General features: G+C 62.9%; 44 protein-coding genes and 1 tRNA gene (1 of these 45 running past the window's edge). 37 read left to right on the top strand and 8 right to left on the bottom strand.

Annotated features, from left to right (window positions below; genetic code table 11):
* Together HMPREF1155_RS04275 and HMPREF1155_RS04270 are read left to right on the top strand one after the other, a co-directional pair.
* On the top strand, nt 1-98 hold the 3' portion of the coding sequence (locus HMPREF1155_RS04275) for a DUF438 domain-containing protein (protein ID WP_009077701.1). Its footprint begins 1,159 nt before the window's first position; only the last 98 of its 1,257 coding nucleotides appear in the window; the start codon falls outside the window, past its left edge; it ends in the stop codon at nt 96-98.
* A 98-nt stretch (nt 99-196) separates the two neighbouring features.
* Nucleotides 197-1,408, top strand: a complete 1,212-nt coding sequence (locus HMPREF1155_RS04270) for an iron-containing alcohol dehydrogenase (RefSeq protein WP_039993359.1) — start codon at nt 197-199, stop codon at nt 1,406-1,408.
* 176 nt (nt 1,409-1,584) lie between these two features.
* Here the strand turns inward: HMPREF1155_RS04270 and HMPREF1155_RS04265 are convergent, their stop codons facing one another.
* Nucleotides 1,585-3,441, bottom strand: coding sequence for an FAD-binding protein (locus HMPREF1155_RS04265; protein WP_009077721.1), 1,857 nt, complete (start codon nt 3,439-3,441; stop codon nt 1,585-1,587).
* Nucleotides 3,442-3,739: 298 nt separating this feature from the next.
* Here HMPREF1155_RS04265 and HMPREF1155_RS04260 point away from each other — a divergent pair, with 298 nt between their 5' ends.
* The 4 genes from HMPREF1155_RS04260 (at nt 3,740) to HMPREF1155_RS04245 (ending at nt 10,072) form a co-directional block, all read left to right on the top strand.
* Nucleotides 3,740-5,305: a helix-turn-helix transcriptional regulator gene (locus HMPREF1155_RS04260; RefSeq protein WP_009077697.1), complete on the top strand. Its 1,566-nt coding sequence runs from the start codon at nt 3,740-3,742 to the stop codon at nt 5,303-5,305.
* A gap of 601 nt (nt 5,306-5,906) precedes the next feature.
* Complete coding sequence (gene arcA, locus HMPREF1155_RS04255) at nt 5,907-7,160, top strand: arginine deiminase (RefSeq protein WP_006361874.1); 1,254 nt, start codon at nt 5,907-5,909, stop codon at nt 7,158-7,160.
* A 168-nt stretch (nt 7,161-7,328) separates the two neighbouring features.
* Nucleotides 7,329-8,810: an amino acid permease gene (locus HMPREF1155_RS04250; protein WP_009077714.1), complete on the top strand. Its 1,482-nt coding sequence runs from the start codon at nt 7,329-7,331 to the stop codon at nt 8,808-8,810.
* 137 nt (nt 8,811-8,947) lie between these two features.
* Entirely contained in the window at nt 8,948-10,072 is a 1,125-nt protein-coding gene (locus HMPREF1155_RS04245) for an aminotransferase (RefSeq protein ID WP_006361871.1), read from the top strand.
* Between the two features lie 3 nt (nt 10,073-10,075).
* On the opposite strand, the gene HMPREF1155_RS04240 is transcribed toward HMPREF1155_RS04245, so the two are convergent.
* Nucleotides 10,076-11,557, bottom strand: a complete 1,482-nt coding sequence (locus tag HMPREF1155_RS04240; RefSeq protein WP_009077643.1) for a LuxR C-terminal-related transcriptional regulator — start codon at nt 11,555-11,557, stop codon at nt 10,076-10,078.
* Between the two features lie 256 nt (nt 11,558-11,813).
* On the opposite strand from HMPREF1155_RS04240, the gene HMPREF1155_RS04235 reads away from it, so the two are divergent.
* The 7 genes from HMPREF1155_RS04235 to HMPREF1155_RS04205 all read left to right on the top strand — a co-directional run bounded on the left by HMPREF1155_RS04235 (nt 11,814) and on the right by HMPREF1155_RS04205 (nt 22,704).
* Entirely contained in the window at nt 11,814-13,739 is a 1,926-nt protein-coding gene (locus tag HMPREF1155_RS04235) for an FAD-binding protein (RefSeq protein WP_009077709.1), read from the top strand.
* 116 nt (nt 13,740-13,855) lie between these two features.
* Nucleotides 13,856-14,995, top strand: a complete 1,140-nt coding sequence (locus HMPREF1155_RS04230) for a hypothetical protein (RefSeq protein WP_009077618.1) — start codon at nt 13,856-13,858, stop codon at nt 14,993-14,995.
* 214 nt (nt 14,996-15,209) lie between these two features.
* Nucleotides 15,210-17,546, top strand: a complete 2,337-nt coding sequence (locus HMPREF1155_RS04225; RefSeq protein WP_009077717.1) for an ABC transporter ATP-binding protein — start codon at nt 15,210-15,212, stop codon at nt 17,544-17,546.
* The gene (locus HMPREF1155_RS04220; protein ID WP_009077690.1) at nt 17,546-19,423 is read left to right on the top strand and encodes an ABC transporter ATP-binding protein; all 1,878 of its coding nucleotides are present in this window, start codon (nt 17,546-17,548) and stop codon (nt 19,421-19,423) included. The genes HMPREF1155_RS04225 and HMPREF1155_RS04220 overlap by 1 nt, the downstream gene beginning before the upstream one ends.
* A gap of 97 nt (nt 19,424-19,520) precedes the next feature.
* Entirely contained in the window at nt 19,521-20,330 is an 810-nt protein-coding gene (locus HMPREF1155_RS04215; RefSeq protein WP_006361864.1) for an AIM24 family protein, read from the top strand.
* A 199-nt stretch (nt 20,331-20,529) separates the two neighbouring features.
* On the top strand, nt 20,530-21,948 hold the full coding sequence (locus HMPREF1155_RS04210; protein ID WP_039993356.1) for a sodium:alanine symporter family protein: 1,419 nt from the start codon (nt 20,530-20,532) through the stop codon (nt 21,946-21,948).
* Nucleotides 21,949-21,951: 3 nt separating this feature from the next.
* Nucleotides 21,952-22,704: an HAD family phosphatase gene (locus HMPREF1155_RS04205; protein ID WP_006361862.1), complete on the top strand. Its 753-nt coding sequence runs from the start codon at nt 21,952-21,954 to the stop codon at nt 22,702-22,704.
* Between the two features lie 19 nt (nt 22,705-22,723).
* Here HMPREF1155_RS04205 and HMPREF1155_RS04200 read toward each other — a convergent pair whose 3' ends face one another.
* A complete protein-coding gene (locus HMPREF1155_RS04200) occupies nt 22,724-23,329 on the bottom strand; it encodes a hypothetical protein (protein ID WP_155999143.1) in 606 nt (201 codons plus the stop codon).
* A 256-nt stretch (nt 23,330-23,585) separates the two neighbouring features.
* Between HMPREF1155_RS04200 and HMPREF1155_RS04195 the strand changes: the two genes are divergently transcribed.
* The 22 genes from HMPREF1155_RS04195 (at nt 23,586) to rplT (ending at nt 46,153) form a co-directional block, all read left to right on the top strand.
* Nucleotides 23,586-25,322, top strand: a complete 1,737-nt coding sequence (locus HMPREF1155_RS04195) for a hypothetical protein (protein ID WP_009077705.1) — start codon at nt 23,586-23,588, stop codon at nt 25,320-25,322.
* Nucleotides 25,323-25,447: 125 nt separating this feature from the next.
* On the top strand, nt 25,448-25,864 hold the full coding sequence (locus HMPREF1155_RS04190) for an Rrf2 family transcriptional regulator (RefSeq protein ID WP_006361859.1): 417 nt from the start codon (nt 25,448-25,450) through the stop codon (nt 25,862-25,864).
* Nucleotides 25,861-26,742: an adenine glycosylase gene (locus HMPREF1155_RS04185; protein ID WP_009077682.1), complete on the top strand. Its 882-nt coding sequence runs from the start codon at nt 25,861-25,863 to the stop codon at nt 26,740-26,742. Before HMPREF1155_RS04190 ends, HMPREF1155_RS04185 begins: the two co-directional genes overlap by 4 nt.
* Before the next feature lie 301 nt (nt 26,743-27,043).
* The gene (locus tag HMPREF1155_RS04180) at nt 27,044-28,273 is read left to right on the top strand and encodes a hydrogenase small subunit (RefSeq protein ID WP_006361857.1); all 1,230 of its coding nucleotides are present in this window, start codon (nt 27,044-27,046) and stop codon (nt 28,271-28,273) included.
* A 3-nt stretch (nt 28,274-28,276) separates the two neighbouring features.
* Nucleotides 28,277-29,950 carry a nickel-dependent hydrogenase large subunit gene (locus HMPREF1155_RS04175; protein ID WP_009077692.1) on the top strand — a complete coding sequence of 558 codons (1,674 nt, stop codon included), beginning with the start codon at nt 28,277-28,279 and terminating at the stop codon, nt 29,948-29,950.
* On the top strand, nt 29,951-30,625 hold the full coding sequence (locus HMPREF1155_RS04170; RefSeq protein WP_009077621.1) for a cytochrome b/b6 domain-containing protein: 675 nt from the start codon (nt 29,951-29,953) through the stop codon (nt 30,623-30,625).
* 182 nt (nt 30,626-30,807) lie between these two features.
* Nucleotides 30,808-31,713, top strand: a complete 906-nt coding sequence (gene era / locus HMPREF1155_RS04165; protein ID WP_039993364.1) for a GTPase Era — start codon at nt 30,808-30,810, stop codon at nt 31,711-31,713.
* 51 nt (nt 31,714-31,764) lie between these two features.
* Nucleotides 31,765-32,685: a zinc ribbon domain-containing protein gene (locus tag HMPREF1155_RS04160; RefSeq protein WP_009077680.1), complete on the top strand. Its 921-nt coding sequence runs from the start codon at nt 31,765-31,767 to the stop codon at nt 32,683-32,685.
* A 144-nt stretch (nt 32,686-32,829) separates the two neighbouring features.
* Entirely contained in the window at nt 32,830-35,547 is a 2,718-nt protein-coding gene (gene polA / locus HMPREF1155_RS04155; RefSeq protein WP_009077651.1) for a DNA polymerase I, read from the top strand.
* Nucleotides 35,548-35,842: 295 nt separating this feature from the next.
* Complete coding sequence (gene rplU, locus HMPREF1155_RS04150) at nt 35,843-36,202, top strand: 50S ribosomal protein L21 (protein WP_009077716.1); 360 nt, start codon at nt 35,843-35,845, stop codon at nt 36,200-36,202.
* Between the two features lie 18 nt (nt 36,203-36,220).
* Nucleotides 36,221-36,505 (top strand): 50S ribosomal protein L27, encoded by a 285-nt coding sequence (rpmA, locus tag HMPREF1155_RS04145; protein ID WP_006361849.1) that lies wholly within the window; start codon nt 36,221-36,223, stop codon nt 36,503-36,505.
* A 108-nt stretch (nt 36,506-36,613) separates the two neighbouring features.
* Entirely contained in the window at nt 36,614-38,008 is a 1,395-nt protein-coding gene (gene obgE, locus HMPREF1155_RS04140; RefSeq protein ID WP_009077626.1) for a GTPase ObgE, read from the top strand.
* Nucleotides 38,008-39,108: a glutamate 5-kinase gene (gene proB / locus HMPREF1155_RS04135; RefSeq protein ID WP_050999266.1), complete on the top strand. Its 1,101-nt coding sequence runs from the start codon at nt 38,008-38,010 to the stop codon at nt 39,106-39,108. Before obgE ends, proB begins: the two co-directional genes overlap by 1 nt.
* The gene (locus tag HMPREF1155_RS04130) at nt 39,105-40,406 is read left to right on the top strand and encodes a glutamate-5-semialdehyde dehydrogenase (protein WP_009077696.1); all 1,302 of its coding nucleotides are present in this window, start codon (nt 39,105-39,107) and stop codon (nt 40,404-40,406) included. Before proB ends, HMPREF1155_RS04130 begins: the two co-directional genes overlap by 4 nt.
* Nucleotides 40,407-40,412: 6 nt before the next feature.
* Nucleotides 40,413-41,126, top strand: a complete 714-nt coding sequence (nadD, locus tag HMPREF1155_RS04125; RefSeq protein ID WP_009077628.1) for a nicotinate-nucleotide adenylyltransferase — start codon at nt 40,413-40,415, stop codon at nt 41,124-41,126.
* 18 nt (nt 41,127-41,144) lie between these two features.
* Nucleotides 41,145-41,741 (top strand): bis(5'-nucleosyl)-tetraphosphatase (symmetrical) YqeK, encoded by a 597-nt coding sequence (gene yqeK / locus HMPREF1155_RS04120; RefSeq protein ID WP_009077623.1) that lies wholly within the window; start codon nt 41,145-41,147, stop codon nt 41,739-41,741.
* 204 nt (nt 41,742-41,945) lie between these two features.
* Complete coding sequence (gene rsfS / locus HMPREF1155_RS04115) at nt 41,946-42,365, top strand: ribosome silencing factor (protein WP_009077675.1); 420 nt, start codon at nt 41,946-41,948, stop codon at nt 42,363-42,365.
* 2 nt (nt 42,366-42,367) lie between these two features.
* Entirely contained in the window at nt 42,368-43,069 is a 702-nt protein-coding gene (gene mtnN / locus HMPREF1155_RS04110) for a 5'-methylthioadenosine/S-adenosylhomocysteine nucleosidase (protein ID WP_009077663.1), read from the top strand.
* Between the two features lie 167 nt (nt 43,070-43,236).
* Nucleotides 43,237-44,607, top strand: coding sequence for a histidinol dehydrogenase (gene hisD, locus HMPREF1155_RS04105; RefSeq protein ID WP_238319102.1), 1,371 nt, complete (start codon nt 43,237-43,239; stop codon nt 44,605-44,607).
* Nucleotides 44,608-44,970: 363 nt separating this feature from the next.
* Complete coding sequence (gene infC, locus HMPREF1155_RS04100) at nt 44,971-45,549, top strand: translation initiation factor IF-3 (protein WP_006361838.1); 579 nt, start codon at nt 44,971-44,973, stop codon at nt 45,547-45,549.
* A gap of 34 nt (nt 45,550-45,583) precedes the next feature.
* Complete coding sequence (gene rpmI / locus HMPREF1155_RS04095) at nt 45,584-45,778, top strand: 50S ribosomal protein L35 (protein WP_009077672.1); 195 nt, start codon at nt 45,584-45,586, stop codon at nt 45,776-45,778.
* 21 nt (nt 45,779-45,799) lie between these two features.
* On the top strand, nt 45,800-46,153 hold the full coding sequence (gene rplT, locus HMPREF1155_RS04090; RefSeq protein ID WP_006361836.1) for a 50S ribosomal protein L20: 354 nt from the start codon (nt 45,800-45,802) through the stop codon (nt 46,151-46,153).
* A gap of 23 nt (nt 46,154-46,176) precedes the next feature.
* On the opposite strand, the gene HMPREF1155_RS04085 is transcribed toward rplT, so the two are convergent.
* The 5 genes from HMPREF1155_RS04085 to HMPREF1155_RS04065 form a co-directional block, all read right to left on the bottom strand.
* On the bottom strand, nt 46,177-46,941 hold the full coding sequence (locus tag HMPREF1155_RS04085; protein ID WP_238319101.1) for a class B sortase: 765 nt from the start codon (nt 46,939-46,941) through the stop codon (nt 46,177-46,179).
* Between the two features lie 166 nt (nt 46,942-47,107).
* Entirely contained in the window at nt 47,108-49,552 is a 2,445-nt protein-coding gene (locus HMPREF1155_RS04080) for a SpaA isopeptide-forming pilin-related protein (protein ID WP_009077667.1), read from the bottom strand.
* Between the two features lie 328 nt (nt 49,553-49,880).
* Nucleotides 49,881-49,956, bottom strand: a tRNA-Ala gene (locus HMPREF1155_RS04075).
* Nucleotides 49,957-50,139: 183 nt separating this feature from the next.
* Complete coding sequence (locus tag HMPREF1155_RS04070) at nt 50,140-50,985, bottom strand: Mrp/NBP35 family ATP-binding protein (protein WP_006361832.1); 846 nt, start codon at nt 50,983-50,985, stop codon at nt 50,140-50,142.
* A 225-nt stretch (nt 50,986-51,210) separates the two neighbouring features.
* The gene (locus HMPREF1155_RS04065; RefSeq protein WP_006361830.1) at nt 51,211-53,409 is read right to left on the bottom strand and encodes a transglycosylase domain-containing protein; all 2,199 of its coding nucleotides are present in this window, start codon (nt 53,407-53,409) and stop codon (nt 51,211-51,213) included.
* Between the two features lie 66 nt (nt 53,410-53,475).
* On the opposite strand from HMPREF1155_RS04065, the gene HMPREF1155_RS04060 reads away from it, so the two are divergent.
* Together HMPREF1155_RS04060 and tyrS are read left to right on the top strand one after the other, a co-directional pair.
* Complete coding sequence (locus HMPREF1155_RS04060; RefSeq protein WP_009077699.1) at nt 53,476-55,941, top strand: U32 family peptidase; 2,466 nt, start codon at nt 53,476-53,478, stop codon at nt 55,939-55,941.
* 75 nt (nt 55,942-56,016) lie between these two features.
* Nucleotides 56,017-57,234 (top strand): tyrosine--tRNA ligase, encoded by a 1,218-nt coding sequence (tyrS, locus tag HMPREF1155_RS04055; protein WP_009077671.1) that lies wholly within the window; start codon nt 56,017-56,019, stop codon nt 57,232-57,234.
* Nucleotides 57,235-57,671: the final 437 nt, after the last annotated feature.

Here is a 57,671-nt window from a genome sequence, read left to right as displayed (position 1 = left end):
GCACCTTCCGCGGCGTTCTCGAAATGATGCAGGACTGCACGCGCATCCGCTCGCTTGAAGATTCACGTACGCTTTTGACCTGGGGAAGCGAAAAGTAACGCAATCCTTTGCCTTATCGAGCGGTCGCAGCGGAACGGAGTATACTGTGCCTTTCGGTCCGATGCGGGCATGGACGCTCGGGGAAAGGGGCATGTCGATGAGAACGGGCAGGCGCATTCGCTGCCGCCTTCAGCAGACGGTCTTTCGCGCGGCCATGCCGCTTCTTCCGTATCGCGAGCCGGAAATCATGCAGACGATGGAAGGCGTCGCCGCCGCATGCGTGAGCGAGCATGTCGCGCGCGTGCTTATCGTGACAGGGCCCCGCATCGCGGCATCGGGCATGCTCGACGATCTGACGCATGCCCTTGAAAAGGCGCACGTTTCGTATCGTGTGTTCGATCGAGTGGTTCCCAACCCGACCGTGGCGAACGTCGAAGACGCGCGCGAGGAATACCTCCATCACGACGCGCATGGCATTATCGCCGTCGGGGGAGGTTCGCCCATGGATTGCGCGAAGGCGACCGCCCGTTTGATCGCCGACCCGGATTCAACCCTGTCAGATGCGCGCGGAATCTCGTTTTCCCGCCGTCCCGTCCCGCTGCTCGTCTGTGTTCCGACCACGGCCGGGTCGGGCAGCGAAACGACCGTCGCCGCCGTCGTGACCGATGAGGCGAAGCGTCTCAAATACGCCATCAACGATTTCAGGCTCATACCGAAGTATGCGGTGCTCGATGCGAGGCTGACGGCTTCCTTGCCGCCGTCCGTCACCGCTCAGACGGGCATGGACGCCCTGACGCATGCGGTCGAGGCGTATATAGGCCGCAGCACCACGCGCCGCACACGTGCGATGTCCAAGAAGGCCGTCTCCCTTATCCACGGCAACCTCCTGCGAGCATACCGCCATGGCGGCGACCTTGAGGCGCGCGATGCCATGCTGAAGGCATCCTACTGCGCCGGCGTCGCGTTCACGCGCTCGTACGTGGGGTACGTGCACGCCATGGCCCATGCGCTCGGCGGGCGCTACGGCATTGCGCACGGGCTTGCGAACGCGATCATCCTTCCGCACATGCTGCGCGCGTACGGCCATGCGATCGATTCCAAGCTCGCTCGTCTCGCCAGGGTTGCGGGAATCGCCTCTCGCGACGTGTCGGCCGCCGACGCCGCCGCGGCGTTCATCGCCTGGATCGACGAGGCCAACGCTTCTATGGGAATGCCCCGGTACGTCGAAGGCGTGCAGGAGATCGACATCCCCCAGATGGCGCTTAATGCCGATGCGGAGGCCAACCCTTTGTACCCGGTGCCCGTGCTCATGGACGAGAAAGAGCTTCGTCGGATGTTCTACGTCATCGCCGGATCGCGGGTCGAGTAGGGCGTATTCCGGATTGAGCAGGGCGCACTCATTCCGATAGCGCAGATGCTCCATGCGAAAACCCCCAAGCCGGAGGGATGGCATGGGGGTTTTCGTCTGCACGCGGCCATCACGTGGGCCCCGTGCGGGAAGGGCTCCATGCGGTTGACCGGCTTGCCGCCGCGTCTCTCGTCGCGTCAGCTTCGGGCGGCGAACTTGCCGGCGACACGTCCGCTCGTCATCGCGTTGCCCATGTTGTTTCCGGCGGAGGGGCAGTTGTACGCGTTGCCGTACCGCTCGCCCATGCAATTTCCGACAGCGAACAATCCGGGGATGACGGCGTTCTTCGACGCGGTGAGCACCTGGTAGTTGCCGTTGACGCACAGCCCGGCAAGGGTGTTGAGGCCCGGGCCGTACAGGTTCTGGGTGCCCTGCGTGGCGATGTAGAAGGGCGCTTCGTCGATGGGAATGAGCAGATCGGCCTTCTTGCCGAAATCGGCATCCACGCCGTCGGCGCACATCTGGTTGTAGCGTTCGACGCTGGCTTTGGCCGCTTCGAGGGCATCGCCCGTGAGGCCGGCGTTGGCCAGAACCTCTTCGACCGTCGAGCCGACGAAGATGTCGTTCATGAAAGGCATCGATCGGTTCGCGATCTCAAGGCCGCGGACCTTGACGGTGCCGGCTGCGGGATCGGCGGATTCCATCTCCTGTTGGAATTCTTCGATGCCTTCGGGGAAGCCCCAGTTCGGAGCTCCATGGTCGAGACCTGCCTTCTGGATGTACTGCATGTACTTCTTATCCATGATGGCGAAGTTACCGACCATGCCTGCGTCCTTGTTAATGGGCTGGCGAAGCGACTGCGCGAGCACGAGGCCTGCGTAGGATTCGTTCATGAATCGCGCGCCGTTGCAATTGAGGAACAGGCAGGGGGTGGAGCCCCAGGGGCCGAATGAGATCGAAGGGGCGTCGCCTGCGACGGGGCGCGGATGGCTTTCGATCGCGCCGCCGGCCCAGCAGCCGAGCTTGTGGCCCGAACCGTCGCAATCCGTCATGCCCTTGAGGGCTTCCCGCGCGATGCCGTGGCGTTCGGCGTTCTCGGCGCACTCGGAGCAGAGCTCCCAGACCATATCGGTGTTGGCTCCGAAGTCGCCGGTCGCGAGGATGACGCCCTTCGCTGCTTCGAACAGGACCTGGTCGCCGTCTGCGTTCTTAGCGATCACGCCGGTCACGGCGCCGGCGTCGTTCTGGGCAAGGACGACGGATTCGTGTCCGCAGAACCAGGTCGCGCCCAGATCCTCGGCGGCGTCTCGGCAGTATGTCTCTATCTCGGTAAGGCGGGAGACGCCCGTCAGCCCCGCCTTGCCTACGGGCTGCTCGTTCATGGTGCCGATGGTCTGCACGGTGGAGGCCCACATCTTGTATCCCTCGACCTCGAGGGGATAGCTCGAACCGTTCGGGGTGTCGTAGGCGATCTGAACGATGCACTGGCCTCCGTCGCGGTCGAATACGGTGGAGGTATCGGGCACGATGGATGCGAGGTTGTCCATCATCTCGCCCGAATTGCAGACGAAGGAGCGGATGACCTCGGTGTTGCATCTGCCGTTCGCGCGGCGGACGTACTCGTTGACGATCTCTTCGAGGTCATAGGGGCCGAATCCCCAGCTTGCGAGCAAGTCTGAATTATACGAGCAGATATCGTCGCCGCGATAGACGATCTCGCCGTCGTTGTGGCGTTCGATGACGGCTACGCTCGCGCCTTCTTGGGCGGCTGCGAGTGCGGCCTGGGTTCCCGCGTGTCCGCCCCCTACGACCACGACGTCGAACGATTTGGTGTCGGCGACGTCGCCGTCGGAGACCGTCGGGGCGGCGCCGAGCCAGTCCTCGTCGCACATATATCCGGCCGGGCGCGTCGCAGAAGATGCGGCGCTGCCGGAGCCGCCCGCGGCGGAGGTGCTTTCTCCGCCCGTCGATGCGCAGCCGACGAGGCCGGCGAACGCGCCGGCGGCTCCTGCGACGGTCGCGCCTTTGAGGAAGTTCCTGCGTGAAAGATCCATGATGTTCCTCCCTGCCGATTGTGCATCGGCTCCGTGCGATGCGATACCGCACCCCTGCATGACTTCGCATGACCCCCTCCGCCCATGATGGGCCTTGCAGAGCGGGACGTACTGACGAGCATAGGGCGAAATGCGGCGCGCGGATAGCATGGCAGGCGTTGATTTATCGTTCATTTCTTCTCGACGTTTTTACGTAGATATAGCGAAATACCAGTTCAAAGAATCGTGTCGACGCCTGAGGCGAACCATGCCGCCTTCGTGGGATACAATAGCCCCCCGATCGAGCGGAAGGGCGAGGATGGAAAACGCTACGGAAGGATCACGACGCGATTCCGCGCTGCGGAGGCTGGTGCTCGTCATCGGGCTCGGCTGCTTCTTTTCCTCGGTGCTCATCTATTCTGCGACCGTGACGCCGTTTCAGTCGTTTCCCGGCGTTTCCTATGTCGTGGGGTACTTCGCGAATGCATCGTTGACCGCATCGTTCTTCCTTGCGCTTGCGTGGTGCGCGGCAAGCGCGTTCGGCGTGAACGTTTCAGGTACGGTGGCGATCGCGGTGGCAGGTCCCTGCAGCATCCTGTCCGGCATGGCGTTCGCATTCGGCTCCCTTGCGGGCGTGCCGGAAGCGTTCGCGGTTCCCTTCGGGGTGGGAACGGGGCTGGCATGCGCCTGCGGCCCCATCGGCCTAGGAGTTCTCTGGGGACGCGAATTGTCCGCGTTCGGACTTCGACCTGCCATGGCCGATATCGCGTTTGCAGCTCTCATATCGCTCGTGATCAGGTTTTCCATGCATACGGCGCCGCCTGCGCTTGCAGCGGTCGTCTTCTGTGCCGCATCCGCCGCCTCGACGGCGCTGCTTCTCGTCGCGCGGCAATGGGAAGGGCGGCCCGCTCAGTTCGCCCTATATGATTCGAAGCCCGATCTTGCGTCATTCGCATCGGTCGCATTCGTGCCGGCGGTCGGGCTTACGCTTTTCGCATTCATGATGGGGGTCATGCGAAACGTGTTCGTCGAGCTGTTCGTGCCCTATCTCGCGGCCGCTTTCGTCGCGTGCATCGTGGCCCTCTTGTGCACGGCCGTTCGATGGAAAGCGTCCCTTGCGCGCGCGGTGTATGGGCGTGCGCTGCTTCTGATCTCGGTCGTTTCCCTCGCATGCACCAACGTTCTTTCGGCAGCGTTCGGGATCGACGGCTTCAACGGCTATTTGACCCTCGTCGTGTTCGCCTTCGCCGCGGTGCTTGCCATCGCGACCATCGCCGCCGTCGCGCATGCGGGGGAATTCCCGTGCGACTTCGTCTTCTCGTTCGTTCTCGCTATGTTTTCCGGGGCCTCCATCGCTGGGCTCATCACGGCGGAGTTCATTCCGAACGAGTATGTGTACGCGGTGTCGATTGCGATCACCGCTGTGTATGCGATAGCGATCGCGCTCGGCCAATACGGAGGAGGATACGAGGCGCACGAGCCTGCGGGAGCGGGCGCGATGGTCGCGCAAGCGCGTGCGGGTTCGGAAGACGATGCGTCTCGCGGGCGGTTGCCGCGTGCTGCTGCGCCCGCTTCAGGAGAGGAGCCGTGCGAAGCGGAAGGGAAGAGGAGAGGCCCGGTCCGCGCGAGCGAAGCCAGCCAGGAAGGGCCGGCGCGGACGTCGCGCGCAGCCGCATGTGCCTATCTCGTCGAACGGTACGGCCTTACGAAGAGGGAGAGCGAGATACTCGCGCTGCTCGCCGACGGGCACGGCGGCGCCTATATATCCGAGGTGCTGTTCATTTCGTCCAATACCGCACGGACCCATATCCATAACATCTATCGCAAGCTCGGCGCAGCGTCGCGCGAAGACGTGCTGCTCGCCGTCAAGCGCGCGATGGGGTGACGGGTCCGGCATCCGTTCCTTCCGCCCGCCCCATCTCCTGCATATGGAGCCGACCAACCGCGGCGGTCGCATCCCGGCGCCGGTGCAACCGCGTCGGCCGCATGCGGAGCCGACGCTCCCGACGCCCTGCGTGCGATCGAGCGCTCCCGCATTCATTCACCGATTGTCTCGACGCGTTCAAATGTGCCGAGCATATGCATGTAAGCCTTCGGAAACTTCTCAGGAATCGGATAAAACAGTCGCGTTATGCACGTTTTTGGAAGATGCTGTACGGATCTCTCTTTGTATGAACTAATCAGCGGATTGAATCAACCCATGTCATTCAATCGAAGGTTCGGATGCTGCCTATGCAGCGGAAGATGAGAGCATAATAAAAAATGCATATTTCATCCGAAATATGCATAAACGACACATTCTTAAGTGTATATGTACTGCTATTTTGACACGTAATCCAATATTTACAATACCTATCAGATGTATTTTTTTCATGATAATATCTTCGCGGCTGCAATGAAAAACGCGGAGCCTCACCGGGTTTTTCTCATGCACGCTACGTATCGGAATGTGCCGCGCAGCGGCACGGAAAGAGTAGGAGGAACCCATGGCTAACGGGCTTTACGTCCATAGCGAAATAGGTCGCCTGAAGAAGGTCTTGCTCCATCGTCCGGGAGAGGAACTGCTGAACCTCACTCCCGATGATCTCGAGCGCCTGCTTTTCGACGATGTACCCTTCCTCGAAGTAGCACAAGCTGAGCATGACCGTTTCGCCGAAATCCTGCGCGAGCAGGGTACCGAGGTTCTCTACCTCGAGAAGCTGACCGCCGAGGCGCTTGATGCCGCGGGGTCGCGTGAGGAATTCACCAACCAATGGCTCGACGAGTCCGGCCTCCATGGCAAGAAGGCTCGCGCCGCCGTCAAGGAGTTCATGGACTCCATCGAAGGCACCCAGGCCTTCGTCGAGAAGTGCATCGCGGGTATCCGCAAGAACGAGCTCGAGCTCCCCGCCGCGACTTCTTCGAACCTTCTTGCCGACCTTGTCGGCTTCGGTCAGGATTCTGCAACCGATCTCCTGATCAACCCCATGCCCAACACCTATTTCACGCGCGATCCCTTCGCGATCGTGGGCAAGGGCGTCACCCTGAACCGCATGTTCTCGGTCACGCGCAATCGCGAGACGATCTTCGGCAAGTATATCTTCCGCGATCATCCCGATTACAACGAAGCCCCTCTGTGGTATCGCCGCAACGCCACGTACCACATCGAGGGCGGCGACGTCCTGAACATCAATGCGCATACGCTTGCCATCGGCATTTCGCAGCGCACGCAGGCAGCCGCCATCGATACCCTTGCTCAGACCCTGTTCTGGGATAAGGAGCTTGAATCTGAAATCGACACGATTTACGCGTTCAACATCCCGGTCTCCCGTGCCTTCATGCATCTGGACACCGTCTTCACGCAGATCGACATTGATAAGTTCACCATCCACCCGGGCATCATGGGCACCCTCCAGGTCTTCAAGATGACCAAGGGCGCCTCCGAGGGCGATGTCAAGATCGAAGAGATGAACGACACCCTCGAGCATGTCCTGGCGAAGGCCATGGGCCTCGACGCCGTCAAGCTCATCCAGTGCGGCGGCGGCGATCCCGTCGCAGCTGCGCGCGAGCAGTGGAACGACGGCTCCAACACCCTGTGCGTCGCGCCTGGCACGATTTGCGTCTATCAGCGCAACTCCGTTACCAACGAGGTCCTCGACAAAGAAGGCCTCAACCTTCTGGTCGTTCCTTCGGCGGAGCTTTCCCGCGGCCGTGGCGGCCCGCGCTGCATGAGCATGCCTTTCGCTCGCGAAGATCTCTAGTCGAACGTCGGCATCGTTTCGGGCTCGCGAGCGCGCATGCGCTCCGGGCCCGGGTTCTCGCGTTCCCCGCGTCCGACTTCCGGGTCGGACGCGGTCCTCGCCGTTCTTCGCGGCTTCAACGTTCATTGTCCGGATGTACCGGACACGATCATCAGAAAGGATTATGCGATGGCTTCTCTTGAAAAGCAGGTCGATAATCCCAAGGGCATCGGCTTCATCGGCCTCGTGGGCTTCGTCGTCTCCTCCTGCATCGGTTCGGGCGTCTTCGCCCTCACCGGGCAGCTCGCAAACGTCGCATCCCCGGGCGCTGCGCTCATTGCATGGGTCGTCTGCGGGCTCGGCTTCTTGTTCCTCGCCCTTTCCCTTGCGAATCTCGGCACGAAGCGCCCTGAGCTCGACGGCGCCGTCGCCTACGCCGAGGCCGGCTTCGGCCCCGTGCACGGCTTCATCTCCGGCTGGGGCTATTGGCTGTCCGCCTGGCTCGGCAACGTCGGCTTCGGCACGATGCTCGCCCAGGTTCTCGGTTCCGACTACTGCCTCGGCGGGTTCATGCCGGGCGTCTTCTCGAGCGTCGAGACCGGCAACCCCACGCTTATCGGCGTGCTCGTCGTCTCCTTCTTCCTGTGGGGCCTGACCTACCTGGTCATCCGCGGCGTCGAAAGCGCTTCGGGCCTCAACGCGTTCGTCATGTTCGTGAAGATCGCTTCCATCCTGATCTTCATCGCGTTCGCCGCGTTCAGCTTCCAGGCCGGCGTCTTCACCGAAGACTTCTGGGGCACCCTGAGCCGTAACGCCACCGTCATGGCGACCACCGGCGTCGATCTCGGCGACGTTCCCACCCAGGTCACGAGCTGCATCCTGATCATGATGTGGGTCTTCATCGGCATCGAGGGCGCGTCGGTCATGTCGCGTCGCGCGAAGGTCAAGTCTGAAATCGGCTCTGCCACCATCGTCGGTCTGCTCGTCCTGCTCGTCCTCTACATCGGCGCTTCCGTGCTTCCCTACGGCGTTCTTCCGTACGAAGAGCTCGTCGCGGCTCCCAAGCCTGCCACGATCTCCGTCTTCGAAGCCATGGCTCCCGGTTGGGGCGGCACGTTCATCTCCGTCGCCATCATGATCTCGGTTCTCGGTTCTTGGCTGTCCTTCACGATGCTTCCTGCCGAGACCTCTTCGATGCTCGCCGGCCACGGCCTGCTCCCGAAGGCGTGGGATAAGCGCAACGCCAACAACTCCCCGCAGATGTCCCTGATCATCGTCGGCGCCTGCACGCAGATCTTCATCGTCATCGCGACGTTCGCGGCGGATGCGTACACGTTCGCCATCTCCATGTGCACCGTGACCATCGTCATCACGTGGGCTTACGCCGCTGCGTACCAGGTCAAGCATTCGATCGAGAATCATGACATCGGCCAGTGCATCATCGGCGTGCTCGCGCTCGCCTTCCAGGTGTTCGGCGTCATCTTCACCGGTCTGCCGTTCCTGATGCTCGCCTGCCTCGGGTACGTTCCCGGCTGGTTCTTCTATAAGAAGGCCCGCGGCGAGAACGATGCGACCATGGGCAAGGGTGAAATCACCATTGCCGTGATCCTGTCCGTCATCGGCATCATTTCCATCCCGCTGACCTTCACCGGCTTCATCCCGGTTTTCTAGGACGAAGCGAGCACAGCGGTTCTAAGGGCGGGGGAGCGGAGCGCTTCCCCGCCTTTTCCACATCTATCGGCGTGCCGCCGGTCGATAGGACATCCTGTCCCGGCGCCGCGCCCCGTTTGCGAATCGGAGGCTGAAGCATGGAATTCAAGACCATCGGCTGCGAGGACTGGCTCAACGTCAACGAGCATGATGCGGTGTGGGACATCGCGCAGTCCACGATCTCGTCCCTTACTATGGGAGAGCTCCTTGCTCTGGACGGCAAGGACGGGGCGACGTTCTACGAGCGTTTGAACGACGAGAAGATGAACTACGGTTGGATCGAGGGTTCGGCGGAGTTCAAGGAAGAGGTCGCGAAGCTCTATAAGAAGGATCTGGACCCACGCAACATCCTGCAGACGAACGGATGCACGGGCGCGAACATGAACGCGCTGCTCGTGCTCGTGAAGCCGGGCGATCACGTCATTGCCGAGTGGCCGACCTATTCGCCTCTCTACGAGATTCCGCGCTCCCTCGGCGCCGAAGTCGAATACTGGGAACTCAAGGAAGAGCTCGACTGGGCGCCCGATATCGAGGACCTCAAGCGTCTCGTGCGTCCTGACACGAAGCTGATCTGCATCAACAACGCGTCGAATCCCATCGGCACGGTTCTTTCGTCCGACATGCTCCGTCAGATCGCCGACGTGGCGGCGTCCGTCGGCGCCTACGTTCTGTGCGACGAGGTCTATCTTCCGATGGAGGATACCGACGCCTATGAATCGATGATCGATATCTACGACAAGGCCGTCGTCACCAATTCCGTTTCGAAGACCTATTCGGTTCCTGCGGCGCGCATCGGTTGGGTCATCGGTCCCGACGAAGTGTCCGATGCCATCCGCGTCCTGCGTGATTACTCGATGATCTGCGGCGGCGTGTTCAACGATGCGCTTGCGACCTATGTCCTGCGCAATCGCGAGGCGATCCTCGAGCGCAACAGGAAGATCATCTTCGAGAACCGCGCCATCGCGCAGGCATGGGTCGATTCCCAGCCGCGCGTCTCCTGGGTGGCGCCCAAGGGCGTGTCAACGTCGTTCATCCGCCTCGACATCCCGATATCCGACGAAGAGTTCTGCTTGAAGCTTTTGCATGAGCGCGGCGTGCTGCTGATTCCCGGCAACCGCTTCGAGCTTCCCTGCGGCGCGCGTCTCGGCTATTGCGCCGACACGGAGGTCCTGAAGAAGGGCTTGGAGCTTCTTGGAGAGGCGCTTGCGGAATTCGACGCCTGATCGCTAGTGCGCGGCGCGACGCGCATCGACGATGTTCACGAGCTCCTGCTTCGAATGGATATGCAGCTTGTGATAGATGCTCTTGACGTGCGCACGCACTGTGTTATCCGAAACGACGAGCTTGCGGGCGATGCCGTTGCGCGTATGTCCCTGCGCGAGCAGCACGAGCACCTCTTCCTCACGGGAGGTCAAATCGTGCGTACGAGCGATATCCGCACAGATGCCGAGCAGAGGATCTGCGACCGTGCCGGGCATGGCCGCATGCGGCGCATCGCCCTCGGCGCACCCGAGCTCGTCGGGCGCCTTGCTGAACGGAGTGGGCGCACCGACGAGCATCGCCGTCGCGATGACGACGAGCACGAGCGAGCATGCCGTGATGGCGTTCGCGGTCAGCGTGGCGGTTCCGAAGACGAACGACGTGACTTGGGCGGTTACCGCGCCTGCAGCGAGAGCGGTCTGCACAAGCGCCCAGCAGACCGCAAAGCCGAGCGTGCGTCCATCGGACGGCGTGCGCCATACCAGATCGACCATCGTGAGGAACAGGAAGGCCAGGACGATCCACCAGAGCGAGAAGGTGATGCTCGGAAGCCACGTCGAGAACAGCGTGTCGAAGAGCATATGCAGCAGGAAGAGCACGGCAAGCAGCGGGCTTATGATCTGGCTCAGCGTGCCGAGCCCGAATTTCTCTTGCCGAACGGCGAAGGCGACGAGCAGCAGGCACCCGCCTATGACGCATGCCGGCCCGAATCCGGCGATGCAGGCCTGCTCCCCGAATCCGCCGGAGGCGTGATAAAACCCCGATACGCCGAAGGTGATGCCGAACACGAAGGCATAGACGAGGTAGGCTCCGACGAAGCGACGGAAGGGACGGACGGTGCTCCATGCGAGCCGTTCGGCCTTGACGGTCGGCGGTTCCTGGTCGGCGATCGCTTCCGTCTCGGCGCCGGACGCATGCAGCAGGACGGCGCCTATCGCCGCGCACGCCAGGGCCATGACGCCCAGGTCGGCTTCGGGAACGAATTCCGCGGTCCAGTCGAGGCATCCGAACATCGGCAGCGCGGCGAGGGCCGTGCCGAAGCGACGGCGAGCATCCAGCCGGGAAAGCGCATGCGCCCATGCCAGAGCGGCCCATGCCAGGCCGCCGCCTGTCGCGCAGGCAAGCGCGGCGGAGATCGGGAGAGGAGCGGCCGCCTGCACGAGCGACAGGCAGCCGGCGAACGTTGCGGCGGCATAGATGATTGCGCTGCCGAGGATGCGTCGCGACAGGGGTCCGTCAGGGCGCGCAAGCTCGCGCAGCGGGCGCAGGATCGCGGGCAGCCACGCGGCGGCCAAGAGGATCGCAAGGGGCGAGAAGAGGCGGCCCGCCGAAGCGGGGAACGCGAAGACCGTCAGATAGTGTCCCCATGCGCATGTGCATGCGAAGCCGACGGCGGCGCGCGGATCTATGGACGGGAGGGCATGCCCTTCCCGCGAACGGTTCGACATTTCGACCCTCCCTCGGTTCGATCGCCATTGTAGCGTCATCCGTCGCACGCGGTCGCGCCTCCGCGGCCCCTTCCGATGCCTCTCTGCTTGCGAACTGGGAAAACGTATTAAATCAAGAAAAATAGAACATTTTGGAACCTCAGGGGAGGCCCCTGATGGGAAAGATTGCCCCTTTTGGATTCCATCCTGTGCCTACGATTTCCATGCGCCCTGTCCGATCGGGCGCATGGGACAAGAAGGATCAAGGAGAGGGGACATGATGTCGAAGCTATCTCGCAGGAACTTCCTCAAGGGTGCCGCGGTCGGAGCTATGGGGGCGGGCGCCGCCGCCGCGCTTGTCGGGTGCAGCCCGAAGCAGGCGCAGGAGGTGCAGGGCCAGGGTTCCGCCCAGTCCGGCGCCGCCGATCGCACGACGGGATATTGCGGGCCGGGCGACTGGCTAGGGGAGGCTCCGGCCGTCGATGAATCGAAGATCGTGAACGAATACGAGTTCGACGTCGTGGTCCTGGGCGGCGGGCATTCCGGCCTCATGGCCGCATGCGGCGCGGTCGACGAGGGCGCCACCGTCGGCGTCGTCGAGATGCAGCCCTGGTCGAGCTATGTCGACCTGGACGGAACCGGAACGAACATGGCAGGATGGTATGGCGAGGATATCGGCCATGTGAATTCGGACATCCTCATCAAGCGCGGCTTCGGTCCGTTCAACACCGGAGAGATCGCCGCGGAGTTCTGCAAGCGTGCCGGAGGCCGCGTCAACACCGACATCGTCCGCGCCTTCGTGCAGAATTCGGGCGCCATGGTGAACCGCTACAAGGAGATCTACGACAGCTACGAGGCCGACCGCAAGGCCGATGACAGCAACGTGTATCTGAAGGGCACGATGGTGCTCCTTCCGGATCAGGATGTGCCCGACGAGGGGACCTTCGACATGTCGAACATGTTCGACTACCCGCTCTGCAACACCCAGGCGGCCTGGAGCGGTGCCGATGTCAGCTATCCGATCGAGTGCGGCGGCTACAAGACCTGGCCGTGCAATATCCAGTTCTACGGCTACCAGGGCAACAACATCGAATTCGTGCATAAGTACATCGTCAGGCACACGCAGGAGAACGGCGCGCAGTGGTTCTTCGAGCACACGGGCATCGTGCTCGAGCAGAACGAGTCCGGCGACGTCACCGGGCTTATCGCGGAAGGACCCGACGGGCAGGTGCGCTTCAAGGCGCGCAAGGGCGTCATTCTCGCGGCCGGCGATTTCATCGGCGATCCCGCCATGTGCTGGGCGCTGCTTAACGAAGGCATGGAATGGGCCGAGAGGGCGGGTTCGACCAAAGACGACTGGACCCAGAGCGGCTTTCGCGCCGGCACCGGCCATAAGATGGGATGCTGGGCGGGCGGCATGATCGAGCCGACCCCGCGCGGCTGGATGAGCATCGGCGGCGGCGCCAGCGGCCCATGGGGCACGGCGCCCGTGTACATGGCCAACGCCAACGGCAAGCGCTTCTGCAACGAGGGAGCCATTCCTCAGCTCGGTCCGGTGGGGCTGCGCCAGCCGGCAGGCCTTGCCTGCTGGGTGTCCGATGCCAACTGGAAGCAGACCGTCGGCAAGGCGCCCCTCGACCACGGCGCGCCCAACTTCGGCATGGACGACTACATGGATCGGCTTGAATCCGAGATGGCGGCCGTCGAGGTCGGCTCTACGCAAGGCACGGAGGTCGGACTCGCGGCTCTGGCGGAGCGCAAGATGATGAAGAGCGTCGTCTTCGCCGCCGACACGCTCGACGAGCTTGCCGGGCTTCTGGGGTACTCGGGCGATGCGGCCAAGACGTTCGTCGAAAGCATCGAGCACTACAACGACCTGTGCGCCTCCGCAGACGGAGATACCGACTACGGCAAGGACAAGGCTTACATGGTTCCCATCGATACGCCGCCTTTCTACGGCGGGAAGGCCGAGCTTTCCCATACCGCCGCGCCGATGATGGTGACCATGTCCGGACTCGTCACCGATGAGACGCAGAACGTGCTGCGCCAGGCGGACTGGACGCCGATCAAGGGCCTCTACGCTGCCGGGAATTGCCTGGGCGGCCGCTACGGCTTCGGGTACAGCACGCCGTTCGCCGGCAACTCGATCGGCATGGCCATGACGCATGGATGGCTTGCCGGAAAGACGGTGGCCCACCTCTAGCGTATCTTCGTATGGCACGCGCCGTTCGGCTCCCCTCCCTTCGATGCCGGACGGCGCGCTGCTCTCATGGCGCAGAGCGCCGAACATGCATGCACGGTCGGCAAGGAGGAAGGGCGATGGACGATACGCGGCGGGCCCGAGCGACGCTTTCGCTCAATATCCCGTTCCGGATGAAGGAGTCGGCGCGCGAGCTTGCAGGCTATCGCGCGTCGTATACAGGGGACGCGGCGGCGAGGAGCGCCTATCTCGACGCGCTCGAGGCGGAGATGGCCGCATCGGCGCGCCGCGGGGATTTCGACGGCGTGACGTTCGAGGCGCTGCGGGTCATCGGGGGAAGCCCGAGCATCATGAACGGCGACCGCCTCGGCCGCATCGTTGCGGCGGCGCGTCGCGGGCTTCCCCTGGCGCATGGATGCGAAGCCTGCGTGGAGGCGCTGCCCCAGACCGTCTGCACCGCAAGCCTGACCGGATGGTCCCAGGGCGGCGTGGACGCGGTATCGCTGCGCGTGGGAAGCGTGCACGAACGCGAGCTCGCCGCGATCGGCGCGACCTACGATGCAGATGTCGTGCGGAACGCCGTGCTTTTCCTCGACAGGTTCCATGTCGATACTCTCGAGGCCGTCATCGTCGTCGGCATTCCCGGGCAAACGCCTCAGAGCCTCCGTCGAACGCTGCGCGCGTGCGTGGGCTTCGAGTCGAAACGCATTCGCATCGAGCCGTATCGAGGCGCGATCATAGGATCGGGCGCTCTCGATGAAACGCTTGCGGCGCATGCCGCGGACATCGACGACGCATCCCTGCTCTTCGATGCCGCGCGTGATTTTCTCGCAGGTCAAGGGTTCGTGCATCGGTCATGCGACCTGTTCGCGCGATCCGACGCGCGAAGCGCATTCGATGATGCACGGCTTCAAGGCTGCGACTTCTTCGAGCTCGGGCTGGACGCCCGGATTGTCGCCGACGGTTTTCTCTGCCGTTCGACATCGGATTATGCGACGTATATCGAATGCTCCGCGTCGCCGGCCGCCGTATTCGAACGTATCGTCGAAGAAGACGACCGGGCGCGCCGTCTCCGGCTTGCCTGTTGTCGGCTCGGTGCGCTCGAGCGCGTGCCGTTCGATGCGCACGAGCCCGATGCCGAGACGTTCTTCGCGTCGCTCGAGTCTATGGGACTTGTAAAGCGCAAGGGCGGGGACGTATCGCTGACCTCCGCAGGCATGCTGCTCTGGCCTCTGATCCCTCAACCCATGCAGGGATAGGTTTCGCGCGCGTTTCGGACGCACGATCCCCCTCGTGTCCCGCAAAAACATGGCGTACAATACAATTGTTCAAAACTATTAAAAGGGGGCATGCGCTGCCGCATCGATGCCGACGGCGCGCCTGCATGGCGCGTGCGCAGGGAACATGGCGCGTGCGCAGGGAACATGGCGTGCGCGCAGGGAACATGGCGTGCGCGCAGGGAAACGAGGTCATATGCGCGTATTCGGCTATCTGAGGCATTCGATTCCGGCCGTGCTCGCCATCGCCGCGCTGCTCATCGTGCAAGCGTTCGCCGATCTGTCCCTGCCTGCTTTGACGTCGGACATCATCGACGTCGGCATCCAACAGTCCGGCATCGAGGACGCGAGCCCGACCGAGATGCGCGATTCGACCCGCAGTTTCGTCACGATGCTCGCAAGCGAGGACGATGAAGCCCTGATCGAATCCTCGTATGACGAAACCGATGCAGGAACCTGGGAACTTAACGCGTACGGCCGCGCGCACCGCGCCGATCTCGACGACGCCCTGAGCCTTCCTCTGCTCGTCGTCTCGATGGCCGAAGACGGCTCCGTCGCAGGACTCGACGCCGATCGGCTTGCCCGGATGCGCGAGGCCTACGATGCGGGCGCTTTGACGAAAGGGGACATCCAGGACGCCATGGAGCAGGCGGCCGATGCGGCCGGCGGCGGCGATGCCCGCCTTTCGCAGCTCGCCGATCTGGACGACGATGCATTCACCCAGGTCGTCAGACAGCAGGGCATCCAGGCGGCTATCGCCGAGTATCGGGCGCTCGGGTACGATACCTATGCGATGCAGATGGACGCGCTCGTCTCGATCGGCGCGCGCATGCTCGGCATGACCGCCGTCATGGTGGTCGCCTCGGTATTCGTCGCCCTCATCGCATCGCGCACGGCCGCGAAGATCGCACGCGATGTGCGCAGCGCCCTGTTCAAGAAGGTCGTTTCGTTCTCGGATGCCGAAATCGACCGTTTCTCCGCCGCGTCGCTCATCACGCGCGGCACGAACGACATCCAGCAAATCCAGATGGTGCTCGTCATCGTGCTGCGCATGGTGCTCTATGCGCCGATCCTCGCGGTCGGCGGCATCGTCATGGTTTCCCGCACGAATCTTGCCATGAGCTGGATCATCGTGCTTGCCGTCGTCGTCATCGCCGTGATGCTCTCCATCATCCTTGCGATCGCCATGCCCAAGTTCCGCCGCATGCAGAAACTCATCGATCGCGTGAACCTCGTCGCGCGCGAGATGCTTTCGGGCATTCTGGTCGTGAGGGCGTTCGGACGGCGTGCATACGAAGAGGAACGATTCGCTGCGGCATCGGGCAAGCTGCGTGATGCGCAGCTGTTCACGAATCGGACGATGGCGCTGCTTCAGCCGGCGATCATGCTCGTCATGAACGCCGTTTCGGTTTTGATCGTGTGGGTGGGAGGATCGTATATCGACGACGGCACCATCCAGACCGGCGACATGATCGCGTTCATCACGTATTCCATGGTCATCATCATGTCGTTCATGATGATCGGCATCGTCTTCATCTTCCTGCCGAGGGCCGATGTGGCGGCCCAGCGCGTCAACGAGGTGCTCGAGACGGTTCCGGCCATCGTCGATCCTGCGCAGCCGCATCGCCCGTTCGATGCGGGAGAGGCCGGGGAAGCGTCCTGCCGCTCGTCCGCGTCGGGACGGGCATCCGCGTCCTCCGATGGCGAGTCCCTCGCCAAGGCATCGTTTGAAGACGGGTTCCACGCGCATGCATCCTCTATGCTCGATCGCCTCGGCGGTGCACGCATCGAATTCGACGATGTCTCCTTTTCTTATGGCGACGATGCCGAACCCGCGCTCGAGCATGTGTCGTTCGTTGCGGAGCCCGGCCGAACGCTTGCCATCATCGGCTCGACCGGATCGGGCAAGTCGACCGTCCTCAAGCTGATCGAACGCTTCTACGATGCGACGTCCGGATCCGTCCGGGTGGACGGCGTCGACGTGCGCGATATGGCACAGGCCGATCTGCGCGCTCAACTCGGATACGTTCCGCAGAAGGCGTTTCTCTTCGCGGGGACCATCGCGAGCAACGTGTCGTTCGCCGACGAATCCATGTCGGCCGACAGGACATCGTTCGCCCTGGACGTCGCTCAGGCGTCCGATTTCGTCGCGTCCAAGGAAGAGGGCGTCGATTCATCCGTGAGCCAAGGCGGCGCGAACGTGTCGGGCGGCCAGCGCCAGCGTCTCGCCATCGCCCGCGCGATCGCGGCGGATGCGCGCGCCTACCTGTTCGACGACAGCTTCTCCGCCCTTGACTACAAAACCGATGCCGCGGTGCGGCGCGCTCTCGGCGAAGCCCTCGGGAACGCGACGGTCATCATCGTCGCCCAGCGTATCGCCACCATCAGGGACGCCGATCGGATCGTCGTCCTTGACGAAGGCCGCGTCGTGGGGACGGGCACCCACCGAGAGCTCCTGAGGATCTGCTCCGCATATGGGGAAATCGCATCCTCCCAGCTTTCCGACGAGGAGCTCGGAAGGGAGCGTGCGTGATGGCGGACAGGCAGGATCCTTCGCGGAAGAACCGGAGGGGCTTTCGCCCGCGCGGTCCCGAAGCCGCCCTCATCCAAGGCGAGCGGGCCGTCGATTTCAAAGGCGCGATGCGCAAGCTTGCGCGCTTCATGGGTCGTTTCAAGATCCAGATAGTCGTCCTCGTCGTTTTCGCCATAGGATCGACCGTCTTCAACATCGTCGGCCCGCGCGTCCTTTCCACGGCGACGACCGAGCTTTTCGACGGCATCGCCGCCAAGATCGCCGGGACGGGCGGCATCGATTTCGAAGCGGTCGCGCGCATCCTGGCCACGACGCTCGCGCTCTATCTCGTGTCGGCCGCCTGCTCGTTCGTGCAGAGCTGGCTCATGGCCTATGTGTCGCAGCAGACGGCCTTCGAGATGCGCCGCCGCATCTCCGAGAAGATCGGCCGCATGACGCTTTCATCCATCGAGAAGCGCACCGCGGGCGACATCCTTTCGCGCATCACCAACGACGTCGACACGCTTGGACAGAGCCTCAACCAGGGCCTGACGCAGCTTATCACGTCGACGGTCACGGTCGTGGGCGTGCTTGCGATGATGCTGTCCATCAACGTTCCCATGACGCTCGTGGCGATGCTCGTCATCCCCGTATCGGGGCTGTTCGTCTCGCAGCTCGTGAAACGTTCGCAGAAGTACTTCAAGGCCCAGCAGGACAGCCTCGGCGATATCGACGCTCGGATCGAGGAGACGTTCTCGGGCCATGAGGTCGTGCGCGCCTTCAACCGTCAGGGCAAGGAGGTCGAGGAGTTCGACCGCACCAACGACGTGCTCTATGCCTCGGCATGGAAATCCCAGTTCATCTCTGGGCTCATGATGCCGGTCATGAACTTCGTCGCGAATCTCGGGTACGTGGTCGTCGCGGTGTTCGGCGCGTATCTCAAGATTCGCGGCGTCATCACGGTCGGCGACATCCAGGCGTTCATCCAGTACGTCAGGAACTTCACGCAGCCGATCACCCAGCTTGCGCAGGTCGCGAACGTGCTGCAGCAGATGGCGGCCGCAGCCGAGCGCGTTTTCGAGTTCCTTGAGGCCGACGAGGCCGCAAACGCCGTGCCGTGCGCCTCGTCGAGCGATATCGCGGGCGACGTGGCCTTCGATCATGTGCGCTTCGGCTATGACCCCGCCCGCCCCGTCATTGCTGACTTCTCGGCTCGGATCAAGGCCGGTCAGACCGTCGCCATCGTGGGGCCGACGGGCGCGGGGAAGACCACGATCGTGAAGCTGCTCATGCGCTTCTACGACGTTCAGGGGGGATCGATCCGCCTGAGCGGGCATGACGTGCGCGATTTCGATCGCGAGGACCTGCGGTCGGCCTTCGGCATGGTGCTCCAGGACGCCTGGCTGTTCAACGGCACGATCCGCGAGAACATCCGTTACGGCCGCCTCGACGCGACCGACGAGGAGGTCGAGGCGGCGGCCCGAGCGGCGCATGCGGATCGTTTCGTCCGCACGTTGCCGCACGGCTACGACACCGTCATCAACGAGGCGGCGAGCAACATCTCGTCCGGCCAGCGCCAGCTGCTCACCATCGCACGCGCGATCCTCGCGGACCGGTCGATCCTCGTGCTCGACGAGGCGACGAGCTCGGTCGATACGCGCACCGAAGAGCGCATTCAGAAGGCGATGGACAACCTCATGGCGGGTCGCACGGCGTTCGTCATCGCGCATCGCCTCTCCACGATCCGTTCGGCGGATCTGGTCCTCGTCATCGACCGCGGCGACGTCGTCGAGCAAGGCACGCACGGCTCCCTCCTGGCCGAAGGCGGGTTCTACGCCGATCTCTACAATGCGCAGTTCGAGGGATGCGACGACGGAATCGAATTCGGGGCGCGATAGGGAACCCGTGCCTGCGATGGTAGAATGCGGGGGTCAGGACCCCCTGCGACGGGGTCGCACGCCTGCCCTTCACGGGCCGTAGCACGAAGGAGATCCTATGAGCTTCAACCTGTACGGACTCACCACGCAGACGCGTTCCGTCACCCAGAGCGTCGGGGGATTCGATGTCCTCGAATACGAGCGCGACCCCTCCGTCAGCCATTTCAACGCCCAGAACGAATATTTCATGGGCAAGATGCATGTGCGCAAGCGCCAGGTCGTCGCCAACCTCGCCGGCGACGGCCGCGACCTGATCACCCAGGCGGGCGCCATGCAGGTCATCCTCGGTTCCGTCGAGGCCACGACCGACATCAAGGGCGCAGGCGGGCTCCTTAAGAGCATGGCGCGCGGCATGGTCACCAGCGAAAGCGCCATCAAGCCTCGCTATACGGGCACGGGCACCGTCATCTTGGAGCCGACGTACAAGTTCATCCTTCTCCACGACCTCAAGGCGAACTGGGGCGGCGGCGTGGTCGTCGAGGACGGCATGTTCCTCGCCTCCATGGGCAACGTCGAATCCAAGGCCGTCATGCGCTCCAACGTATCGTCTGCCGTGGCCGGCGGCGAGGGCCTGTTCAGCCTCGGTCTCTACGGCGACGGCGTCGTCGCCCTCGAAAGCCCCGTCCCGCAGGAAGAGCTCATCACGATCGATCTCGACAACGACGTCGTGAAGATCGACGGATCCATGGCCGTCGCCTGGTCTCCGAGCCTCCAGTTCACGGTCGAGCGCACGACCAAATCGCTCATCGGATCCGCGGCGAGCGGCGAAGGCCTCGTGAACGTCTATCGCGGCACCGGCCGCGTGCTCATGTGCCCGACGTCTCCCACGGGACCGATCGCGGCGGCGCTCCTGTCTTCCGGGGAATAGGAACGGTTCATGGTTCCCTTGCGGATCGCTTTGCCGGCGCACCGTTCTTGAACATGCATGAACATCCTGGCGAAAGCCTCTTTCGGGAGGCTTTCGCCCATACGGTGCGGTAAGCGTTCGGAAATATATTTCTTACAGATTCGAATAACGGCGGCATCTTGAACTTTTGAAAGTTCAACGTGCCTATAATCCATCGACTATGGATATCATACGTGTACTGAACTCAATCGATGCAACCGTGTGGGGCCCTGCGATGATCGTTCTGCTTCTTGGAACGCATCTGTTCATGACCGTCCGCACCGGTTTCATCCAGCGCAAGCTTCCTCTCGCCATCAAGATGTCGGTGACCGACGACGATGGGGCCGAAGGAGACGTCAGCCAATTCGGAGCCTTGGTCACGGCGCTTGCAGGCACCATCGGCACCGGATCGATCGTCGGCGTGGCGACCGCCGTCCTCGCAGGCGGCCCGGGCGCCGTCTTCTGGATGTGGCTCACCGGCGTCTTCGGCATGGCCACCAAGTATTCCGAGGTCTATGCTTCGGTCAAGTATCGCGTGAAGGATTCCGGCGGAGAGATGCTCGGCGGCGCCATGTACGCATGGGAGCGCGCGTTCAAGCGCTCCGACGGGACGACGCCTTGGTGGGCGAAGCTCGGAGCCGTTCTATTCTGCGTTTTCGCCGTCATCGCGACGCTCGGCACCGGTTCCGCCGTGCAGTCCGCGGCCATGACGGGCATCATCGAATCCAGCTTCCCCGATCTGCCTGCCTGGGGCATCGGGCTCGTCATCGCCGTCTCGGTCGCGCTCGTCATCTTCGGCGGCGTTCGGTCCATCTCCAAGGTGTGCGAGAAGCTCGTGCCCGTGATGGCCGTCGCCTACGTCGGCGGCTGCCTCGTCATGCTCGCGTGGAACGCGCCCTATATCGGCGATGCGTTCGCGACCATCATCGAATGCGCGTTCACGTCCAAGGCCGCGTTCGGCGGCGCCGTGGGGTCGGGCATCATGATCGCGCTGCAGTTCGGCTGCGCCCGCGGCCTGTTCTCCAACGAATCGGGCCTCGGCACCGCGCCGATCGTCGCCGCCGCCGCCGCGACCAAGAACCCTGCCCGCCAGGCGCTCATCGCCATGACCGGCACGTTCTGGTCGACGGTCGTCATCTGCCTCATCACGGGCGTCGTTGTCGTCTCGGCCCTGCTCGCGCATCCCGAGATCATGGCCGCGGGATCCATCTCCGAAGGCGCCGCGCTCGTGAGCGCCGCCTTCTCCACGCTGCCCTACGTCGGCACGCCGGTGCTGGTGCTCGGCATGGTGTCGTTCGCCTATTCGACGATCCTCGGCTGGAGCTACTACGGCAACCGCTGCATCACCTACCTCTTCGGCCGCAAGGCCATCCGTCCCTATCAGATCGTGTACGTGATCGTCGGGTTCCTGGGCGCCATCGGCGTCGGCGATGTCGTCTGGACCATCTCCGATATCGGCAACGCGTTCATGGCCATTCCGAATATCATCATGGTGCTGGCCCTGTCCGCGCTCATCGCCAAGGAGACCAGGCACTACGTCTACGACGGCAATCTCGACGAGGCCTGCGAAGACGAGATCCCCCTCATAGAAAGCAAGTAGGCCATGCTCGACGATCAGGACAACGCCGTCATCGACCAGGTCGCGCGCGTCGCGATCGAACATCCCGGCCAGCACTTGATCGCCGCCTTCGATTTCGACGGCACCGCGATCCAGGGGAATTCCCCCGTGCTTCTCGTGCGCTACCTCCAGAAGCGCGGCATGCTCGGCAAACGCGTCATCGGCAAGATCCTCGCGTGGGCGGCGGCCTACAAGCTGCGCCTTCCTCAGAACGAGGCGTGGGTGCGCGGACTCGTGTTCACCGCGTTCGAGGGGCGTGCGCGCGAAGAGGTCGATGCGTTTTTACGCGATTTCTACGACGAGGTCATCGAAGGGCAGAAGCGTTTCCGTCCGCAGGCCGCCGGCGTCATGGAGGAGCTGCGCGCGATCGGCGCGGAGGTCGTCATCGTCTCGGCGACGTTCGACCCGATCGTGCAGCGCGCGCGCGAGGAGCGCGGCTTCGACGCCTGCATCTGCACCCGCATGGAAGTCGATCGGCGGGGCCTGTACACGACGCGCGTCGACGGTCCGTGCATCGAAGGCATCCATAAGGTCCGTTCGCTGCGCGCCTACGCTCAGGCGCGCTATGGGGAGGGGAAGTGGCGTCTTGCCGCGGCGTTCGGAGACCATCATTCCGACATCTCTCTGCTCGCCGCCGCCGACAACGCCTTCGCCGTCTCTCCGGACAACCCGCTCGAACGGGAGGCGAAGCGCCGCGGATGGAACGTCCTCGACTGGACCTGTCCGGTGGAGAAATGACGTTTCTCGGCGCGCCTGCCTACGCTGCGTCTGCGGCGAAGCTCATGCCGATGCTCTCGAAATACACCGCATACGGATGCGAAAGGTCGTCGTAGGCGTACGCCGCGCACGCTTCGTCGTCGCGCGCGTCGTCGTCGGTCGCGATGCCGTCGCCGATCTTTTCGCCGACAAGCGCCTCGTCGGCGACGACCGTCGTTCCGTTTTCCGATATCGCGAGCGTCAGCCTGGTGCCGTCCTCGAGTTCGATGGCGTCGAAGCGCGCCGGGCTGCCCGCGTCGGTCTCGACGCTCGGCTTCAAACGCGCGTCGGCCGGAGTGTTCGCGGTCTTCTGGTCGGTGATCTGCGTGGGCGGCTCCGCTTCGGTCGCGCCGGTGAAGGTGTGCATGAAGGCGGCTACGAAGCAGACGACGACGATGATGGCGACGACGGGCGCTGCAAGCGCGATGAACGGGTGCGCTTCGCGCGCGTCGTAGGCGACGCTTCCGTCGGGAAGCGTGCGTCCCGAGGCGATGCGCTGCGGTTCCTCTGCGCATCGGGTATGGCCTGCGGCATCCTTTTCAGATGCGCGGCCAAGCGTATCGTTGCACGTGGATGCCCCTTCGCCGTTCTGCGTGCCTTCGTTCATGGAGCCTCCTTCGCGCAGGATGCGGCCTCGTCGCGATCTGTCGCGCCGAGCGCCGATCGCTTCGTCTTCGCGCTTCAAGCATACCGTGCTTCGCTTCGATTCAAGGAATCATCATGTCGTTCGCCGGCTGCGCATGCCCGCATCCGCCATGCGTGCGCAGTGCGTGTGCATGGGCGGGTTTTATTTGTGAGCGCTGCGGTAACCGTATAAAATGATCTGCCAAGCGAGTTACGACCATCGAAGGGGGCTGGTGAGAATGTTCGACAGGCATCATGACGATATGAACTTCGCGAATCATTCGAACGATCCCGCCGAAGCGCCGCGGACCGCCGCCGACTATCTCGCCCAGGCGCGCGCTGCGAAGGCCGTGAACCCCGAGCTTGCGATGCATTTATATCTGGGCGCCTACGAAGCGCTCGTCGCAGAATCCCCCCTCGTGCCCGACGACGCGCTCGAGGCGCTGCGCGAGGCGTGGAATCTCGCATGCAGCCTCAAGGAACGCTCCATCGCGGAATACGCCTACGACAAGCTCGAGCCGCACCTGAGCGATGCCGAGCTCGAAGATTGCAACGCCATGCTGCAAGAACTCGCCTTCGATAAGGCGACGGAATTCGGCTTCTCGCGCGACGAGCTCGAGCGCATCTCCGACATCATCTCCGGCACCCTCGGGGAAGCGGTCGATCTCGAAAGCGTCTCCGCGCTTTCGCTGCCCGACGGGGCGGTGGAAGCCATGGCCGAGGGGCTCGCACGCCTTGCCGAGGCGGCGGACGAACATGCCATGCGCGGCGAAGACGGCTCTGCAACCGGGAATGCCCAGGCATCCGACCTGTCCGACTTGTCCTCGACGGCTGTCGGCCCAGACGGTCCGCGCATGCCGGCCGATGGCGCGCCGCAGCCGGAAGGATCGGCGTCCGATGAATCCGCAGCGGGGCCGTCGCGTCCCAAGGTGAAGATCATCGCCGCCAAGGCGGCCTCTTCCCGCAAAGGGTCTTCCCCGAAGGCGGAGGCAGCCGAACCCAGGCATCCCAATTTCTCCGATCTCGTCGGATACGACGGCATCATCGAAGACGTCCGGTCCCTCGGCATAGGCATCGAACACGACGAGGCGTATCAAGAGATCATGGGCATGCTGCGCGAATGCCACGGGCTCGACGGGCTTTCCGCGGTCGGCTCGATCGTCCTGCGGGCTTCCGCCCGCTCCGATGCGGCGGAATTCATGGAAGCCGCCGCCAACGAGGTCGGCCTTCCTGCCATGCGGATGCGCATCCAAAGCGGTTCGCAAGGCTTTCCTGTGCTTTCGTTCACGGTTTCGGCCGATCGCTCCCCGCGTTTCGCGCCCGGTCGGATGACCGTGGAATCGCCGAGCGTCCTCATACTCGAGGACATCGACCTGTGGCTCGCCCCGATGGAAGAGGCCATGGCCTCTTCCGACGACGACGCCGAGCATTCTCTGCCTATGCCCATGCAGATCGCCTATCAGACGCTCATGTGGCTGCGCGCCGCGATCGAGAGCCCGGACGTTCACGTGTTCGCCTCCATCGGCGGCGAGACGAACGATTCCGGCTTTCTGTACGACCTTCTCGAGCCTATCGACGTCATCGATATCTATCTGCCCGACGAGTCGGAGCGGCGCCGTATCTGGCGCGCCATCGCGCAGCGCCACCCGTCCATCCGCGGGCTCGACTTCGGCAGCCTGACGCGGATGTCGCGCAACCTTGCGCGAACCGATATCGTCATGGCCGCGCGCGAAGCGCTCGAAGATGCGTATCGGCAGGGCATGCGCGCGCGCCGCTATATCCCGGTGACCCAGGCGATGATGTACGAGCATCTGGCGAGTTTCCAGCCGCTCGACTCCGTCGAATACCGTCAGATGGAATCGGCCGTCCTGCATGAATTCCGCGACGAGATCGCCGCATTGGAGCAGGAGGTCGGACGAACGTCCGAAGACGGCTTCGGATCCGATCAGGCAGGGGCTCCGACCGAGGGGCTCTAAGGGCCGGCGGCCGTACGCACCGACAGGCGCGCCGCCTCCGCGTGGGAAGACGGCGCGCACGATGGCGCGGCGAGAGGAAGAGCGCCGCGTCGTCGCACATGGATTGAGACAGGGGAGAAACGTTCATGGATCTGAATCGTCGCACCGACTATGCCTGCCGCATGATCCGCGCGGCCTACAAGAACGACGGCAAGGTCATATCGGTCACTAAAGTGGCGGAGCAGGAGGGCATCCCGTACGCCTTCGCCCGCAGCATCCAGAACGACCTGGTGCATGCCGGTCTCCTGCGCGCCGAGCGCGGCGCGAGAGGCGGGCTGGCGCTTGCGTGCGATCCGTCCACGACCACGCTCCTTCATGTGCTCGAATGCGTGCAGGGACCCATCTCCATGACCGCCTGCACCAATGACGAGCGCTTCTGCGACCGCCGCGACGGCTGCGAGTTCCATGCGGTCTGGAAGCATGCGGAATCCATGCTGAAGGCCTACTATGCGAGCATCACGCTCGACGACCTCTTCCGGCACGGAAGAAACCCCCGGCGATGAGGCGCCCCGCATCGACGGACGGCTCGCCCTGCATCGACGACGCATCCCTTCGCGCCTTCTGCGAGCAGGTGCGTGCAGAAGGCGCGCGTCTGTATCGCGATCTTCCCTGGCGCAACGTGACCGATCCGTATGCGATCTGGATATCCGAGGTCATGCTGCAGCAGACCCAGGTCGCACGCGTGCTCACGCGGTGGGGGCGCTTCATGGCGCGGTTCCCGACCCTCGATGCGCTGTCGGCATCCGCCCGGATCGACCTGCTCGAGGAATGGCAGGGCATGGGATACAACCGCCGCGCGCTCGCGCTCAAGCAGGCCGCCGACATCTGCGTGCGCGACTTCGCGGGGCATCTTCCCGAAACCTACGAAGCGCTGGTCGCGCTGCCGGGCATCGGCCCCTCGACGGCGGCCGGCATCATGGCATTCTCGCATGACGCGCCATCCACGTATATCGAGACGAATGTGCGCGCCGTCTTCATCCATCATTTCTTCCCCGATGCCCAGGACGTGTCCGACAAGGATATCCGTCCCCTCGTCGAGGCGACATGTCCGGACGCCGACGTGCGCGGATGGTATTACGCGCTGCTCGACTACGGCGCCGAGCTCAAGCGGACGTGCAGCAATCCCGCCCGCGCAGCCAAGGCGTACGTGCGCCAGAGCGCGTTTCCGGGATCGCGCCGCCAGAAACGGGCCTGGCTCCTGCGCGAGGTCATGGGCGCCGGCCGGATGGACGGCGACACGCTTGCGCAGCGGCTTTCCGCATTCGAACGGTCGGAGGGGCGCGACGCCCCGTCGGAAGACGACGTGCGCTCGATCCTCGCCGACCTTGCGCGCGAGGGGTTCATCGAACGCGAAGGCGATGCATGGAAAGTGTGCGACTAGCGGTCCGATCGCCCGGAGACGCGTGTTACGCGCGTGAGGGTTGTGTGAATCGTGCGCCGTCTGCGCAGGAATTTTTACAAATCCGTGCATCTGTTCCCATGCAAGAACGCGTATATCGGGTAGCATCTGTGCCGCAAGGGGGAACGTCGAATCAGTGTGAAGTTATGTTTGCAGGGTAACACCTTCTCGCCTTTTGACGATAGGGCGTCATCGATCCGTTGATTTCACGCATCGTACGCATTCCTTTCACGCACAATAGCGGTATCGGTTTGTCAGCAGTTAGGAAAGAGGAGGTGTACGTATGGACAATCAGGCCACTGCCACGAAATTCCAGGATATCCTTGAATCTCGCGGCGTCAGCCGCCGCAGCTTCATGAAGATGTGCGGTACGGTTGCGGTCATGGTCGGCTTGAGCAAAGCCGCTGCTCCACGCGTAGCTGAAGCTGTCGAGAAATCGGTGATCGGCGCTGCAGAAGGGGGACTCTATCCGGCGATTTGGATCGAGGGAGCTTCTTGCACCGGCTGCACCGAGGCGTTCGCGGGATCGGCCGACCCCGACCCTGCGTCCGTCGTGCTTGAGATGATCTCATGCAACTACAACGAGACGCTGTCCGCCGCCGCGGGCTACAGCATGGAGGAGGCGCGCCGTCAGACCATGGAGGCGGGCAACTTCGTGCTCGTCTACGAAGGGGCCGTCCTGCGCGGCTTCGACGACTGGGCCCTCCGCGTCGCGGAGGAGAAGGGCACCGACATCCTGGCGGAAACGGCCGAGAAGGCCAATGCCGTCATCGCGATCGGTTCGTGCGCGGTCAACGGCGGCTGGATGGCCGCCGATCCCAATCCGGCAGGCGCCATGGGCGTTCAGCAGCTCCTTGAAGAGCGCGGCATCGAAACGCCCGTCATCAACATCCCCGGATGCCCGGGCAACCCCGAGTGGCTCGTCGCCTGCCTCGTGAGCGTCGTCATGCTCGGCAAGCTTCCCGAGCTCGACGCCTTCGGCAAGCCCAAGGAAGTGTTCTCGCAGACCGTCCACGACAACTGCGAACGCCGCGGCCACTTCGAGAACGGCGAGTTCGTCTACGAATACGGTTCTCCCGAGGAAGCCATGGGCTACTGCCTCTACCCGCTCGGCTGCCGCGGGCCTCAGACCAAGGCGAACTGCGGCGTCGCGATGTACAACCGCGGCCGCAGCTGGTGCATCCGTTCCGGCGGACCCTGCATCGGATGCTGCGAGGCCGATCCGCACAATCCCAAAGACAACTGGGTCCAGGTCAATGCTCCGTTCAACAAGCGTCATCGCGATCTGCGCATCGGCGACTTCATCTTCCAGCCGACGACGCTCGCGCTGGGCATCATCGGCATCGAAGCCGTCGCCCTCGTTGCGCACGGCTTCGGCATGAAGGCCGCCGGGCGCGTCCCGAACGGCGCCGACTTCGAACCCGTGCGCGCATGGGATGCCAAGCACCCCGACAAGTCGATCGGCGTGTATGACGACAAGGTTCTGGAAGACATCAAGAAGGGAGGGCGATAGGATATGGCACGCACCACGATTGACCCGATTACCCGTATCGAGGGCCATCTGCGCGTCGAGATGGAAGTCAACGATGGCGTCGTCACCGATGCATGGGTCTCCGGCGGATGCTTCCGCGGCATGGAGCTCGTCGTCCGCGATCGCACCCCCCAGGATGCGGCCCAGATCGTCCAGCGCATCTGCGGCGTCTGCCCGGTGTCCCACGCCCATGCGGCGTCCATCGCCGCCGAGAAGGCGTACGGCATCGCGATTCCGAACAGCGCGCGCATCATCCGCAACATGCTCGAGGGCGCCCAGTTCCTGCACAGCCATATCCTCTGGCTGTACAACCTCGCCGCGCTCGACTACGTCAACCCGCTCAACGCGCTGAATGCGGACACGGGCCTCGCGTATGACGTTGCCGAAGAATACGGCCTGAAGAACGCCGACTTCGTCTCGTTGCAGGACCGTCTCGCCCGCTTCGCCGACAACGGCCAGCTGTCCATCTTCAGCGGTAACTGGTTCCCGACGGCCGAGCAGTACGCCGACGGCACCAACGAATACAATCTCACGCCTGAAGCCGACCTCATCATGACGGCCCACTATCTCGAGGCGCTCGAGATGCAGGGCACCGCCTCCGAGATCGCCGCGGTGCTCGGCGGCAAGATGCCGCACGTCATGACGCTCATTCCCGGCGGCACGATGTTCGTTCCCACCGACCAGAAGCTCGACGACCTCAAGGGCCTGATCGATCGTCTGTACAACTGGGTCGCCGCGGTCGCCGTGCCCGATTCGATCGCGCTCGGCAAGTTCTACCCCGAGGCGTTCAACTTCGGTGCCGGCTGCCGTCGTTACGGCGCCTGGGGCGTCTTCGAGCGCGAGTCCTTCAAGATGGCCGATCGTTACATGCCCTCCGGCGTCATCGAACTGGGTCCCGACGGCAACTACCAGCTCTCCGAGGTGGAAGAATCCAAGATCACCGAGTACGTGGGCCATTCCTGGTATTCGGGTTCCGAGGACCTGCCCCCCTTCGAGCAGGGCGTCAATCCGGAATACACGGAATACAACACCGACGATCGCTACACCTGGAACAAGTGTGCCCGCTACGACGGCAAGCCGCTCGAGATGGGCGGCGCGTCCCGCGTGCTCGTCGCCTACGTGCGCGGCGACAAGTTCATCAAGGAGCACGTCGACGCGCTCCTTGTCGCGCTGGGCGGCACCCCGGGCGACCTCTCCCCGTTCTCCTCGACGATCGGCCGCACGGCTCTTCGTCAGGTCGAGACGCTCTATGTCGCGACGCTCATGAAGGAATGGCTTGCCGAGCTCGTCGAAGCCATCAAGGGCGGCGACAGCACGTACTTCACGAAGTCCGATGCCGTCGAAGGCGAAGGCACGGGCTTCTGGGAGGCTCCGCGCGGCGCGCTCTACCATTCGGAGAAGGTCAAGAACGGCAAGATCCAGGACTATCAGATCATCATTCCGACGACATGGAACATCGCGCCGCTCGATCCCGACGGGGTCCACGGCCCCATGGAGCAGGCCCTTATCGGCGTTCCCGTGACCGATATGGAAAAGCCGATCCACGCCCTGCGCACCGTCCACAGCTTCGACCCCTGCACCGCCTGCGCCGTGCATGTGGTCGAACCGAAGACGGGCAAGAAGTTCGAAACCGTCACCAGCCCTTGGGGGGTGAAGTAAATGGCCCATCTCGCGCATTACGACGAGGCTCATCCGCTGCCGTTCCGCATCACGCACTGGATCAACCTCGTGGCCATGGTCTTTCTGATCATTTCCGGCTGCATCATACATTTTCCGTTCGTCCCAGGAGTGATGGGCATCGCACGCGGCGCGCATATCTTCTTCGGCTTCGTGCTGACGATCAACTGCCTCGTTCGCGTCATCATGGCGTTCGTCGTGAAGTCCGCTCCCACCGGCGGCACCCGCGCGGTCGTCAAGGACTACAAGACCTGGCTGCCGCAGGCCGATAACCGTCATCAGCTCGGTGCCTGGATCAAGTACTACCTGTTCATGAAGAAGGATCACCCGCAGTCCGCGAAGCTCGGCGTTCCCCAGAAGATCTCCTATCTGCTGATTCCCGTGCTCATCCTCATCATGTTCATCACGGGTCTGTGCATCTGGGGTCCCACGATGGGCGCGACGGCCGGCCTGACCGCGGCGCTCGGCGGAACGATGGCGGTGCGCATCATCCACTACTTCATGATGTTCGTCTTCATCATCTTCATCTTCATCCATGTCTACCTGGCGAACATCGAAGGCTTCGCGCCTTCCAAGCTGATGTTCTTCGGCAAGGAGCATGAAGGTCTGCACTACGACGTGGAGCGCCACGTCGTCCTCGCCGAGGAGCAGAAGTAGCATCTGCGTTCGATGCCTGCTCGTTCGCTCGGATGTAAGAAGGCTCGCTTCGGCGGGCCTTCTTCTTATATATAATCGTGTCGTTCATCCCGCATCTCGTGCGTCGTTCGCGCCGTCCGAGGAGCGGATCCATCGATGCGGCCGATGTCGGTTCGGCCGGGGAAGCGAGCGAGGGGACCTTCATGTCGAATCAGTTCAAGAGCGGCTTCGTGACGCTGGTCGGACGCCCTAACGTGGGGAAGTCATCGCTGATCAATGCCGTGGTCGGACATAAGGTCGCCATTACGTCGAGCACCGCTCAGACCACACGCCATCGCTTCCGCGCCATTCTCACGACCGATGACGCGCAGGTCGTCATGGTCGACACGCCGGGCCTGCACAAACCGCACGATGCCCTGGGCGAAGAGCTCAACACCTCCGCCATCATGGCGCTCGAAGACGTCGATGTCGTCGCATTCGTGGTGGATGCGAGCCAGCCTTTCGGCCGCGGCGACGAATGGGTCGCGAACCAGGTGCGCGCGGCGAAGGCCCCGCGCAAGATCCTCGTGCTCAGCAAGGCCGACCTAGTGGATGCGCAGATCGTGGAGAACCAGCTCAATGCTGCCCGTGCCCTCGATTCCTGGGACGACGAGATCGTCCTGTCCGCGAAAACCGGTTTCAACGTCGACGGATTCGTCCAGGCGGTCATCGCAGCCCTGCCTGCAGGGCCCAAGTGGTTTCCAGACGACATGGATACCGACCAGCCGTTCGAGGTCATCGTCGCAGAGTTCATCCGCGAGAAGATCCTGCGCAGCTATCGCGACGAAGTGCCTCACAGCATCGGCGTCGTCGCCGACGACCTCGAATACGACCGCGCCAAAGACATGTATCGCATCTATGCCACCGTCTTCGTCGAGCGCGACAGCCAGAAAGGCATCATCATCGGCAAGGGCGGCGCGGCCATCAAGCGCGTCGGCATCGAGGCGCGCCTCGACCTCGAACAGATGCTCGGCTGCAAGGTGTTTCTCGATCTGCAGGTCAAGGTCAAGAAGAACTGGCGTCGCGATCTGAACCAGATCCGCCGTTTCGGATACGGCGAAGGCATCTAGAACCGGACTCCCGCCGCCGCGCGGGATGACATGCTTGAAAGGAGGGCTTCCATGGCCGGATATTGCACATGGTGCGGCGCGCGCCTCGACGAGAACGCGCGGTACTGCCCGTCATGCGGCGCGCGCACGACCCAGGTCGTGACCGTGGACGGCTCTCCCGATGCGGTCGATCCCCTGCGCGGCCTCGATATCGTGGAGGGGGAGCGCCTTCCTGTCGAGGACACGCAGCGCATGAAGATCACCGAGATGTCCGACAAGGTCGTCGTCTCCTCGGGAAAGGCGCGTCGCTTCACGCAGGACACCGCCGTTCCCAAGCGGCGTGCGGCGATCCTCGTGCCGATCGCGCTCGTCGTCATCGTCTGCGCGCTCGTCGCGGGCTACCTCCTGTCCACGACGAAGGCTTCCGATGCGCCTTCAGCGCCCTCGGCCGCATCGGGCGGTTCCGCGAACGATGCCGCAGATTCGCCCGAGAGCGATGCGCCTTCGGCGGAGCCTGCGGCCATCGTGAACGACACGGCGTCGACGGCTCTGTCCGAAGACGAGGCCTATACGGCGCTGACCGGCTACTACGATAAACTCGACGGGTTCCGCTCGCGCCTGCTTTCCTGCGTCGACGATTACAACGGAACCTTCGAGTCCTCGTCCATGAGCGACCGCCAGGCGGCCTACGAGAAGGCCAAGGCCCTCGAGGACGACGTCTCGTCCACATGCGATGAGATGCGCGGTCTCGTGTTCGCGCCCAACAGCGCTTACGAAACGGACAGGGCGACCCTCATCGAGCTGTACGGCTACATGCTCGGACGCATCTCTCCTCTGGTCGATTCCTGGGAGCTCGATCTGACCTTCGACGATCCTTCGGCCCATGCCGACGAGATCCTCGCAAAGCTGAGCGAGCATTACGTCAACGGAGCGAACCCGAACGTCGAGCGCTACGACAGGCTTCACGCGACGGCGCGTCCCCAGAAGCGCTGACATCCATCGCGCTCGCCCGCTCGGCGAGCCCCTGCTTTTTCCATTCGCTCGATGTTCCGACGTCCTGCCGGCGCCATGCCGCGCCGTATACTGGCAGGCATGACACGATCCTGATGGGGCGCCGTCCCCGCGAAAGGAACCCGAATGCCGAGGACCATCGCCGTTATCGACGGAAACTCCCTGATGCACCGTGCGTATCATGCAGTGCCGCCCACCATGAACGCCGTCGACGGCACGCCGACCAACGCTGCGTTCGGGTTCATGTCGATGCTGCTCAAATTCTACGAGGACGCGCGTCCCGACGCCATCGTCTGCGCCTTCGACGCCGGCAAGCCCACGCACCGCATCGAGGCGATGAAGGCGTACAAGGCCCAGCGCCCTCCGATGGACGACGAGCTGCGCGTGCAGTTCCCCGTCATCGAAGGCCTGCTCGATGCCATGGGCATTCCCGTCGTGAAGGTCAAGGGCTGGGAAGGAGACGATATCCTCGGCACCATCGCGGCGCGCGACGAGGCGCTCGGCTGGAACACGCTGCTCGTCACTGGCGATAAAGACGCCTATCAGCTCGTTTCCGACCATACGCGCGTTGTGACGACCAGGAAGGGCATCACCGATGTCGTGATCTACGGTCCCGACGAGGTGCTCGAGCGGTATGGCGTGACCGCGGCGCAGTTCCCCGACTTCCTCGGGCTGCAGGGCGATACGGCCGACAACATCCCCGGCGTGCCGGGCATCGGGCCGAAGACCGCCACCAAGCTGCTGCAGGCCTATGGGAGCATGGACGGCATCTACGAGAACCTCGACAAGCTCAAGGGAAAGCAGCTCCAGAACCTCGCCGACAATCGCGATCAGGCCTATTTGAGCCGCGATCTCGCGGTCATCGTGCAGGATCTCGACTTCGAGCTCGATCTCGAATCCGCGGCGTTTCCCTCCTTCGAGGCCTCCGCGGTCGCAGAGGCCTTCGGCGCGGTTCAGTTCTCGTCCCATCTGGCGCGCGTGCTCGCGCTTATCGGCGGGGAAGGGGATCTTCCCTCGGCCGCGTCGATCGAGCTGCCCGACATCGATCCCGCGACGGACGATGCGGCTCGGGCGTTGCTCGAGGCATGGCTCGCGCCGCGCGCCGATGCGGTCCCCTCCATGCTCGCGGACGAAGGTGCGCCCGTGCTCGGCGTCGAGGTCGTGGAGCCTGCGCAGGCATCTCTCTTCGAAAGCGCGTGCATCGCCTTCGTGTCCGACGGGCATGACGTCGTCCGTTTCGAGAACGAGGATGCGATCGCCGCCGTGGCCCGCATCGTGCGCGACGGGTGCTTCTGCACGCTCGATGCGAAGGCGACGATGCAGCGCGCGTATCCTCCCGATTCTTCGCGCGAGGCCTTCGTCGCTCCTGCCGAGCTTCTGTCGGCGCGCGCCTTCGACATCGGGCTTTCGGCCTATCTGCTCCAGTCGAACGCGTCTTCGTACGATTACGCCACGCTGTGCGAGGAATACCTGGCGGCGTCCCTGCCTGCCTTCGACGACGCGTGCGACGAGGCCTGCGCGCACGCTTTCGTGGCGCCCCGCCTGGCCCGTGCGCTCGACGGCGCCATGGCGCGCGATGCCGAAGAGGCCTCGCCCGACGGGATGTCCGGCCGCTCCGTCGGCACGCGTTCCTGCTACTACGACATCGACCTTCCCCTGGTGCCGGTCCTCGCCGTCATGGAGCGCGTCGGCGCGCGCATCGACGTCGACGCCCTCGCCGAGATGGGCCGTTCCGTCGCCGAGGAGATCGACGGCATCCGCACGCGTGTCTTCGAGCTCGCAGGAGAGGAATTCAACCTGGATTCCCCTAAGCAGCTTTCCGTCGTCCTCTTCGAAAAGCTGGGGCTTCCGCACGGCAAGAAGACCCAGCGCGGATATTCGACGGATGCGAAGACCCTTTCGAAGCTCGAGGACGTGCATCCCATCGCGCGCGAGATCCTGCGCTACCGCGAGCTCGCGAAGATGGAATCGACCTATATCGAGGCGCTGCCGCGCATGCGCGCGGGCGACGGTCTCGTGCATACCCATTTCAACCAGACGGTCACGACCACAGGACGTCTGTCCTCATCCGATCCGAACCTGCAGAACATTCCCGTGCGCACCGAGTTCGGCCGCCGCATCAGAGGGTGCTTCGTGCCTCTGCGCACAGGCGATCTCTTCATGTCGGCGGATTATTCCCAGATCGAGCTTCGGCTTCTCGCGCACTTGTCGCGAGACGAGCACCTCGTGCATGCCTTCTGCTCCGGCGCCGACTTCCACGCCTCGACCGCCGCGCGCGTCTTCGGCGTGCCCCTCGAAGAGGTCACGCCGTCCATGCGCAGCCGCGCGAAGGCCGTCAACTTCGGCATCGTGTACGGCCAGCAGGCTTTCGGCCTGGCTCAGAACCTGGGTATCGGCTTCAAGGAAGCCCAGGAGATGATCGATCGCTACTTCGAAGCCTATCCCGGCGTGCGCGCATTCCTCGACGGCACGGTGGAGGAGGCGCGCGCGTGCGGATACGCGACGACCATGTTCGGGCGGCGCCGGCATATTCCCGAACTCAAGGCGAAGAACCCGGCCCAGCGCGGCTTCGGCGAGCGCACGGCGATGAACCATCCGATGCAGGGCAGCGCGGCCGACATCGTCAAGATGGCCATGAACGAGGTCCAGCGCAGGCTCGTCGACGGCGGTTTCGCCGCACAGGTCATGATCCAGGTCCACGACGAGCTCGACCTGAGCGTCCCGGTCTCCGAGCTCGATGCGGTCGGCGCGCTCGTGCGCGATGCGATGACGAACGTCGTCACGCTCGAGGTTCCCTTGATCGTCGATGTCCAGAGCGCGAAGACCTGGGCCGAGGCGCATTAGCGCCCGCGCGGCGCCTTGTCGGCGTTTTGCGATGAAACGGCGAATTCATCAGGTGATAGTGCGCTTGCCGGGCAACTAGCGTACAATTGGACGGCTGCTTGAAGGTCGCCGGAAAGTCTCCTGCGTCCCTTTCCCCTTGGACGTTCGTCTGCTTCGAACCGTCGTCCCGATGGCGCGCATTCGCAGAAGCCCGTATCTTGCGAAAAATATGGCCACGGTCGCAATAGTCGTTGACGCGATTTGGTGGCGTATGTACAATATCGGCTTGCGTTTTGACTCATTCAAGGAGATTTACATGTACGCAATCGTTAAAACCGGTGGTAAGCAGTATAAGGTGGCTCCTGGCGATAAGATCAACATCGAGAAGATCGATGTCGAGCCGGGCCAGCACATCGAGCTTGAAGCCATCTGCGTCGTCGACGGTGCTTCCGTCGAGCTTACCGATGCCGCGAAGACCAAGGTCGTCGCGACCGTCCTCGAGCAGTTCAAAGGCGAGAAGCAGCTCGTCTTCAAGTTCAAGAAGCGCAAGAACTACAAGAGGCTCCGCGGTCATCGCCAGAGGCTGACCCGCATCCAGATCACCCAGATCGGCGACGTTACGTACGAAGCTCCCGTCAAGGCCGCGCCTGCTGAAGCCGCGCAGACCGAAGAATAACGAAGGGCAGGTAGTATCATGGCACACAAGAAGGGTCTCGGCTCCTCCCGCAACGGTCGCGATTCTCACGCGCAGCGACTCGGCGTCAAGCGTTTCGGCGGCGAGCACGTCATCCCCGGCAACATCATCGTCCGTCAGCGCGGCACCCATTTCCATCCCGGCGCGAATGTCGGCCGCGGCAAAGACGACACCCTGTTCGCTCTGGTCGAGGGTCAGGTCGTGTTCAGGAAGCAGACGCGTCGCACCAAGAAGCCCCGTCGCATCGTGAGCGTCGTTCCCGTTTCCGAGGAAGCCGCTGAATAGCTTCCTCGCATTTTCAGCGATACCGCATGAGAGCTCGCCTAGGCGGGCTCTTTGCATATACAATGGCATGTCAATCGATCGAAGACGCGCGCGGATAAGGGTGAGCGAATGTTTACGGACAAGGTCCATATCTACGTCAGGGGCGGCGACGGCGGGGCCGGCTGCATGAGCTTCCGTCGGGAAGCCCATGTCCCGAAGGGCGGACCCGACGGCGGCGACGGCGGGCACGGCGGCAACGTCGTCGTGCAAGCCGACGCAGCGCTTTCCTCGCTCATACAATATCGGTACAAGCACCACTTCAAGGCCGAGCGGGGCACGCACGGCAAGGGAAGCCGCATGCATGGCGCACGCGGCGAGGATCTGATCCTCAAGGTGCCGCTCGGCACGATCGTGCGCGAATGGAACGATGATTCCAAAGAAACCGGCGCGCTCATTGCGGATCTGACGCACGACGGCGAGCGCGTCACGGTTGCCAACGGCGGCATGGGCGGCCGTGGCAACATCCACTTCGTCACGTCGACCCGTCGCGCGCCTTCGTTCGCCGAGCTTGGCGAACCGGCATCCGAATCTTGGATCGAGCTCGAGATGAAGCTCATGGCCGACGCTGCGCTCGTCGGCATGCCGTCGGTCGGCAAGAGCTCGCTCATCGCCCGCATCAGCGCGGCGCGCCCCAAGATCGCCGATTATCCGTTCACGACGCTCGTTCCGAATCTCGGCGTGGTCAAGGGCGACGAATACGATTTCGTCGTCGCCGATGTCCCGGGCCTGATCGAAGGCGCATCCGAGGGTAGGGGGCTTGGGCATGAATTCCTGCGCCATATCGAACGGACCGCGCTTATCGTCCATGTGGTCGACATGACCGGCGGATACGAAGGCCGCGATCCGGTGGAGGATTACCGCATCATCAACCGCGAGCTCGAAATGTACGCTTCCGATCTCGCGGCTCGGCCTCGCATCGTCGTGGCGAACAAATGCGATGCTCCCGGGGTGGAAGATGCCGTCCGTCGACTCGAAGCCGAGGTACGCTCCGATGCCGTTGCGGCCGCCGACGGGAACGAGTATGCCGACAGCGTCGCGGAGGCCAAGGTCTACCGCATAAGCGCGCTTACGGGCGAAGGCATCGACCCTCTCGTCCATGCGCTCGGAGAAAAGGTCCACGAGCTGCGCGAGGCCGCCCGCGTCCAGGAGTCCGAGAGGGTCGCATACGAGCAGGTCTGGGAACATGAGCGCGAAGCGCGCGACAAGCGCTTCTCGGTCCATCGGCTCTCCGAAGGAATCTTCCGCGTGGAAGGCCCGCAGATCGAGCGCTGGGTCGTGCAGACCGACTGGGGAAACGAGGAGGCGCTCTCGTTTCTGCAGCACCGCTTCGGGCGCATCGGTCTCGAAAAGCGTCTCGTCGCCGCAGGTGCGCGCAATGGAGACGAGATCCGCATTCTCGGCCGCGCCTTCGAATTCGAAACGGCCGACGATGCGGACGATGCGTTCAGGGAGCTCGATCTGTGATGGCTCGTGCGCCACGCGAAAGAGCCGGCGGCACCGCCCGCACCGCGATCATCAAGGTCGGATCCTCGACGCTCACGGGCGATTCCGGGCGCATAGAGGAGCCGTATCTCGTCGACCTTGCACGCCAGATCCATGCGGCGCGTGCGGCGGGATGGCGGGTCGTGCTTGTGAGCTCGGGATCCATCCCCGCAGGGCTTGAGACCCTGGGGCTTCCCGTGGAACGTCCTCGCGACATGCCGACGGTGCAGGCCGCGGCCTCCGTCGGCCAGCGTGCGCTGCTCTCCGCGTACGACAAGGTCTTCTCGCTGTACGGCATCACGATCTCGCTCGTGCTGCTCACGCGCCGCGACACGGCCGATCGCCACGCGTATCTGCACGCGCGCGACACGTTTCGGCGTCTGCTCGAACTCGGTGTCGTCCCTATCGTCAACGAGAACGACACCGTATCGGTCGAGCAGATCAGATTCGGCGACAACGATACGCTCGCAGCCCTGGTCGCGTGCATGATAGATGCCGACCGGGTCGTCATCCTCTCCGACATCGACGGCCTATACACGGCGAATCCCCAGACCGATCCCGATGCGCGGCTGCTTTCCCGCGTCACGCACGTCACGTCGCGGATCATGGAAGGCGCGTCGGGGCCGGGCAGCACGGTCGGTTCGGGCGGCATGGTCACGAAACTCACGTCGGCCCGCGTGCTCGAGGCCGCCGGCATCCCGCTCGTGATCTGTCAGGGGCGCGCCACCGACGCCGTTGCGTCGGCGCTTGCGGACGAACCTTCGATCGGCACCTTCTTCGAAGCGCGCGAGAAACGTCATGAAATGACGCCGCGCAAGCTCTGGATCGCGCTGGGCAATTCGGTCAAAGGCCGTCTGATCATCGACGAAGGCGCGGCGTGCGCCCTCGTCGAAGGCGGATCGTCTCTGCTCGGCGTCGGCGTCGTCGACGTCGTCGGGGAATTCGCCGCAGGCGACGTCATCGACGTCGCGACGCCTGCCGGCGGCGTTCTGGCTCGAGGTCTCGCGAAGGTCTCGTCCGAAGCGGCGCGCATCGAGAAGGGGACCGTCGTGCATCGAGATGAATTGGTGGTGTTCGAATGACGAGGGAATCCGAATCTTCCGGCATCCGGGCGCTCGCCCTCGCGGCCAAGGAGGCGTCGCGCGCCGTCGCGTCAAGTTCGGTCGAGGTGCGCGATCAGGCCCTTAGGCTCATGGCAGGATGCCTTCGCGCGCACAAGGACGGCATCTGCGCCCAGAACGCGCGCGATATCGAGGCCGGACGTGCGGCCGGCATGGCGCCGTCGCTCATCGATCGCTTGCTCTTGACGCCCGAGCGTGTCGAATCCATGGCATGCGCCCTGGAGGATCTCGTCGCGCTTCCCGATCCGATCGGGCGCATCCTTGAAGAACGCACGATCGACGAAGGCCTCCGTCTCGCGAAGGTCAGCGTGCCGCTCGGGCTCGTCGCCGTCATCTACGAGGCGCGTCCGAACGTCACGGCCGATGCGGCCGGCATCTGTTTGAAGGCGGGCAACGCCTGCGTGCTGCGCGGCGGCTCGCAGGCGCGGCTCAGCAACGTCGCCATCGCGGATGCGCTGCGCGAAGGCGTCGTGTCCGCCGGACTTCCCGCCGACGCGGTCAGCCTCGTTGCGGACGCGGGCCATGCGTCCGCCGACGAGCTCATGGGGCTTCGCGGCACGGTCGACGTGCTCATTCCTCGCGGAAGCGCGGCTCTTATCGGCCATTGCGTTGAACATGCGAAGGTCCCGGTCATCGAAACCGGGGTGGGCAACTGCCATGTCTACGTGCATAGATCGGCCGACCCGTCCATGGCGCGCGATATCCTCGTCAACGCCAAGACCCAGCGCATCGGCGTGTGCAATGCCTGCGAATCCCTGCTCTACGACGCATCGCTTGCCGATGTGCCGGGAGCTCCCCTTGCGGTGATCCTGCGTGCGTTGACGGAAGCCGGCGTCACGCTCCATGCCGACGACCGTACGGCGGCCCTGCTCGACAAGGAGAGCATTCCCTTCCGCGCCGCCGAGCAGAGCGATTGGGGGCGCGAGTACCTCTCCCTGGATATAAGCGTGAAGTCCGTGCACGATGTCCGCGAGGCCATCGCGCACGTCAACCGCTATGGAACAGGGCATTCCGAATGCATCGTCGCCGACGAGGACGACCCTCGGGGCCATGATGCCGTGCAGGCTTTCCTTCGCGATGTGGATGCGGCCGTCGTATACGCGAATGCTTCGACGCGCTTTTCCGATGGAGGATGCTTCGGTCTCGGTGCCGAGATCGGCATATCGACCCAGAAGCTTCACGTGCGCGGGCCGTTTGCGACCGATGCGCTGACGTCGACCAAGTATATCGTGCATGGCTCAGGCCAGGTCAGAAAGTAGCGAGGCATGATGAACGCCGGTCTTTCCGCATACGCATCCCGTCCGGGGGATCCCGTGCGCGTATCGCCCCGGTTCGATCGATTGGGCTTCGACGATCCAGACGCCTCGTTTCGCCTCGGCATCATGGGCGGTACGTTCGACCCGATTCATGTGGGGCATCTTGCCTGCGCCGAACAGGTTGCCGATCGATTCGGGCTCGACGGCGTCGTCTTCATGCCGACGGGCGATCCATGGATGAAGCACGGCTCGCCCGTGACTGCGGCCGAGCTTCGGTACGAAATGGTGCGTCTCGCCATCGAGGGGAACGCACGGTTCGATGCAAGCCGGCTCGAGATCGATCGACCAGGTCGGACGTACACGGTTGACACCCTGCGCGAGCTGCGCGCTCACTTTCCCGAGAACGTCGAGCTGTTCTTCGTGTCCGGGGCGGATGCGCTGTTCCGCATCCTCGAATGGCGCCATGCCGATGAGTTGGGGCGCCTGGCGCATCTGGTGGGCGTGACCAGGCCTGGATTCGAAGTGACCGATTCGCGGCGCCGCTACATGCGTACGCACGCGGGTATCTTCCGAGTGTCCGAGGTCGAGGTCACGGCGCTGTCCATTTCTTCGACCGATTTGCGCCGCATGGTGTCCGAGGGTCGCTCCGTCCGTTATCTCGTGCCGCGCGAGGTGTTCGACTTCATCCGCGACCGCGGCCTCTACCGGACGGTTTCCCGATAGCCTGAGGAGGTTTCGTTCATGGACGCCGAACGATTCGAAGAGATGCGCATGCGGCTCGAGGAACGCCTGAAGCCGTCGCGCTATCGCCATAGCCTGGGCGTGTCCCAAACCGCCGTCCGTCTCGCCCGCATCTACGGCATCGATGAGGATGCTGCGGCCGTAGCGGGGCTTCTGCATGACTGGGACAAGGCGCTTTCCACCGACGAGCTGCGTCGCAAGGCGAAAAAGCTCGGTTGCGCCCCGAAATACGTGCGCAAGAACGCGCCGGGGGTGCTGCATTCGTTCACGGCCGCGGCGACGTTGCGCGACGAATTCCCGGAGCTTTCCGACGCCGTCCTGCAGGCCGTCGCGCGCCATACCTGCGGCGCAGAGGATATGAGCGGACTCGACATGGTGGTCTTCATCGCGGACATGATAGAGCCGGGGCGTACGTATCCGCACGTCCAAGCTTTGCGCGATGCGGTGGGAACGGTAAGCCTTGACGAGCTTTTCTTCCAGGCCTACGCATCCACGCTGCGTTATCTCATCGGCGCCGGCATGGTCGTCTATCCTGATTCGCTTTCCGTATACAACGCGCTTGCGCTCAAGCGCGTCCGCGCAGGAAGGTCTGCATAAGGCGGGTTCGTCCCTCGGGTCGTTCGCCGTCGCTTCCGAGGATGCGGCATTCGCTGCGACGCGGCGATGCGCGTGACGCAGCGGCACGGCATGCGTTTAGCGCGAACGTCACGTGCGCATCGTGCGGGATGCGCGTCCAGCTGGTATCCTATTCGTTCGAATGCAACGCGGCCGACAGGGTCGCTTCGACGGAAGGAAATCAACGTGGCTCAGGATAAAGGCCTCTCATCGTTGGATAAGGCGCTCATCGCCGCCCGCGCGGCGGACGGCAAGAAAGCGACCGACATCATCATCCAAGACGTGCGCGACCTCGTCGACGTGACCGATTACTTCGTCATCGTCACGGCGCAGAATAATCGCCAGATCAGCGCGGTTCTCAATGCGATCGAGGAAGAGGAGCTCAAACAGGCGGGCGTGAAGCCGTTCGGCGTCGAGGGCGCTCGGGAAGGCTTCTGGGCGCTGCTCGATTTCGGCGACTTCATCGTGCATATCTTCCAGCCCGAAGGACGCGATTACTATCGCCTCGAAGAGGTTTGGACGGATGCCCCGCGCGTCGACTTCGAGCTCGAAGGCTCCCAGGACGAGGCGGCCGCTCCCGCCGCCGACGCGTCGACCGAGGAGTAGGCATGGAGAAGCCCGCGATCGGCATCGTCTGCGCCACCGAGACCGAGCGCGACCCGTTCCTTGCGCGCATGTCCGACGTGCGCGAGCATGCGCACGGCATGCTCGTCGCCTACGAAGGCCGCCTCTCGGGTGCCGACGTCTTCCTTGTATTCAGCGGAATCGGCAAAGTCAACGCCGCGATCGCGACGCAGACGCTCATCGATTCGTTCGGCGCGGGCGTCGTCGTGAATGCGGGGACGGCGGGCGCCCTGGTCGAGGGGCTCGACGTCTGCGATATCGTCGTGGCCGACCGGAGCGCCTATCATGATCTGGACGCCTCGTTCATGTCCGATTCCCACATGACCGTCTCTCCTGAAGAATGGTTCGCCTCGGACGAATCTCTGCTCGAAACGGCGCGCGAGGTCGCCGCGTCGTTCGGACGCACCGTCGGATTCGGCTGCATGGTGACGGGGGAGCGATTCATCGGCGAGGGCGACCATGAGAAGCTCGCGCGCTCTCTGGCGCCTCTGTCCGCCGACATGGAAACGGCCGCGATGGCGCACGTCTGCAAGGTCTTGGGAGCCGGCTTCATCTCGGTCAGGGGTGTGACCGACACGCCTGCCGATCCGGGATTCGATGTCTATCTACGCAATCGCGAAGCCGCTGCCGCCGTCGCCGAACGATTCGTCGAAGCGATGGTTGCTCGCCTGTCCGCCTCCTGCTGATCGCCTCCGTCTTCCCGTCCGATATGCACGCATGCATAGGTGTGTGCTTTTCCAGCCGTCGTTTTTCTCGAGTACTTTATTAGAATAGAGTGATAAAGTGCTCTTACGTACATGGAGCATCTTTTCATCGGTGCTTCATGCAGAATCCGACGGAGGGGATGGCGGACATGAGGAATATCACGCTTGCGGAAGGCGAATATCTGCAGCCCGGGCAACTGCCTCGCCAAGGGTCGCTTCCTGCTGAGGTGCTCGAGAGCGCTGCGGGCATCGTGGCAGAGGTGCGAAAGCGCGGAGATGCCGCGCTGAAGGATTTCTGCCTCGCATTCGACGGCATCGAGGTCGAGGATTTCCGCGTCGATCCCGCGCTCGTCGACGCCGCCTTCGAGCGCGTGGACGCGCGTTTCGTCGAAGCGCTTGAGAAAGCCGCACGTCAGATCAAGGAATTTCACGAGAGGGAAGTGACGCAGTCTTGGATTTCCACAAGACCTGACGGCACGATTCTCGGCGTCAAGGTGACGCCCGTCGCTGCAAGCGGCGTCTACGTTCCCGGCGGACGCGCGCAGTATCCCTCGACGGTGCTTATGGACGTGATACCTGCCAAGGTCGCCGGCGTGGAGAAGGTCGTCATGGTCACGCCTCCTCAGAAGGAAGGCGGCATCTCCCCCTATACGTTGGCCGCCGCCAAGATCGCCGGCGTGAGCGAGATCTACGCGGTAGGCGGCGCGCAGGCCATCGCCGCGCTCGCCTACGGAACCGAATCGATTCCCAAAGTCGATACGATCGTCGGGCCGGGCAACGCCTATGTCGCCGCAGCCAAGCGCCTGGTGTCGGGCGATGTCGGGATCGATATGGTCGCCGGCCCCTCCGAGGTCTGCGTCCTCGCCGATTCCACGGCGCTTCCTGCGGTCGTGGCCGCCGATCTCATGGCTCAGGCCGAACACGACCCGCTCGCCGCCTGCTACCTTGTGACCTGCGATGCTGCACTTGCTGCTCAGGTGCAGGAGCTTCTGCCTTCGATGGTCGAGGCGAGTCCGCGCGCGGGCATCACCGCCGCATCCCTTGCAGACGAAGGGGTCGTCATCGTCGCTCCGACGCTCGATCAGGCGGTCGATGCCGTGAATGTGATCGCTCCCGAGCACCTCGAGCTTCACTGCGTCGATGCCATGAGTCTGCTCGGTCGCATCCGTAACGCCGGCGCCATCTTCATCGGTCCCTGGTCGAGCGAGCCTTTAGGAGACTACGTCGCCGGGCCGAACCACACGCTTCCGACGGGCGGCACGGCGGCTTTCTCCAATCCGCTGTCCGTGGATGATTTCGTGAAGCGCTCGTCCATTATCTGCTACACCCCTGAAGGGCTTGCTGCCGACGGTCCTGCCGTCCAGGTCATGGCGCAGGCCGAAGGCCTGTGGTCGCATGCGCTTTCCGTCGGCCTGCGACGCAGGATCCTCGAAGAGGGCGAAGCCTCGCTCGCTTCGATCGATCCCGCCGATCTGCATCGCATCGCCTGGCCGTTCGATCTCGACCGACCGAAGGCGTAGCGTCGCCGTCCCTATGAGAGGGCGCGACGGGTGTGCACGGTTTTCCGTCGCGGGCCATGATCCTCTGCTCGCCGGCCGTTTCCGCCGACATGCCACTCTGCGTTCGAGCACCGAGCGAGCATCGTGCGCGATCCGGCGAAGGGGATGCTTGTGGAGCGTCTATGCCTTTGCGCGGCGCGACAGGCTTCTTCGCGCTCGCGCGAGCGCTGTCATGTGGTATCATGCCACCCGTCACAAGAGGGGACGTAGGTCCTCCACCTGGTTCGGCCATGCCGATGGGTTCTTCGAATAGATCCACGTTTCGAATTCCCTGTCGCATGCCGCGCAGGGAATTTTTTCTAGCGGCCGGAAACGGCCAAGGAGGTGAGCGCAATAGCAGCTCAAGAGCCTAGGCTCAATGGCGAGATCAGGGTGAGCGAGTGTCGTCTCATCGGCTATGACGGCGTTCAGATGGGCATCTTCAGCACGCGCGAGGCGCTTCGCATCGCCGAGACGGAGGGTCTCGACCTCGTCGAGATCGCGCCTAACGCCAATCCTCCCGTGTGCCGCATCATGGATTACGGGAAGTTCAAATACGATCAGGCCATCAGGGCGAAGCAGGCGCGTAAGAACCAGACCAAGGTCGAAATCAAGGAAATGAAGTTCCGCCCGAAGATCGATATCGGGGATTACACGACCAAGAAGAAGCATGTCCTGCGCTTCCTCGCCGATGGCGCCAAAGTCAAGATTACCATTATGTTCCGTGGACGCGAGATGGCGCATCCCGAACAAGGTCTTTCCATTTTGGAACGCCTCGCGGACGACCTGAAGGACGTTGCGGTCATCGAAAGCGCTCCTAAGATGGAGGGACGCAATATGCATATGATGATCGCGCCGCTTCCATCGGCGGCGAAGAAGGCTCCCAAGGGCCAGGCGAAGGAAAGCGACAAGGTCGAAGAATAATCGGCGTTAAGGTATGAATGAGAAAGGAACCCTCATGCCTAAGATGAAGACTCACAGCGGCAGCAAGAAGCGCTTCCGCGTTACGGGCACCGGCAAGATCGTCCGTGGCAAGGCCTACAAGAGCCACATCAAGACCAAGAAGAGCCCCAAGCGCATCCGTGGTTTCCGCCACGACGGCCTGGTCTCCAGCGCCGACAAGAAGGTCGTCCGCGCCCGTCTCTGCAAATAATAGAGTAGGAAGTGAATTTCAATGCCTCGTGTAAAGCGTGCAGTCAACGCTCATAAGAAGCGTCGCGTCGTTCTGAGCCGTGCCAAGGGCTACTATGGCGCCAAGTCCCGTTCGTATCGTGCGGCTAAAGAGCAGGTCCAGCATTCACTGCAGTACGTCTATCGCGATCGTCGCAATAAGAAGCGCGAAATCCGCCGCCTTTGGATCACCCGCATCAACGCGGCCGCCCGCATCAGCGGCCTGTCCTACTCCAAGTTCATGAACGGGCTCAAAAAGGCCGGGATCACCCTCGACCGCAAGGTCCTCTCCGACATGGCGATCACCGATCCCGATGCATTCGCCCAGCTGGTCGAGGTTGCCAAGAAAGCCCTCTAGGCCGAGCATACGGTTCTTGCCTGTTAGGAAGAAGCCCCGTCAGGGGCTTCTTTCATGTGCCCTCGCGCGTAGACGAGCGTTCGTTCGTTGCTCCAGGTCGTGTACGAACAGGTGCAGAACACGAAGAGGCTGTCTTCAGCGCGCGGTTCGCCCGCATGCCCGTCTGCGCATGCCGTCGGTCCTCCTTCGATTCCGCATGCATCATCCGCGGCCTGGCTGCCGACGTACGTCGGCAGCGTCGCGTTCTGCTTCGACTTCTGCAGTTCCTTGAATCCGCAGCGGGCCGCTATGGCGGCCATGGATCCTTCGAGGTCGTTCATGCTGATGCCTAGGTCTTCGATTCCTGTTCGGGACGCGTCCACGGTTTCCGCGGCGAAGAATTCGAGGACGATGTCGCCTGCAGGCGTCCGCAAGGTCCCGCGCAATCGATCGCTTCTCCAGTCCTCATCTCGGTAGTTCTCGAAATCGCCGAACATGCCGCCGTCGATCGGCCCGAGGTTGTGTCCGTAGACGATGAAGCATCCCGGCGTATCGCTTAGAGAATTCCCGCAGGCTGCGTCCAGATAGGGGCATCCCACGAAACTTCTCCGTCCTTGGAAGTCGTGGGAAAGATACCAGTCCGGATACCCGGGCGGGCTTGCGACGACGACGTGGTCGATGCGAGTTCCCGGCACATCGATCCATCCGATCGCATCGGGATTCACCATAGCGAGGCGTTGCCAAGGGTCGCTTCCATCGTCGCCAGCGGCCGCGCCTGCCGGCGGCTCGTTGCTTCGAGCTGCCGGCATATCTCCGCGATCGTTCGACGCATTCCCGTCGAAGGGGGATCTAGCTCCTTGGTCTGCAGGCGCGCGGGCGATGAAGATGGCTCCTCCGAGGGCCAGTAGGATGCATGCTGCGCCGATGGTATAGAGGAATCGTGCTCTCATATGCGATGTCGCTCTCTGCCGATGCCTACCAGCGATAGCGCGACGCGCTTTTGGATGCGGATCTCCGTTTTCTCAGGACGGCCGATCCTGCAACGATGAGAAGCCCTGCGCCGATCGTCGCTGCGATCTCTTTCCCATGTTCAAGAACGAACAGCCCGGTCTTCGGGAGTGGTCCCCGAGGAGATTCCCTCGGCGCGACGGAGACGGTTTGGCTTGCTGCGTCCATGTCTTCGTGCGTTGCCACGACGTCGTCTTTTTCGAGAAGCCGTTCATATACGACGATCTTCTTTCCGCCTAGATCGCCTGCATCGATGTCGAAGGGGACATCGCACGTACCCTTCGACTCCTGAGGCGTGAATTCCACCTGCGCCGTTGCTTGGGTACCGTTCACGACGAGCTCTTTGCCGCTCTCCTTGTCCATGAGCCGCCCCTCGATGCGATAGGTCGTGCCGGGCTCGAGGTCTTCATAGGCGACCGTATCGATTATGCGTCGGTCGGCAGTCGGGTCTATGATCGCATCGCCGTCGTCGGCATCCTTCGCGACGGTGCCGATGCGGGGCGTCTTCACGACCATGTCGTCGTCCTCGATGGTTCCCAGATCGATGGTCTTTGCATGGGAAGTGATCGTGATGTGCTTCTGCGTCACGAGCTCCTTGCCTTCGTTGGCGGCGCATCGCAGCTCCTCGAGCGTGTAGGAGTCATAGGGCAGGGCGCCGAGATCGTCATGGGGCTCTTGTCCGTCGGCGCGATTCTTCACGCCATAGAACCAGACGCCTCGTTTCGGGAGCGAGGATCTGCCGGCATCTTCATCCAATGCCGAATCGTTCCCATTCGTCTCGAGCGTATGGAGGGTATGCTCCGCCGACGTCGATGCGATTCCGTTCTCGTCGGTCACGATGACATGCTTTTCGCCCGTCGTTTCTGACGTGATCGCGAACACGACGTTCGGCATCGTTTCCTGCCCGGAGCTCGCGCGCTTCACAAAGGAGATGTCTCCACGTTTGATCTGTTCTTTTGCGCGCGGCGCCTCCACGACGGCATGATGGTCGGATACATCCACGCGAGCTTCGAACGCATCATCGATCAGGTACCCTTCGGGCGCGACCGTCTCGCGAACCACGTAGCGACCGTAGGGGAGCGCGTCGTCTTTCGTCGTCGCGAAGCCGTTCGCATCGGTCGTCAGCGATAGGGCGACCTCTCCCTTCTTGACGATTGCGCCATTGACGATGATGGGCTCCGGATTATCTGACGTTATGTCATAGGTCGCGCGCTCGAGCGCTGCTTTGCCCGAGGGTTCGGGCCTATCCGTTTCCTTGTCGAGCTTTTGCAGGGATATTCCTCCACGTTTGACGCGTTCGGAAACGGTTGCAGGGTTCACGACGAGGCGAGGGTTCTGGGATGCATCGGATAGATCGAGGCGTATCGTATCGTCGACGGGCAGGTATCCTTGGGGCGCCTCGACCTCTCGCATCTCGATTCGGCCGAGGGGTATCGCAGGCTTTCCATCATGGAAGAACAGCGCGTCTCCTTCGGTCTTGTGCGCTTCGTCGAATCGGATGATGCCGTGCGTATCGGTCTTGAATCTCCAGGTGCGCATCGCGCGGTCGCTCGTTCCCGGATAGAACGTCGCTTCGAAGACGGCGCCTGCGAGCGTCGCCGACCCTTGCGCCGCCCCGTTCTCCTCCGATCCTGTCTCGGCAAGCTCGTGGTCGATCTTCTTCACGATGATGTCCGCATCGTAGCAGCGAGGCGTTTCCTGGGCCTTGGCGCTCGTCTCTTTGCCGGCATGTATCGCGACCTCGATGACCTCTTCGCTTATCTCGTATCCCTTCGAAGGCGCGATTTCCTTCGCGTAGTAGCGACCTGGGGCAAGCTCGACGGTCGCGGTGCCGTCCGACGACGTTTTCAGCCGCGTGACGAGGCTGGAGCACGCTTTGTCGGCGTAGATGCCGTATTCGGCTCCGGCGAGGTCGTAGAGGTCGTTTCCTTCGGTGAAATCAGGGAGAGAAGAGGATTTGACGAGCCGGATCGATCCCTTGCCTCCGTCCCATCGGAAATCGCCGACGCGTTGCGTCGTGTAAGGTGGATCGGCTTCGATGGCAGGGATGCTCCATTCATGGACTTCATGGATATCCATGGTCGTGTATTGGGTTTTGACATCGACATCGTAGGTTCCTTCGTCGTTTCGCGTAGCCACGAATTCATAGTCGCCGTCTTTCGGCGCAGGAAGCTCAGGGTCGAGGCACGATCCGACAAGCACCTGGCCGTCGGGCATGGTGACGTTGAAAAGCGTCGGATCCTTGCTTCCCATGATCCTTTCGACATGCGCGGTTCCTGAAATCGTCCCTTCCGCGGCCTCGGCGTCATGCGGTTGCATCGCGTAGCTTGCGATCGACGCCGCGATCGCCATGGCGACCAGCGTGAGAAATGCGATGACGTTTCGGCGTTGCAGGCAGTATGGCCAGTGCATAGATCCTCCTATAGTCTCCCTCTGTCTCAGATGCAAGGGAGGCTATCAAGGACATCTTGCCGGGGTTTTGCACAGATCTTGCGGCCATGCGGAGCGAATGCCCTTGATATCTTCGGGAAAGACGGACGGAGTGACGATGCGTTCTTGCCGTTCGTTCGTGCGCATTCGCAATGCGATGCGCACGCCTTCCGAACGGATCCCGACGATAGGCCCCATGAAGACTGCAGATGCGTCTTCATGCGCGAGGATCCATCATGGCGTTGATGCGAGGAAGAGGATGATGCAAAAACTAAGGGCCGAAGCGAGGCTTCGGCCCTTAGACGGAATATGGTGGAGCCTAGGGGGATCGAACCCCTGACCTCATGGCTGCCAGCCATGCGCTCTCCCAGCTGAGCTAAGGCCCCGAACAGATGCCCTTGAAAGGCAACTCCGTAATAATACTCATAGCATTCGGCTAAGGCAAGGAGAAATTCGCGCACGTCGAGTTTTCTTCATAGCCGCAATCGATATTGGATGAGGCGACGGAGAACCGGAGCGAGATCGGGAAAATCCGGCCTTGCTCCGGTTCGAATCTATCGATCGCTGAGCTAGATCGCTTCGATGATCGAATCGAGCGCGCCGTCGAGCTCGTAGGAAACGATATCCCCCGCATCGACGAGCTGCGCGAACCGCGTATCGATCGGCAGGGTTGCCCACGTGGGAATGTCGTAGCGTCGAGCGACTTCCTCGGCTTTCGAGTCTCCGTAGATGCCGAGCCTCTCGCCGCAATGCGGGCAGAGGTAGTAGGACATGTTCTCGATGAGCCCGACGACCGGGATATTCATCTCGCCTGCGAGGTTGACGGCCTTGCCGACGATCATGGCGACGAGTTCCTGCGGGGTGGAGACGGTTATGATCTTCTCCACCGGTAGGGATTGGAAGACGGTCAGGAATGCGTCGCTCGTTCCCGGAGGCATGTCGACGAGCAGGTAATCGAGATGCCCCCAGTTCACTTCGCTGAAGAACTGGTTGATGATGCCCGAAAGGACCGGACCGCGCCATGCAACCGCCATGTCCTCCTCGGGAAGCATGAGGTTGGTGGAAACGATCTCGATGCCCTCTTTGCTCATACCCGGATTGATGCCGGTCTCGGTTCCGCGCAGAGGCCCTTTCACGCCGAACGACTTCGGGATGGAAGGGCCGGTCACGTCTGCATCCAGAATGCCGACGGACATTCCCTTCTTATGCAGCTCTGAAGCGAGAAGGCAGGTGGCGAGCGTTTTGCCGACGCCTCCTTTGCCGCTTACGATGCCGACGACGTGATCGATGGAAGAAACGGCGTTCGGCTTGAGCTTTTCGGGCGCGCGCGATGAGCAGCTGCTGGCGCTCGCGCATCCGCTGCATTCGTGGCCGCAGGTTTCCGGATTCGGCGTTTCGTTCGATTCTTCGCTCATATCATCCCCCTTGATGAAAGTCAGAACGGAGCAGTGTGTCTAGGCGATGATACCACTGCGGAAGATGAAGATCGCCGATGCCCGGCAATGCTCGTCCAAAGCCCCGTCTGCATCCGGCTCCGGAACATACGCCTGCGTCTTCGTGCGCTGCGCCGCGATGTCGCGGGATATGCGAAAACCCCGGCCGCATGGTCGGGGTTTTCGCATGGCGGTGCATAGGATGCGCTAGGGCGTGGCCGGCGTCTCGCCGCCGCCGGGTTCGGTGCCACCACCTCCGCCGCCGGGATCGGGGTTGGGCGTCTCGCCGCCACCGGGGTTGGGGGTCGGCGAGGGCTGATCGTTGCCCGGGTTCGGGTTCGGGGTCGGGGTGGTATTCGTATTCGAATTATCGGTGCCGGGATTGTCCGTGGCCGCGGGAGTTTGCGTCTCAGTCGTATCTTTCGATGAGTCGTCGGCCGCCTTCTCCTCGGCGGTCTTCGTATCGTCGCTCTTCTTGTCGGAAGACGAACCTGCGAATTTGGAGCTGTATGCGGGCGGATCGTATTTCTTGAAGTCTTCGATGGGATAGTCTGAAAGCGCATCGGTCATGAAGTGGCGCCAGACATCCTGAGCCCAGGTGCTCGAGTATTGGATAAGGGTGTTGTCGCGCGAGCCGACCCAGACGGAGCAGGAGAGCTGCGGCGTGTAACCGCACCACCACAGGTCGCGCCAATAGTCGGTCGTGCCGGTCTTGCCGGCGACGACCTGGCCGCTCGGGAGGGCGGCGGCATGCGCGGTGCCGTTGCTCTTGTATACGACGCCTTTGAGCACCTGCGTCACCGCATAGGCGACATTGCCCGAGATGACCTGCTTGCCATCGGTTCCGTTGGTGTTGTCCACGAGAACGTTGCCGTTCCTGTCGACCACCTTCACGATGCCGGTCGCCTCATGATGGACGCCGTTGGCTGCCAGCGTTCCGTAGGCGCTCGCCATCTCGGTGGTGTTCGCCTCGCCCGTGCCGAGCGTGATGGACGGATAGGGCTTCAGGGTGGCGCCGGACAGCCCCATGGAGGTCGCCATGTCGATGATGGACTGGGGCGCGACGCCGCCTTTCCCGGTGACCAGCCTGATATAGCCGGTGTTCGACGAGCATGCGGTCATGTCGGCGATGCTGAGCGTGCCGTAGTTGTGGTGTCCGAAGTTGTAGATGGTCGCTCCGCTGACCGTGACGGGGCCGTTGCAGTCGATGAAGGTCTTGTTCGGGTCGATTCCCTGGTTGATGGCGGTCGCCAGGGTGAACATCTTGAAGGACGATCCCGTCTGCCTTCCTTTGGAACTCGTGGCGATATTGAACTGGTCTTCGGAATAATCGCGGCCGCCGATCATGGCCTTGATGAATCCCGTATGGGGATCGACGCAGGTGAGCGCGATCTCCTGTCCATCAAGCATCGTGCCGGAGTTGTATTCGTTCTCGACGGCCTCCTCGGCGTATTCCTGCATCTGGGGGTCGATGGTCGTGGTGACCGTCAGGCCGCCCTTGAACACCACGTCGGTGCTGTACTGCTGCTCAAGGGTGTCGCGGACGTAGCTTGTGAACCAGGGGTACTTGTAGATGCCGTCGCTGCTGCTGGGCTCTTCGACGTCGAGATCGAGGTCCTCGGCGGCGGCGTCGTTGTATTCATCCTGCGTTATATACCCGTTGGTCAGCATGCGCGAAAGCACGAGGTTGCGGCGTTGCAACGCGTTGTCGGGATTCTGGACGGGGTTGTAGAGCGTCGGGGAGTTCGGAATGCCGACAAGGGTCGCGGCCTGCGCGAGCGTCAGGTCGGAGGCATCGACGGAATAATAATGCTGCGCGGCCGACTGGATGCCGTAGCATCCGTCGCCGTAGTTGATGGTGTTGAGATACATCATCAGGATCTCGTCTTTGCCGTAGATCTTCTCGAGCTGTATGGCCAGCTCCATCTCGCGCACCTTGCGCTTGACCGTGATGTCGTTCATCTCTGAGGAAAGGAGCGTGTTGCGCACGAATTGCTGCGTGATCGTGGATGCGCCTTCCTGCCCGCCGGTCAGGTTCACGGCGACGGCGCGCGCGATGCCTTGGAGGTCGACGCCTTTATGCTGATAGAAGCGTTCGTCCTCCGTCGCGACGGTGCCGTTGAGAACATATTGGCTTACTTTGTCGATTGTGATCGGCTCGCGGTTTTCGAGGTACAATTCCGCAAGTACGGTGGAGCCGTCGTTTGCGAGGATCGTGGTCTTTTCCGCGAGCTGGAACGCGTCGGCATCGTTGACGTCGGGGAGATCGTCCGTCCATGAATCGAACAGGGCGAGGACGCCGCGATATCCGCCGTATCCAACGACGCAGAGGCTGACAAGAATGATGATAAGAACCCACGAGATTCCGTGGGTACGCGCATCGCGCGTTTTTCTCCGTGTTCTCATGCGAGACACGATACCTGAAACGCATGGCTCGCGCAAAACCACGTTACCTTCTTTAAGGAAAACACCATGCTCAACCCATACCGAACGATCGAGCTCTTAGCCCCAGCTGGAGACGCTGAATGCCTTCGCGCGGCCGTGGCGGCCGGAGCCGATGCGGCCTATCTCGGCCTCGACGATTTCAATGCGCGCAGGAACGCGGGGAATTTCACGCTCGAAACCCTTCGGGAGGCATGCGATTTCGCGCACCTGCGCGGGGTCCGGATCTATCTCGCCATCAACGTGGAGATCCTTCCGGGCGAAGAGGAGCGGGCGCTTGAACTCGTATGCCAGGCGTGGCGTCGCGGCATCGACGGGGCCATCGTCCAGGATATCGGGCTTGCGAGCGAGGTGGCTCGCGTGCTTCCCGACCTGGAGATTCATATATCGACCCAGATGAACATCCATAACGTCGACGGCGTCCGCGCCGTGGCCGCCCTCGGGGCGAGCCGGGTGACGTTCGCGCGCGAACTTGCGTTCGACGAGCTGGCCCGCCTTACCGAAGAGGCCCATGCGCTCGGCATGACGACCGAAACATTCGGTCATGGCGCGCTGTGCGTCTGCTATTCGGGGCAGTGCTTCATGAGCTCGATGGTCGGTTCGCGCTCGGCGAATCGAGGCATGTGCGCCCAGGCCTGCCGGCTTCCCTACGAGCTGCGGAGCGCGTCGGTCGACGGCGCGCTTCCTTCCGAAGGCGAGCACCTGCTGTCTCCCAAAGACCTTTCCGTCGTCGACGCCATTCCCGAAATCGTCGCGACGGGCGTGGACAGCCTGAAGATAGAAGGCCGGATGAAATCCGCCGACTACGTTCATACGGTTGTGGGGATCTATCGCCGTGCGCTCGATCGGCTCGCCGACGCCTTCGACGCCGAATGCTCCGGCATGGGTGACGCCATGGATGCGGCAGAGACGGCGCGTGCCGTTCCCGAAGAAGACAGACGCGCTTTGTCCGAAGCTTTCAGCAGGGGGTTCACGACCGCGTATCTGTCCGGCAGGCGCGGAAACGACATCATGGGCTACGGGCGGCCGAACAATCGCGGTGTCTTCGTCGGCCGCATCGCCGACTCGACCGAAGGCGGCGTCGGCTTCGTGACCGATGTCGATCTGCATGCAGGCGATCTGCTCGAATTCTGGACGAGCAGGGGCAATTTCGTCTCCGAGGTTCCCGAAGGCGCATCCGAGGGCGAGTTCGTGACGCTTTCTGTGCCTAAGCGCGCGTTCAAGGGCGATCGCGTGTTCCGCGTGCGGAACGCTTCGCTTGCGTTCGACCCTCGCGCCTCCGTCTCGAAGATACTCGTCCGCGCTCAGGTGGCCATGAACATCGGGAAGCCTCTTGCCATCCGCCTTTCATCGGGCTCGACGAGCGTGGATTGGACGGGAGCCGTCATCGAGGCGGCCCGCACCAAGCCGGTGACGCTCGATGAGGCGCGCGAGCACATCGACCGCCTGGGCGCCACCCCGTTCGAATTCTCCGTTCTCGAGGTCGATCTCGACGAAGGGGTCGGCATCGGATTCTCGGCCCTGCATAAGGCGCGGACCCAGGCGCTCAATGCCCTTGAGGACGAGATGCTTGCCGCATATCGGGGACGCGTCCTTGCGAAGCGGACGAAGAGACGCTCTCTTCCGCCTGCGAGAACGGGCGACATCCGTATCGTTGCGATGGCGTCGAATCCCGCATGCGCACGAGCCGCGCGCAAGGCCGGGGCCGACGATGTCTACGTTCCCGCGCTTAACTACAAGCGCGGCACGGCGACGGTTGCCGGATGCCTGGTCGATGCCGTCGATCAGGCGGGATATCCGGGGCGCAAGATCGTGGCGATGCCTGTCGTGGATAAGCCTGCCATGAACAAGGATGGGGGAGACTTCGATCCCTGGCAGTACGTCAAATCCGGCAAACCCCTCCTCGCTGAATCGTTCGGCGAGGTCGTTCGGGGGATCGAAGAAGGAGCCGCGGTCGAAGTGGGCCCGCACGTTCCCCTGACGAACCGTTGGTCGCTCGATGCCGTCCGCATGCTCGGCGCGCGAACGGCGTGGCTTTCGCCCGAGCTCACGCTTCGCCAGATCAAGGATCTCGCGCCCGATGCGCCGATCGGTCTCGGCCTGACCGTTTCCGGCTTCCAAGAGCTCATGGTCGCCGAGCATTGCATGCTCATGAGCGAAGGCCCCTGCGATCAGCGCTGCGGAGAATGCGTGCGCAGACGCAGCGCGCATTACTACAAGGACCGCAAGGGCTACCGCTTTCCGATCATCACGGATGTCTGCGGGCGCAGCCATCTCTATAACGGCATCGCGCTCGACATCGTCCATCTGCTTCCCGAGCTTATCGAAGCGGGCGTTTCCTCGTTCATGGTCGATGCGACGCTGCTGAGCGTCGAAGAGGCCTCCGAGGCCGTTTCGCGGGCGGTTCGCGCTCGCTCGCTCGCGCTCAACGGCGGATCGGCGGTCGACAAGCTCAAAGGCAGGACGACCGGGCATATGTTCCGTCCGGTCGAATGATCCGCCATCGTCCTGCGGCGCAGGACCGTTGTGCTAGGATGCACGAATCGCCGTACTGAACCTTATATAGAGGAGATGAGTCCGATAACTCCCGAAGAACAGCTTCATATCATCTCTTCCGGTGCCGACAAGGTGGTTCCGGAACCGCTTCTTCTCGAGAAGCTGAAAAAGGGCGTTTCCCTCAACATCAAGCTCGGCGTCGATCCTACGGCGCCGGACATCCATCTCGGGCATGCCGTCCCGCTGCGCAAGCTTCGCCAGTTCCAAGATCTCGGCCATCGCGTCACGCTCATCATCGGCGACGGAACGGCGTTGATCGGCGATCCGTCGGGACGCAACGCCACGCGTCCGCAGCTTTCTCCCGAGAAGATCGCGGAAAATGCCAGGACATATGTCGACCAGGCATTCAAGATCCTCGATCCCGACCGCACGACGCTGTGCTACAACTCCGAATGGATTCTGAGCCTTGAGATGGCCGACCTGCTCAAGCTCTTGAGCAACTTCACCGTGGCGCGCATTCTCGAGCGTGACGACTTCCATAAGCGCTACACCGAAGGTCGCCCCATAGCCCTGCACGAATTCATGTATCCCGTCATGCAGGCGTACGATTCCGTCGTCATCGGGGCGGATGTCGAAATCGGCGGTTCCGATCAGCTGTTCAACCTGCTCGCGGGCCGTGAACTGATGGAAAAGATGGGAATGGAACCCCAGGTCGCCCTCACGCTCCCTCTTCTCGAAGGAACCGACGGCGTCCAGAAGATGTCCAAGAGCTACGGCAACTACATCGGCCTCACCGACGAGCCGAACGATATGTTCGGCAAGGTCATGAGCATTCCCGACGAGCTCATGGTCAAATACTACCGGCTCGCGTCGACCGAGGACGTCGACGCCATCGACGGCATCGAACGGGGCCTTGCTGCAGGCGAGCTGCACCCCAATACGGTGAAGCGTGCGCTCGGGCGCAATATCGTCGCGGCGTATTACGACGCCGAAGCGGCTCGGGCCGCCGAGGCCGATTTCGACCTCAAATTCAAAAAGCACGGGTTCCCCGAGGATGCGCCCGTCGTGGAGGTATCCCTCGAACCGAATGAGGAAGGGACGGTCTATTTCGCCAAGCTCCTCGTCGAGGCGAAGGCGGCCGGAAGCGTTTCCGAAGCGCGTCGTCTCATCGACGGCGGCGGCGTCAAGATCGGAGGCGTTGCGCTCGCGCCGAAATCCTACAGCCTCGATCCTTCCCTGCTTGCGCATGCGGAAATACAGGTGGGGAAGAAGAAGTTCTTCCGCCTGCCGTAACGGAGCTTGCCGGCGGATCCACGTCCGCTGCAGAGGCGGACGTGGATCCGCTGCAGGATTGGGGCGCCATCGATGCATTCGAGCAGTCCTCGCTCCCCTGCGCGGGAGCGAGGACTGCTGCGTTGCACCTGCGCGTCTCCCTTGCTTGCGCCGTTTCCCCGCAGAGGAACGAGGGCTGCTTTGCATGGTCGATCGGTCGTGTCGGCAAAGCTGCGTTTTCCCACGCGCTCTCGTTCCATCTGGATTTACGCATGATGCGTGCAGAGGCTTGCTTTGGGTGGACTTGGATTCCGTTATAGATGAACTTCCAGTTCAAAGGCGGGAATGCCGCATCGATCCTCGGCGGGTACAAGGCGGTGCAAGAAAAAGTTCATTTCATCCGTTGACAGACGCACGGGGAATGCCTAGTATATTTCTTCGCGCCGAGGGCGAGGTCT

This window comes from Slackia sp. CM382 (genome assembly GCF_000293015.1).
Lineage (GTDB): Bacteria > Actinomycetota > Coriobacteriia > Coriobacteriales > Eggerthellaceae > Slackia > Slackia exigua.
Note: the sequence above shows the minus strand (reverse complement) of the source record. Positions and strands in the feature narration are given on the sequence as shown.

Excerpts from the sequence above, each read along its gene's own strand:
- HMPREF1155_RS04190 (WP_006361859.1), top strand. The coding sequence starts at position 25,448 with ATGGATCTGAATCGTCGCACCGACTATGCCTGCCGCATGATCCGCGCG.
- HMPREF1155_RS04060 (WP_009077699.1), top strand. The coding sequence starts at position 53,476 with ATGCTCAACCCATACCGAACGATCGAGCTCTTAGCCCCAGCTGGAGAC.
- tyrS (WP_009077671.1), top strand. The coding sequence starts at position 56,017 with ATGAGTCCGATAACTCCCGAAGAACAGCTTCATATCATCTCTTCCGGT.
- HMPREF1155_RS04205 (WP_006361862.1), top strand. The coding sequence starts at position 21,952 with ATGCTCGACGATCAGGACAACGCCGTCATCGACCAGGTCGCGCGCGTC.
- HMPREF1155_RS04235 (WP_009077709.1), top strand. The coding sequence starts at position 11,814 with ATGATGTCGAAGCTATCTCGCAGGAACTTCCTCAAGGGTGCCGCGGTC.
- obgE (WP_009077626.1), top strand. The coding sequence starts at position 36,614 with ATGTTTACGGACAAGGTCCATATCTACGTCAGGGGCGGCGACGGCGGG.
- yqeK (WP_009077623.1), top strand. The coding sequence starts at position 41,145 with ATGGACGCCGAACGATTCGAAGAGATGCGCATGCGGCTCGAGGAACGC.
- HMPREF1155_RS04080 (WP_009077667.1), bottom strand. The coding sequence starts at position 49,552 with ATGCACTGGCCATACTGCCTGCAACGCCGAAACGTCATCGCATTTCTC.
- rplT (WP_006361836.1), top strand. The coding sequence starts at position 45,800 with ATGCCTCGTGTAAAGCGTGCAGTCAACGCTCATAAGAAGCGTCGCGTC.
- rpmA (WP_006361849.1), top strand. The coding sequence starts at position 36,221 with ATGGCACACAAGAAGGGTCTCGGCTCCTCCCGCAACGGTCGCGATTCT.
- HMPREF1155_RS04175 (WP_009077692.1), top strand. The coding sequence starts at position 28,277 with ATGGCACGCACCACGATTGACCCGATTACCCGTATCGAGGGCCATCTG.
- HMPREF1155_RS04215 (WP_006361864.1), top strand. The coding sequence starts at position 19,521 with ATGAGCTTCAACCTGTACGGACTCACCACGCAGACGCGTTCCGTCACC.
- HMPREF1155_RS04270 (WP_039993359.1), top strand. The coding sequence starts at position 197 with ATGAGAACGGGCAGGCGCATTCGCTGCCGCCTTCAGCAGACGGTCTTT.
- HMPREF1155_RS04245 (WP_006361871.1), top strand. The coding sequence starts at position 8,948 with ATGGAATTCAAGACCATCGGCTGCGAGGACTGGCTCAACGTCAACGAG.
- era (WP_039993364.1), top strand. The coding sequence starts at position 30,808 with ATGTCGAATCAGTTCAAGAGCGGCTTCGTGACGCTGGTCGGACGCCCT.
- HMPREF1155_RS04200 (WP_155999143.1), bottom strand. The coding sequence starts at position 23,329 with ATGAACGAAGGCACGCAGAACGGCGAAGGGGCATCCACGTGCAACGAT.
- rplU (WP_009077716.1), top strand. The coding sequence starts at position 35,843 with ATGTACGCAATCGTTAAAACCGGTGGTAAGCAGTATAAGGTGGCTCCT.
- HMPREF1155_RS04130 (WP_009077696.1), top strand. The coding sequence starts at position 39,105 with ATGACGAGGGAATCCGAATCTTCCGGCATCCGGGCGCTCGCCCTCGCG.
- HMPREF1155_RS04265 (WP_009077721.1), bottom strand. The coding sequence starts at position 3,441 with ATGGATCTTTCACGCAGGAACTTCCTCAAAGGCGCGACCGTCGCAGGA.
- polA (WP_009077651.1), top strand. The coding sequence starts at position 32,830 with ATGCCGAGGACCATCGCCGTTATCGACGGAAACTCCCTGATGCACCGT.
- HMPREF1155_RS04225 (WP_009077717.1), top strand. The coding sequence starts at position 15,210 with ATGCGCGTATTCGGCTATCTGAGGCATTCGATTCCGGCCGTGCTCGCC.
- HMPREF1155_RS04170 (WP_009077621.1), top strand. The coding sequence starts at position 29,951 with ATGGCCCATCTCGCGCATTACGACGAGGCTCATCCGCTGCCGTTCCGC.
- HMPREF1155_RS04065 (WP_006361830.1), bottom strand. The coding sequence starts at position 53,409 with ATGAGAACACGGAGAAAAACGCGCGATGCGCGTACCCACGGAATCTCG.
- proB (WP_050999266.1), top strand. The coding sequence starts at position 38,008 with ATGGCTCGTGCGCCACGCGAAAGAGCCGGCGGCACCGCCCGCACCGCG.
- HMPREF1155_RS04070 (WP_006361832.1), bottom strand. The coding sequence starts at position 50,985 with ATGAGCGAAGAATCGAACGAAACGCCGAATCCGGAAACCTGCGGCCAC.
- rpmI (WP_009077672.1), top strand. The coding sequence starts at position 45,584 with ATGCCTAAGATGAAGACTCACAGCGGCAGCAAGAAGCGCTTCCGCGTT.
- arcA (WP_006361874.1), top strand. The coding sequence starts at position 5,907 with ATGGCTAACGGGCTTTACGTCCATAGCGAAATAGGTCGCCTGAAGAAG.
- HMPREF1155_RS04180 (WP_006361857.1), top strand. The coding sequence starts at position 27,044 with ATGGACAATCAGGCCACTGCCACGAAATTCCAGGATATCCTTGAATCT.
- HMPREF1155_RS04260 (WP_009077697.1), top strand. The coding sequence starts at position 3,740 with ATGGAAAACGCTACGGAAGGATCACGACGCGATTCCGCGCTGCGGAGG.
- HMPREF1155_RS04160 (WP_009077680.1), top strand. The coding sequence starts at position 31,765 with ATGGCCGGATATTGCACATGGTGCGGCGCGCGCCTCGACGAGAACGCG.
- HMPREF1155_RS04185 (WP_009077682.1), top strand. The coding sequence starts at position 25,861 with ATGAGGCGCCCCGCATCGACGGACGGCTCGCCCTGCATCGACGACGCA.
- HMPREF1155_RS04195 (WP_009077705.1), top strand. The coding sequence starts at position 23,586 with ATGTTCGACAGGCATCATGACGATATGAACTTCGCGAATCATTCGAAC.
- mtnN (WP_009077663.1), top strand. The coding sequence starts at position 42,368 with ATGGAGAAGCCCGCGATCGGCATCGTCTGCGCCACCGAGACCGAGCGC.
- HMPREF1155_RS04240 (WP_009077643.1), bottom strand. The coding sequence starts at position 11,557 with ATGTCGAACCGTTCGCGGGAAGGGCATGCCCTCCCGTCCATAGATCCG.
- HMPREF1155_RS04250 (WP_009077714.1), top strand. The coding sequence starts at position 7,329 with ATGGCTTCTCTTGAAAAGCAGGTCGATAATCCCAAGGGCATCGGCTTC.
- hisD (WP_238319102.1), top strand. The coding sequence starts at position 43,237 with ATGAGGAATATCACGCTTGCGGAAGGCGAATATCTGCAGCCCGGGCAA.
- HMPREF1155_RS04230 (WP_009077618.1), top strand. The coding sequence starts at position 13,856 with ATGGACGATACGCGGCGGGCCCGAGCGACGCTTTCGCTCAATATCCCG.
- HMPREF1155_RS04210 (WP_039993356.1), top strand. The coding sequence starts at position 20,530 with ATGGATATCATACGTGTACTGAACTCAATCGATGCAACCGTGTGGGGC.
- nadD (WP_009077628.1), top strand. The coding sequence starts at position 40,413 with ATGATGAACGCCGGTCTTTCCGCATACGCATCCCGTCCGGGGGATCCC.
- HMPREF1155_RS04220 (WP_009077690.1), top strand. The coding sequence starts at position 17,546 with ATGGCGGACAGGCAGGATCCTTCGCGGAAGAACCGGAGGGGCTTTCGC.
- HMPREF1155_RS04085 (WP_238319101.1), bottom strand. The coding sequence starts at position 46,941 with ATGCCGGCAGCTCGAAGCAACGAGCCGCCGGCAGGCGCGGCCGCTGGC.